General features: G+C 48.3%; 50 protein-coding genes and 1 riboswitch (1 of these 51 running past the window's edge). Of the genes, 24 read left to right on the top strand and 26 right to left on the bottom strand.

The features are described from left to right. Positions 1-35, top strand: the 3' end of a protein-coding gene (locus tag G441_RS0110565) for a type II toxin-antitoxin system Phd/YefM family antitoxin (RefSeq protein WP_026376327.1). 223 nt of this gene lie to the left of the window's left edge; 35 of the gene's 258 nt are visible here — the last part of the coding sequence; its start codon lies off the left edge, out of view; its stop codon occupies positions 33-35. Continuing rightward, the gene (locus G441_RS0110560; RefSeq protein ID WP_026376326.1) at positions 23-346 is read left to right on the top strand and encodes a type II toxin-antitoxin system RelE/ParE family toxin; all 324 of its coding nucleotides are present in this window, start codon (positions 23-25) and stop codon (positions 344-346) included. The genes G441_RS0110565 and G441_RS0110560 overlap by 13 nt, the downstream gene beginning before the upstream one ends. A 179-nt stretch (positions 347-525) precedes the next feature. On the opposite strand, the gene G441_RS0110555 is transcribed toward G441_RS0110560, so the two are convergent. From G441_RS0110555 to G441_RS0110535, 5 genes are all read right to left on the bottom strand, one after another. After that, positions 526-2,040, bottom strand: a complete 1,515-nt coding sequence (locus G441_RS0110555; protein WP_026376325.1) for an Hsp70 family protein — start codon at positions 2,038-2,040, stop codon at positions 526-528. A 90-nt stretch (positions 2,041-2,130) separates the two neighbouring features. Continuing rightward, positions 2,131-2,445, bottom strand: a complete 315-nt coding sequence (locus G441_RS0110550; RefSeq protein ID WP_026376324.1) for a hypothetical protein — start codon at positions 2,443-2,445, stop codon at positions 2,131-2,133. Positions 2,446-2,483: 38 nt separating this feature from the next. Next, positions 2,484-2,921: a thioredoxin TrxC gene (gene trxC, locus G441_RS0110545; protein WP_026376323.1), complete on the bottom strand. Its 438-nt coding sequence runs from the start codon at positions 2,919-2,921 to the stop codon at positions 2,484-2,486. Between the two features lie 19 nt (positions 2,922-2,940). Beyond that, positions 2,941-3,546 carry a peptidylprolyl isomerase gene (locus G441_RS0110540; RefSeq protein WP_026376322.1) on the bottom strand — a complete coding sequence of 202 codons (606 nt, stop codon included), beginning with the start codon at positions 3,544-3,546 and terminating at the stop codon, positions 2,941-2,943. 11 nt (positions 3,547-3,557) lie between these two features. After that, the gene (locus tag G441_RS0110535; RefSeq protein ID WP_026376321.1) at positions 3,558-4,709 is read right to left on the bottom strand and encodes a methyltransferase; all 1,152 of its coding nucleotides are present in this window, start codon (positions 4,707-4,709) and stop codon (positions 3,558-3,560) included. Between G441_RS0110535 and G441_RS0110530 the strand changes: the two genes are divergently transcribed. The 3 genes from G441_RS0110530 to G441_RS0110520 all read left to right on the top strand — a co-directional run bounded on the left by G441_RS0110530 (position 4,710) and on the right by G441_RS0110520 (position 7,529). Beyond that, on the top strand, positions 4,710-5,363 hold the full coding sequence (locus tag G441_RS0110530; protein ID WP_240485121.1) for an alpha-ketoglutarate-dependent dioxygenase AlkB family protein: 654 nt from the start codon (positions 4,710-4,712) through the stop codon (positions 5,361-5,363). Positions 5,364-5,510: 147 nt separating this feature from the next. Beyond that, positions 5,511-5,834 (top strand): transcriptional regulator BolA, encoded by a 324-nt coding sequence (gene bolA, locus G441_RS0110525; protein ID WP_026376319.1) that lies wholly within the window; start codon positions 5,511-5,513, stop codon positions 5,832-5,834. 129 nt (positions 5,835-5,963) lie between these two features. Next, positions 5,964-7,529 (top strand): SulP family inorganic anion transporter, encoded by a 1,566-nt coding sequence (locus G441_RS0110520; protein WP_026376318.1) that lies wholly within the window; start codon positions 5,964-5,966, stop codon positions 7,527-7,529. A gap of 373 nt (positions 7,530-7,902) precedes the next feature. Here the strand turns inward: G441_RS0110520 and G441_RS0110515 are convergent, their stop codons facing one another. From G441_RS0110515 to ccoG, 4 genes are all read right to left on the bottom strand, one after another. Next, positions 7,903-8,526: a thiol:disulfide interchange protein DsbA/DsbL gene (locus G441_RS0110515; protein WP_026376317.1), complete on the bottom strand. Its 624-nt coding sequence runs from the start codon at positions 8,524-8,526 to the stop codon at positions 7,903-7,905. 114 nt (positions 8,527-8,640) lie between these two features. After that, entirely contained in the window at positions 8,641-10,533 is a 1,893-nt protein-coding gene (locus tag G441_RS18460) for a TonB-dependent receptor plug domain-containing protein (protein ID WP_169726074.1), read from the bottom strand. Positions 10,534-10,600: 67 nt separating this feature from the next. Continuing rightward, positions 10,601-10,835: riboswitch (cobalamin riboswitch) on the bottom strand. A gap of 38 nt (positions 10,836-10,873) precedes the next feature. Beyond that, positions 10,874-11,851, bottom strand: coding sequence for a serine/threonine protein kinase (locus tag G441_RS0110505; RefSeq protein ID WP_026376316.1), 978 nt, complete (start codon positions 11,849-11,851; stop codon positions 10,874-10,876). Further along, on the bottom strand, positions 11,848-13,284 hold the full coding sequence (ccoG, locus tag G441_RS0110500) for a cytochrome c oxidase accessory protein CcoG (RefSeq protein ID WP_026376315.1): 1,437 nt from the start codon (positions 13,282-13,284) through the stop codon (positions 11,848-11,850). The genes G441_RS0110505 and ccoG overlap by 4 nt, the downstream gene beginning before the upstream one ends. Positions 13,285-13,647: 363 nt before the next feature. Between ccoG and G441_RS0110495 the strand changes: the two genes are divergently transcribed. From G441_RS0110495 to G441_RS0110485, 3 genes are all read left to right on the top strand, one after another. Then, positions 13,648-14,004: a hypothetical protein gene (locus tag G441_RS0110495; protein WP_026376314.1), complete on the top strand. Its 357-nt coding sequence runs from the start codon at positions 13,648-13,650 to the stop codon at positions 14,002-14,004. 88 nt (positions 14,005-14,092) lie between these two features. Continuing rightward, on the top strand, positions 14,093-14,629 hold the full coding sequence (locus G441_RS0110490) for a DUF3016 domain-containing protein (RefSeq protein WP_026376313.1): 537 nt from the start codon (positions 14,093-14,095) through the stop codon (positions 14,627-14,629). Between the two features lie 85 nt (positions 14,630-14,714). Then, positions 14,715-15,389: a hypothetical protein gene (locus tag G441_RS0110485; protein WP_026376312.1), complete on the top strand. Its 675-nt coding sequence runs from the start codon at positions 14,715-14,717 to the stop codon at positions 15,387-15,389. Positions 15,390-15,435: 46 nt separating this feature from the next. Here the strand turns inward: G441_RS0110485 and G441_RS0110480 are convergent, their stop codons facing one another. Together G441_RS0110480 and G441_RS19835 are read right to left on the bottom strand one after the other, a co-directional pair. After that, positions 15,436-17,196, bottom strand: a complete 1,761-nt coding sequence (locus G441_RS0110480; RefSeq protein WP_026376311.1) for an acyl-CoA dehydrogenase family protein — start codon at positions 17,194-17,196, stop codon at positions 15,436-15,438. A 65-nt stretch (positions 17,197-17,261) separates the two neighbouring features. Then, on the bottom strand, positions 17,262-17,657 hold the full coding sequence (locus G441_RS19835; RefSeq protein WP_051275517.1) for an NUDIX hydrolase: 396 nt from the start codon (positions 17,655-17,657) through the stop codon (positions 17,262-17,264). Positions 17,658-18,064: 407 nt separating this feature from the next. Here G441_RS19835 and G441_RS0110470 point away from each other — a divergent pair, with 407 nt between their 5' ends. Together G441_RS0110470 and G441_RS0110465 are read left to right on the top strand one after the other, a co-directional pair. After that, a complete protein-coding gene (locus G441_RS0110470; protein ID WP_026376309.1) occupies positions 18,065-19,126 on the top strand; it encodes an efflux RND transporter periplasmic adaptor subunit in 1,062 nt (353 codons plus the stop codon). After that, positions 19,123-22,230, top strand: coding sequence for an efflux RND transporter permease subunit (locus G441_RS0110465; RefSeq protein WP_026376308.1), 3,108 nt, complete (start codon positions 19,123-19,125; stop codon positions 22,228-22,230). Before G441_RS0110470 ends, G441_RS0110465 begins: the two co-directional genes overlap by 4 nt. Position 22,231: 1 nt before the next feature. Here G441_RS0110465 and G441_RS0110460 read toward each other — a convergent pair whose 3' ends face one another. The 6 genes from G441_RS0110460 to rpsU all read right to left on the bottom strand — a co-directional run bounded on the left by G441_RS0110460 (position 22,232) and on the right by rpsU (position 30,066). Next, on the bottom strand, positions 22,232-23,785 hold the full coding sequence (locus G441_RS0110460) for a sodium:solute symporter family transporter (RefSeq protein ID WP_026376307.1): 1,554 nt from the start codon (positions 23,783-23,785) through the stop codon (positions 22,232-22,234). A 13-nt stretch (positions 23,786-23,798) separates the two neighbouring features. Next, a complete protein-coding gene (locus G441_RS0110455; RefSeq protein WP_026376306.1) occupies positions 23,799-25,247 on the bottom strand; it encodes a hypothetical protein in 1,449 nt (482 codons plus the stop codon). Between the two features lie 151 nt (positions 25,248-25,398). Continuing rightward, positions 25,399-27,234, bottom strand: a complete 1,836-nt coding sequence (gene rpoD, locus G441_RS0110450) for an RNA polymerase sigma factor RpoD (protein ID WP_026376305.1) — start codon at positions 27,232-27,234, stop codon at positions 25,399-25,401. Between the two features lie 222 nt (positions 27,235-27,456). Continuing rightward, positions 27,457-29,229, bottom strand: a complete 1,773-nt coding sequence (gene dnaG, locus G441_RS0110445) for a DNA primase (RefSeq protein WP_026376304.1) — start codon at positions 29,227-29,229, stop codon at positions 27,457-27,459. Between the two features lie 74 nt (positions 29,230-29,303). Next, on the bottom strand, positions 29,304-29,750 hold the full coding sequence (locus tag G441_RS0110440) for a GatB/YqeY domain-containing protein (RefSeq protein WP_026376303.1): 447 nt from the start codon (positions 29,748-29,750) through the stop codon (positions 29,304-29,306). A gap of 100 nt (positions 29,751-29,850) precedes the next feature. Beyond that, the gene (gene rpsU, locus G441_RS0110435) at positions 29,851-30,066 is read right to left on the bottom strand and encodes a 30S ribosomal protein S21 (protein ID WP_026376302.1); all 216 of its coding nucleotides are present in this window, start codon (positions 30,064-30,066) and stop codon (positions 29,851-29,853) included. A gap of 268 nt (positions 30,067-30,334) precedes the next feature. Here rpsU and tsaD point away from each other — a divergent pair, with 268 nt between their 5' ends. Next, a complete protein-coding gene (gene tsaD, locus G441_RS0110430) occupies positions 30,335-31,348 on the top strand; it encodes a tRNA (adenosine(37)-N6)-threonylcarbamoyltransferase complex transferase subunit TsaD (protein ID WP_026376301.1) in 1,014 nt (337 codons plus the stop codon). 236 nt (positions 31,349-31,584) lie between these two features. Here the strand turns inward: tsaD and G441_RS0110425 are convergent, their stop codons facing one another. After that, on the bottom strand, positions 31,585-33,588 hold the full coding sequence (locus tag G441_RS0110425) for a PAS domain S-box protein (RefSeq protein ID WP_026376300.1): 2,004 nt from the start codon (positions 33,586-33,588) through the stop codon (positions 31,585-31,587). Between the two features lie 91 nt (positions 33,589-33,679). Next, positions 33,680-34,282 (bottom strand): glycerol-3-phosphate 1-O-acyltransferase PlsY, encoded by a 603-nt coding sequence (gene plsY / locus G441_RS0110420; protein WP_026376299.1) that lies wholly within the window; start codon positions 34,280-34,282, stop codon positions 33,680-33,682. A 123-nt stretch (positions 34,283-34,405) separates the two neighbouring features. Here plsY and folB point away from each other — a divergent pair, with 123 nt between their 5' ends. The 5 genes from folB to G441_RS0110395 are packed head-to-tail and all read left to right on the top strand — an operon-like array spanning position 34,406 to position 37,592. Then, on the top strand, positions 34,406-34,765 hold the full coding sequence (folB, locus tag G441_RS0110415; RefSeq protein ID WP_026376298.1) for a dihydroneopterin aldolase: 360 nt from the start codon (positions 34,406-34,408) through the stop codon (positions 34,763-34,765). Next, positions 34,758-35,282, top strand: coding sequence for a 2-amino-4-hydroxy-6-hydroxymethyldihydropteridine diphosphokinase (folK, locus tag G441_RS0110410; RefSeq protein WP_034474877.1), 525 nt, complete (start codon positions 34,758-34,760; stop codon positions 35,280-35,282). The genes folB and folK overlap by 8 nt, the downstream gene beginning before the upstream one ends. Further along, a complete protein-coding gene (locus tag G441_RS0110405) occupies positions 35,279-36,079 on the top strand; it encodes an undecaprenyl-diphosphate phosphatase (RefSeq protein ID WP_026376296.1) in 801 nt (266 codons plus the stop codon). Before folK ends, G441_RS0110405 begins: the two co-directional genes overlap by 4 nt. A gap of 12 nt (positions 36,080-36,091) precedes the next feature. Beyond that, on the top strand, positions 36,092-36,460 hold the full coding sequence (locus tag G441_RS0110400; protein WP_026376295.1) for a histidine triad nucleotide-binding protein: 369 nt from the start codon (positions 36,092-36,094) through the stop codon (positions 36,458-36,460). A gap of 22 nt (positions 36,461-36,482) precedes the next feature. Then, positions 36,483-37,592, top strand: coding sequence for an NADH:flavin oxidoreductase (locus G441_RS0110395; RefSeq protein ID WP_026376294.1), 1,110 nt, complete (start codon positions 36,483-36,485; stop codon positions 37,590-37,592). A gap of 168 nt (positions 37,593-37,760) precedes the next feature. Here the strand turns inward: G441_RS0110395 and G441_RS0110390 are convergent, their stop codons facing one another. Then, the gene (locus G441_RS0110390) at positions 37,761-39,440 is read right to left on the bottom strand and encodes a dipeptidyl-peptidase 3 family protein (protein ID WP_026376293.1); all 1,680 of its coding nucleotides are present in this window, start codon (positions 39,438-39,440) and stop codon (positions 37,761-37,763) included. Positions 39,441-39,684: 244 nt separating this feature from the next. On the opposite strand from G441_RS0110390, the gene G441_RS0110385 reads away from it, so the two are divergent. Next, positions 39,685-40,521 carry an HDOD domain-containing protein gene (locus G441_RS0110385; RefSeq protein WP_026376292.1) on the top strand — a complete coding sequence of 279 codons (837 nt, stop codon included), beginning with the start codon at positions 39,685-39,687 and terminating at the stop codon, positions 40,519-40,521. A gap of 75 nt (positions 40,522-40,596) precedes the next feature. Here the strand turns inward: G441_RS0110385 and G441_RS0110380 are convergent, their stop codons facing one another. The 3 genes from G441_RS0110380 to G441_RS0110370 all read right to left on the bottom strand — a co-directional run bounded on the left by G441_RS0110380 (position 40,597) and on the right by G441_RS0110370 (position 45,045). Then, the gene (locus G441_RS0110380) at positions 40,597-42,129 is read right to left on the bottom strand and encodes a hypothetical protein (protein WP_156896347.1); all 1,533 of its coding nucleotides are present in this window, start codon (positions 42,127-42,129) and stop codon (positions 40,597-40,599) included. Between the two features lie 196 nt (positions 42,130-42,325). Beyond that, positions 42,326-43,225: a recombination-associated protein RdgC gene (gene rdgC / locus G441_RS0110375; protein WP_026376290.1), complete on the bottom strand. Its 900-nt coding sequence runs from the start codon at positions 43,223-43,225 to the stop codon at positions 42,326-42,328. Between the two features lie 86 nt (positions 43,226-43,311). Further along, positions 43,312-45,045: a sensor histidine kinase gene (locus tag G441_RS0110370; RefSeq protein ID WP_026376289.1), complete on the bottom strand. Its 1,734-nt coding sequence runs from the start codon at positions 45,043-45,045 to the stop codon at positions 43,312-43,314. Between the two features lie 273 nt (positions 45,046-45,318). On the opposite strand from G441_RS0110370, the gene phoB reads away from it, so the two are divergent. The 3 genes from phoB (at position 45,319) to G441_RS0110355 (ending at position 48,283) form a co-directional block, all read left to right on the top strand. Continuing rightward, entirely contained in the window at positions 45,319-46,008 is a 690-nt protein-coding gene (phoB, locus tag G441_RS0110365; RefSeq protein ID WP_026376288.1) for a phosphate regulon transcriptional regulator PhoB, read from the top strand. A gap of 32 nt (positions 46,009-46,040) precedes the next feature. After that, positions 46,041-47,366 carry a phosphate regulon sensor histidine kinase PhoR gene (gene phoR / locus G441_RS0110360; protein ID WP_026376287.1) on the top strand — a complete coding sequence of 442 codons (1,326 nt, stop codon included), beginning with the start codon at positions 46,041-46,043 and terminating at the stop codon, positions 47,364-47,366. 77 nt (positions 47,367-47,443) lie between these two features. After that, positions 47,444-48,283 (top strand): prolyl hydroxylase family protein, encoded by an 840-nt coding sequence (locus G441_RS0110355; protein WP_051275515.1) that lies wholly within the window; start codon positions 47,444-47,446, stop codon positions 48,281-48,283. Between the two features lie 50 nt (positions 48,284-48,333). Here G441_RS0110355 and G441_RS18450 read toward each other — a convergent pair whose 3' ends face one another. Further along, positions 48,334-49,611: an MFS transporter gene (locus G441_RS18450; RefSeq protein ID WP_034474919.1), complete on the bottom strand. Its 1,278-nt coding sequence runs from the start codon at positions 49,609-49,611 to the stop codon at positions 48,334-48,336. A gap of 110 nt (positions 49,612-49,721) precedes the next feature. Here G441_RS18450 and G441_RS18445 point away from each other — a divergent pair, with 110 nt between their 5' ends. Then, positions 49,722-51,416 carry an ATP-binding protein gene (locus G441_RS18445; protein ID WP_051275513.1) on the top strand — a complete coding sequence of 565 codons (1,695 nt, stop codon included), beginning with the start codon at positions 49,722-49,724 and terminating at the stop codon, positions 51,414-51,416. Between the two features lie 109 nt (positions 51,417-51,525). Continuing rightward, complete coding sequence (locus G441_RS0110340) at positions 51,526-51,987, top strand: hypothetical protein (protein WP_156896346.1); 462 nt, start codon at positions 51,526-51,528, stop codon at positions 51,985-51,987. An 80-nt stretch (positions 51,988-52,067) separates the two neighbouring features. Here G441_RS0110340 and G441_RS0110335 read toward each other — a convergent pair whose 3' ends face one another. After that, on the bottom strand, positions 52,068-52,313 hold the full coding sequence (locus G441_RS0110335) for a hypothetical protein (protein ID WP_026376284.1): 246 nt from the start codon (positions 52,311-52,313) through the stop codon (positions 52,068-52,070). A gap of 209 nt (positions 52,314-52,522) precedes the next feature. Beyond that, positions 52,523-53,749 carry a threonine/serine exporter family protein gene (locus tag G441_RS0110330; RefSeq protein WP_026376283.1) on the bottom strand — a complete coding sequence of 409 codons (1,227 nt, stop codon included), beginning with the start codon at positions 53,747-53,749 and terminating at the stop codon, positions 52,523-52,525. Positions 53,750-53,853: 104 nt separating this feature from the next. Between G441_RS0110330 and G441_RS0110325 the strand changes: the two genes are divergently transcribed. Next, on the top strand, positions 53,854-56,031 hold the full coding sequence (locus G441_RS0110325; RefSeq protein WP_026376282.1) for a S9 family peptidase: 2,178 nt from the start codon (positions 53,854-53,856) through the stop codon (positions 56,029-56,031). A gap of 12 nt (positions 56,032-56,043) precedes the next feature. Continuing rightward, positions 56,044-57,252: a serine hydrolase domain-containing protein gene (locus G441_RS0110320; RefSeq protein ID WP_026376281.1), complete on the top strand. Its 1,209-nt coding sequence runs from the start codon at positions 56,044-56,046 to the stop codon at positions 57,250-57,252. Positions 57,253-57,671: the final 419 nt, after the last annotated feature.

The following is a 57,671-nucleotide window of genomic DNA, read 5'->3' as shown; positions in this document are numbered from 1 at the left end:
AAGCACAAGAGAAAATGAGTAAATGGCTCAAATAAAATGGACAGAGCCTGCACTAGAAGACCTAAATGAAATTGCAGAATATATTGCACTTGATAATCCAAACGCATCAAAGAAACTAGTCAAAACCATATTTGAAACTGTCAGCCGTTTAAAAGAATTCCCTCTCTCCGGCAGAGTTCCTATCGAACTTATTGACTCTAGGTACCGCGAAGTCATTGTCGAACCGTGCCGCATATTTTACCGAATAGATGGCGATTCAATATTCATTTTGTATGTAATGAGAAGTGAGCGAACCCTTCGAAACTTCATGTTGAAGGGACGAGATTCAAAAGATCACAAAGACTGATATAGCGAGCATCAATGTAGCTCCAATCAGCGTTAGTTTCAGCGACCGCTTTTAGCCCCTTTCTTGCCACTGAGCGCTATCAAAAACCGACCGTCTGCAATACGTACCAAAGAGACCCTGATTTTCACCACGGTGTCGAGCTGGTGGAATTATATTTAAGACGCAAGTTGGCGCGGATGTTATTTATTGGAGCTGTACTCAAGGTATGCCTGTATCGCCAGACCCTCGCTGATTGAGTTAAACGCATCATTTGGCAGTAAGGGGAGATTTTCTAACAGGGTTGTGGTTAGAGACTCAACAACAATGGGTGACAAGCTCATGCCGCCGGTGATCATGGCAACCTCTGGCGCTGTTGAGGTATTCTTCAGGCACTCCTGGGTAAGCCTCGTAACTTGATCTAACCAGCGTTGCATCGAGTTCGCCAAAGTCGATTTACTTATGGTTACGGAAAAGTCAGCTTCAATATAGTGAAGCGGTAAGGTAATGGACTCCCGGCTGGAGAGCAGCTCTTTTGCCATTCTCGCCGAGTTCACTACCCGCGCTGAAAGTTTCTTTTCATGCACTGTCATCAGCCGTTCCAGCTCTTCAGAGTTTGGGGTTATGGACATAGTCTGTGCGATTTCCAAGCCATAGTCCTCCGAGAAAAAGCGCGTTAACACCGGCAGATTATCCACCGCACACATATCAGAAAAATACGAAGGAGGAACTGGCAATCCTTGCTGTGTTTTTAGCCCTAAGCCCATGGCTGGGGCCACTGCTTTCAGGACAAGGCTCTTATCACACTCCATGCCTCCCAGGCGCTTACCCACAACCGACAGTACATCAGCCTGCCGCTCGGTTGATGAAACCTTACTTGGCCCTAACTGGATGCAACAAATATCAGTCGTACCGCCACCAATATCAACAATCAGTGCTGTGGTGTCCTGCTCCAGGGTGCGCTCGATATGGTACGCGGCGGCAATGGGCTCCTCCAGAAAACTGACTGATTCAAATCCTGCCTGTGCCGCAGCATTTTGCATAATACTGACAGCTTGCTGGTTGCCTGCCGCGCCTCTCGTCCCGTGAAACTTCACGGGGCGACCTATAACCGCTTTACTCACAGGACAGTTAAGTTGCTGCTCTGCACAGTATTTGAAATAACCTAACTGTCTGGCAATGATGCCGGTGAAGGCGTTGATTTGTTCGCTATCGAGGTTGGCACCTAAAAAGTTTTTGGGTGAATAAATGAATCTGCCTTTATCGGGCGTGGCAAGAAAACGGCGAAACCCTTCTTCTCCAAATGCAAACTTGCCCGTTTCGACCAGACGGTTGAGCGGCAATTCATCAATGGTCATTTCTCGAGCCAATAGGCCGATCGCTTGTCTTTGCAGACCGGGTTTGTTGTGATACTCGGCGCGCAGGGCGTCAATGCGACGGCTGAATATTTCCTGCTCTTTAGGGTCAACAGCACCGTAGTAATCACCCTTGGCTTTTTCCAATTTGGTCATTATGGCTGATTTAAGCAGGCTGACTTTGGCTTCAATGGCATCTTTGGGAGGCGCGGGAAGATCGTTTTCAAAATAAATGAAAACGGAAGAACGGATCTTATCGTTGTCAGGGTCCAGCGGGTCGAGCTTTATACGCGTGGAACCTTGTCCGTCAAAATACACGACCTCGGAGTTGGACGTGCCGTAATCGATGCCAATGGCTGTCATGGATACAGAAGTAAGCTCAGTAAAATAAAGCGCGCAAGTATACGCAAAGCTGATGCGAACTGCTAAGGCTACGAAGGGTGTGCGACGACATTAATTTGATGAAGTAAACTTCAAATGTGTGCGAATGATCCAGGGTATTGGCAGGGTGCCTCCCAGCACAACACCTACAGCAAGCCCTATCAACCCTATTACTTCCACGTAAAATGCCATCGCGATAGTCAGTATGATGATGCCGGTTGTTATCAGGCAGTTACCGACGCTGTTGGCATAGGCGTTAATGTCCGAAATGTTTTCTCGACCATTGATGAAGCCATGGCTGGAAGGCGTACGAAAAAATGCACCGAGTAACAAAAACACTAATGCGCAAAACCAAAGGGTAAGCAGGGCAATCTGCGATTCACTCATAATATTTCCTTATGTAGAGTTTTTTAATGTCTGAGGCTCTAGCGGCTTGCCAGCTCCTTTATCGATTGTGCGATCCACGCACGTAATTGATGCTCCGATAAGGCACCAGATACTCGGTTTACTTCTTTGCCTGCATAAAACAGCACTAGCGTTGGGATGCTGCGTATACCGGCAGCGGCTGACACCTGCTGCGCGTGTTCCGTATCGACTTTGGCAAACAAGATGGACTCTGTTTCAGAGGCAAGTTTAGCGAACACAGGCGCCATCATTTGACAGGGTCCGCACCAACTGGCCCAGTAGTCGACCAGCACGGGTAATGCGTTCTTTTCAATGTAGCGCTGAAATGTGGCATCTGTTAGCTGTGCTGGTGACGAAGTATGCAATCTGTTTTTGCACTTTCCACAGGTTCCATCAACGTGAGATTTGCCTTCCGGAATGCGGTTAATCGCAGCACAGCTGGGACAAACTATATTCATAATTTATACCCCGTCTGGCTTAAAACGCTTCTGGTAAAACAGTGACTTTTTTCAGAATAACCGGCTCTTTTGGCACATTCGGCCAGCCGTACTTCAGGTCATAGTCGGTTTCAACCTGAGATATTGCCTCGACAACTTCATAACCTTCCACCAACGTACCAAAGACTGCATATCCCCAGTCTCGCCCAGGATCAAGATTAGTATTATCACCCAGGTTAAAATAAAACTGCCGGTTAGCCGTATGAGGGTCGTTCTGGCGCGCCATTGCAATCGTGTACAACCCGTTTTTCATGCCATTCCCAGATTCATTAAAAATTGGCTTAAAAGACGGCTTTTCCTGCATGTCGACATCATAGCCTCCGCCTTGTACGACAAATCCGGGGATAACGCGATGAAAGATGGTGTCCTCATAGCTGCGTTTTTCTACATAACGCAAGAAATTGTTGACGGTGATAGGTGCGCGGGAGCGGTTCAGTTCAACCACGATATCGCCCATCGAGGTTTCCATTTTCACTCTTGGATACAGATTGTCAGGCTGAATATGAGAACCATCTTTATCATTCGCACTGCTAAATGCGCTGAATAACAAGGCAAATATGATAGGTAAAACAACGTGTAATCGCATAGTACAGTCACTCAATCTCTTTTAATGGCAGATAAAATACTGAATTTTTTATCGCTTGCAACCACCCGGTATCCGCCAAACAGTCGTTTCAGCTTTCTGGGATAGTCGAGGTGGCGGTTCCCAATGATCCGTAATTCGCCGCCTTTACGCAGTACCCGTTTAGCATCACTGAACATCTGAAAGGCAATGTGGTCAGTGATGGTGTTTTGTTGATGAAACGGTGGGTTACACAGCACAACATCAACAGCACCATGCTGGTTTAATGAGTCAAAATGCTCAAGGCAGTTATCCTCTATGAACTGACACTGACGATATTGCGCTGCCAAATTACGTTCAACATTGGCGCGAGCTGATGCAACCGACATATGACTTTCATCGACAAAGGTAACGCTGGCATCCGGTGACTGGTTAAGCACCTGCAAGCCGATAACGCCGTTTCCACATCCCAAGTCTATGACATGCTTGTCCTGCGCATTCGGTAAATGTTGCATGAACAGTCGAGCTCCGATGTCGAGCTGCTGTCTGGCAAAAACATTGGCATGATTGCTGATTTCAAACCCATTGATGTCGCATTGAAAGTGCTCGGGGAAAGTCGATTTGTAGCGTTTATCGGTGTCGAATGTGGAGAATACCAAACGAGACTTTTTAACGGCCAAAGAGGTACGTGTAGTACCAATGTATTTTTCAAACAGTTTCAGGGTGGCGGTCTGTACCAGGTTAGTCTTACCTGCCGCGATAATCGTGATGTCTGGCGATGCTGACTGGTTGATTTGTTGCAGCTGATATTCTAGTAAGCCCAAGGTTTTTGGCAGCTTTAGCAAAATAACTCTGGATTCTTTGGGGATGGGCGTTAGCGAGTCAAGAACAGTGATCCTGTCGGCACTGAGCTGATTCTGAGCCAGGTTATAATGCAGCGCCAGATGGGCAACACGTGAATCTGATTGCCAGTAGAGCGGAAACGCTGATAATGCGCAGCCTAACGTGCCAAAGTCATCATTGAGCACACAGAGTGGGGTTGGCATGTTGTCGCCAAATTGATCTGTAATATGCTGCAACAGGTATTCATCGGCAGCATCCCACGCTTGTAAACTCGCGTGTTGCAGTTTAGGCGGATAACGACGCAGTGTCAGGTTATGTTGACCTGTTTGTAGTTGAATATTCATGTGGAACAGGTGTCAGGCATCGTGCAGCAAGATTTGTGGAAAAATATCACAGCCGAGCAGCGGATAGTACTGCCGATGAAAGATGCCGAGGTATTTTACATGCCGCAATTGTTGCAACAGCACGAGGCATCACAGCTATTCACAACATTGCGCGATTCACTTGGGTGGCGACAGGATCGCATACGGATTTTTGGAAAAGAAACAGCTATACCGCGTTTGCAAGCATGGTATGGAGACCGTAATGCTGTATACACCTATTCCGGTCTGCAAATGGTGCCCTTGCCCTGGACAGAGGCATTACTAAAAATCAAAAAGCAATGTGAAAATGTCTGCCAGTGTCAATTCAATGCGGTACTGGCTAATTTGTATCGCGATGGCAGTGATAGCATGGGATGGCACAGTGACGATGAGCCTGAGCTGGGTGCCAATCCGGTGATCGCATCAGTCAGTTTAGGACAGTCACGGGACTTTGATTTTCGCCACAAACAGACTCATGAAAAGTATCGCGTAGCACTTGAACACGGAAGCCTGCTGGTGATGGCAGGCGATACACAGCAGTACTGGCAGCATGGTATCAGCAAACGAAAAGCGGCGCTGGGAGAGCGTATCAACTTGACGTTCAGGCGGATTTATACTTGTGGCAACAAGGCATAAGAAACACCACATTTAGTGTGTAAAAATATATCTTGATGTCTCAATTGGTTACCAAATTTTCGTGAAAATTAGTTTTTAGACGGGCAATTTCAGGCTAAATTTAGGGTGTCTGGCAGGAAACCAGACGAGCTACCGAGGAGGGGAAATATGATTATTCAAAGTGCGATAGAAGAGAAATTGTACGCCCATTTTGACCCACAACATCTCGAAGTGGTCAATGAGAGCTACATGCACAATGTGCCCAGTGGCTCAGAGACTCACTTTAAAGTGGTGTTGGTGTCACCAAAGTTTAGTGGTGAGCGGCTAATCAACCGTCATCGCTCGGTGAATGCCGTGCTGAAAGAGGAGCTGGCAAATAGTGTGCATGCGCTTGCACTACATACTTATACCGACCAGGAGTGGGCAAATTTATATAACGAGGCCCCTTTGTCTCCCCGATGCCTGGGTGGTAAAACGCTAAAAGCGTCGTAACCATTGGGTAGCAAGTACCGTTGCTTGCTACTCTGAAAAGCCTCACTATTAACAATCTGTTAAAGGATCTTCGTTCGTTTTTCTGCTAGTATCCGCGCCTATTTTTTAATCAACGGGTGAGCGGTTTTCATGTTTGACATAATTACCCAACGCGATAGCAACATCAAAAATGATGTACTTTCTGGTATTACCGTGGCGTTAGCATTGGTTCCCGAGGCCGTTGCTTTTGCCTTTGTGGCGGGTGTTGAGCCCATGGTAGGGCTATATGCGGCATTTATGATGGGACTGATTACCTCAGCCATTGGTGGTCGACCGGGTATGATCTCTGGTGCTACGGGTGCCATGGCGGTAGTGATGGTTGCACTGGTCGCACAGCACGGCGTGCAATACCTGTTCGCGGCAGTCATTCTTGCCGGTATCTTGCAGATCCTCGCGGGGGTTTTCAGGCTGGGTAAATTTATCCGATTAGTGCCATACCCTGTGATGCTGGGGTTTGTAAACGGACTGGCTATCGTTATTTTTCTTGCTCAGCTTGGCCAGTTTAAGATCGTTGATGAGTTAGGTAATAGCGTGTGGATGCAGGGAGAAATGCTGTATCTGATGCTCGGGCTTACGCTGTTAACCATGGCGATTATTTTCCTGTTGCCAAAACTCACCAGCGCGGTACCTGCCTCACTTGTAGCCATCCTTACCGTGACTGCGCTTGTACATGGGCTGGATCTGGAAGCCCGTACCGTTATCGACTTCGTGCGGGATATGGTACCTGCTGCGCAAAAAGACAGTGTCACGCTGGCCGGCGAATTACCCAGCTTTGCTATCCCGATGGTGCCCCTGACGTGGGAAACATTCATGATAGTGTTACCCACCTCAGTGATTCTGGCGCTGGTTGGGTTGATTGAATCTCTGCTGACGCTTTCGTTGATTGATGATATGACCAATACCCGTGGTCGTGGCAACAAAGAGTGCGTTGGGCAGGGTGTAGCAAACACGGTAAATGGTTTCTTTGGCGGCATGGGCGGCTGTGCAATGATTGGTCAAAGTATGATTAACATTAATTCAGGTGGCCGGGGCCGGCTGTCTGGTATCACTGCAGCGGTTGTATTGCTTGGCTTTATTCTGTTTGCCGCACCAATGATTGAGATGATCCCGTTGGCAGCGCTGGTGGGCGTCATGTTTATGGTGGTGATTGGTACCTTTGAATGGGCGTCATTCCGAATTGTGCGGGGTGTAAACAAAGAAGATGCTTTTGTTCTGTTCCTGGTAACCGCTATCACAGTGATTGCCGATCTCGCCGTAGCGGTTGTGGTGGGTGTGATTGTGTCTGCGTTGGTATTCGCCTGGAAACACGCGACGCATATTATTGCGCGGTCACATATCGACAAAGACGGTTGGAAAGTCTACGAGTTGGATGGCCCGCTGTTCTTTGGTTCGGTGCAGCATTTCAGAGATTTGTTCGATCCCGAAAATGATCCTCAGGATGTCGTGATTGATTTTAATGAGTCCAGAATCTGGGATTCCTCAGGTTTGGATGCGCTAGACAGCCTCGCCGATAAATATACAGAGCAGGGCAAAAAGCTGCATATTCGCCATATTAGTCAGGAATGCCGCGACCTGTTGACAAAAGCGCAGGACTACGTGGAGATGAATGTTAATGAAGATCCGCGCTATCGTATTGCCTCTGACGAGCTTGGTTAACCTCTAGTCTAGTTTTCGGGTCACGGGTCACCGGTTACCGCTCACCGTTTACCGGTAAACCGTTATCCGTCACCCTGGCTCAACGGCATATGTCACCCCGGCGCAACGAAATACGTCACCCCGGCGAAAGCCGGGGCTCTTTGGGTCAGTGGCTCACTATTAAATAACCGATTCGCAAACTAAAAGCCGGATTTGTTTGAGTTCACGAAAAGATGCATGGAGGACCTGGCCTCTGCCAGGACGACGATTCTTCCTTGTGCATTAATACGCTGACTAGCGTCGCCTGTTTGGTTTCGGCACTATTATAAAAAAGCCGGTCAGCAACTGCGGACCGGCTTGATGTCTTACACAATTAGGCTTGTGTACAAAAGAGTTACTTTTGCTTACTGAGCCATACAATCAAATCGACGATATCATCTGCGGTCATATCGCGTGTAAATTTAGCCTGATACTTACCGTTGACGATGAAATTAGGCACGCCACGCAGGTGGCTGCGATAGTCGTCAATCAGCTTATTATTTTTTTGTAACTGGCTATTGATACCAAAGCTTTTTGCCATTTTGTCGAAATCTTCAGGCTCAACACCGGCAACAATAAAGATATTTCGTAAATCATCCAGTCCGGTGATAGTGCTGCGCTGCACATGGATATAGTTGAAGATAGCCTGATTCATTGCCTCTTCTTTTTTCAGTGCTCTTGCAACCATCATTGCGCGTGTTGCCGCATCCTGCACGTCCGGGCCGGTGAAACCCATAAAGTTGACGTGTACTTTCGTGAATTTCACATCATCTGCCAGCTGCTGTTTGATTTGACCAACCAGCGGCTCAAAGCGGAAACAGGCAGGGCACCAGAATGAAAAGAACTCCATCACTTCAGGCTGTGCGGTAGCTTCGTCACTGATGATCTCGTAGTGCGTACCTTCCTGCCACTGTTCCTGGGCACAGGCCTGCAAAGGCAATAAAAGAGTTAACAGTAGAAGGGCAAACAATTTTTTCATAAATACAGACTTCCAATTTCAAAAAAACGCGCTAAGGGTAGCATAGCTCGTTAAACAAGGGCTATTCAAAAGACATCGTTAAAGGCGTTCAGTTCAATACCCGGTTATTATCAATCACCAGGTGTAGCGCATATCGACATATGCCCGTCGGCCGTTACTGTTGAAGCCTACAATGTCCTGTGTGACAGTATCAAGCAGGTTTTCAGCGCCCAGATTGAGCTGCAAGTTGTCCGACACTCTGTAATCTAACTTCAGATGCACCTTGCTGTAAGCAGGTAAGCCTGTGGTTTCCGGGTTGGCCGGATAGGGCGGGTAGTAGGTATCCAGACGACTGCCGTTGTAGTTAAGTTGAACACTGATGCCAGCTCGTTGTTGATACCAGCGATAGGCTATCGCCAGCGCACCCTGGTGTCTGGCGCGGCGCAGCTCAGTGATGTTTGCCTCACCCTGAGTCGCATCAATATAGCTGTATGACGCTCGCCAATTGAGTGAGCGCCAGTCACCCCTGAGTGCAATTTCAAATCCTTGACGGTGGCTTTCGCCCTGCACATTTTGCGCAGTGAATTGCCCCACTGCCGGGTCGAAGACAAAACCGTTAATTTCGTTTTGTAAAACACTGTCGAAGACACTAATGGCAAACTGCAAACGTGGGTGAGGTCGCCAGTTGATACCTGCTTCATGGCTAATCGCCTGCTCTGGCGTGAGTGACGGGTTGCCGACAAACTGTGTCGGGTAATAACCAAACCGCTCGAGGAAGGAAGGATTTTTTATCGCCTTGGCACGACTGACATAAATCGTGCCCGAATTGCCTAATTGATAGGTCAAGCCAACTCGATAACTGTTGGCGTTGTTAAACACATCGTTGTCATCAGAACGGGCGCTTAGCGTCAATGACAACTCGCTGCTGAGAGAAACTAAGCTCTCAAAAGCTAATGACATGCTGTCTATCCGCTGGCGCTGATTGGGGTCTGCAAAACTAACCGGCCCTCTTTGGATAAAGTCTTCGCGTGCATATTCGGCTAATAAATTAATGTAACTGTCATCGTTAAACGCCCATTGGCCGGTCCAGTTCACACGACCGCTGCGGCCTTTGGTGTAGCTTGCCTGCCGACCCAACTCGATATTTTCAGTGTTATGTTGATAAAGTTGCAATTCAACGGCGCTGCGCCAATTGTCTCGACGTGGTGCGACAAGCCAGCGCAGATTTACTCCAACTTGTTCACCATCGCTGACATTATCAGCGTCTACAGGTAGTCCGGTATTGATATAGTCGAGGCCATCGAAATCGCTATGATAGTTAACCAGGCGGGAGGTCAGCGTTATCTGTTGATCAGAGTAGGGTTGCCAGTGCAGGCGTCCAGAGAGTTGTTGCTGACGATAGCCGTCATCCTCATCTCCTTGTGATGCGATATTATTGCCTTGTGTCGCAAACGACGTGGCAGAGAGTACATAGCTACGCTGGTCATTGCCTGAGGACATTGAGGCACTAAGACGATGAGAGCGCTGTTCTCCAGCTTCAAAACTCAGGTTTTTTTGTGGCGTTGATTGTGGCTCCCGGGTAGTGATATTAAGTACACCAGCCACTGCACCGCTGCCCCACATGCTGCTCTGAGGCCCACGCAGTAGCTCAATGCGCTCTATATGAGCAAGTGACAGATGTGCAAAATCAACCAGCCCATTCTGCGCCACGTCGTTGATGATCACGCCATCGACGACGACCAGCAGATGATTACTCTCACTGCCTCTCAACCTGACTTCCGTCAGACTACCCAGGCCACCGCTGTATGAAACTGTCATACCTGCGAAACTGCTGATTAATTCAGCCAGAGACAAGGTCGCGGCTTGCTCTATATCCTGTCTGTCGAGCGAATCGACACGGCCGGCATAATATGGACTAAGGGAATCGCCGCGAGAGCCTATGATTGTCATGGTTTCCGGCGCTTGTTCGGCATGCACGCATGCCGCCATCGCAACAAACGCTGCGACAGATAATTGTCGATATGTCATGTTAACTTCCTTGTGCGCTCCCACCGAGCACATAAAGACCAAACGCCTGTTTACCTGTGAAGAATGTATTGGCGCACCGTGTTGAGGCCGGTATCCGGGCTTGTGATTGACAGCAAAAGTATGCTTGTCGCCGCTATTCCCTTCCCATTCGCAGAACGCGAACAGTGGTGTTGAATAGAGGCTGAAGATGGCACTTCATCACTTACCGTTGCGGGGGCAGCGTCAGATTTACACTGACTTCCCGTTTATCTTATTCATGAGATGTGGGCCCATGGATAAGCACCTAACGACATGGATAGTAACTTATTGGAATTAATAAACAAGTTTAAAGTTTAAATGGTTATATAATCTGGCCGCAGCGCAGAGGCGGCTCTTGTAGTGCGGCGAGTTGTTCCTTGAGGGCGAGAATTTGCTGCTCCCAGTACTTATCATCGGCAAACCATGGAAATGCACGGGGAAAGGCAGGATCCTGCCAGCGATTGGTCAGCCAGGCCATATAATGGATCATACGCATGGCTCGCAGTGGCTCAATTAGCCTGACCTCTGCCGTATCGAAATCACTGAATTCCTCATAGGCTTCAATCAGGGTGTCGAACTGTAACTGTTGCTGCTGTCGGTCACCGGATAGCATCATCCATAAGTCCTGCACTGCCGGACCACTGCGACTATCATCAAGATCGACAAACTGCGGACCATCATGCCAGAGAATATTGCCCGGGTGGCAGTCTCCGTGCAAACGCTGAGTGTTTGCAGTTTGATATTGCTCGCGTACCGCATTACACAGCGGTTCAGCAATTGCGAAAAAGGCCTGTTGCAGTGATGTCGGTATCAAATCGTTATGACGTAAAACCAACAAGGGTTCGTCAATGTAAGCATGAATATCAATTGCTGGGCGATACTGAAAGCTCTGACGCTGCGCAACCTTGTGCATGCGACCCACATAGCGTCCCATCCACTCCAATTGGTCAAGGTTATCGACTTCAAACTGACGTCCGCCGACGGATGGATAAAGCACGAAACGATAACCCTCAGCGTGATGCAAAGTGCGTCCATGTAGCGCTAAGGGGGCGACAATCGGAATCTCATGGCTGGCGAGTTCCAGTGCGAAATCGTGCTCTTCAGCAATCTGTTCATCACTCCAGCGCTGTGGTCTGTAGAACTTGACTACGTAACGCTTGTTATCCTCAGCGATAAACTGATAGACACGGTTTTCATAACTGTTCAGTGCCAGTAATCCAGAGTTGACCCGCACGTCAAGAGACTCGATAGCATCAAGAATTAAATCAGGACTCAGCCCGGAAAACGTAAAGTCGGTCATCGTCTGGACAGGAACTTGGTGGGTTCCTCTACGGCAATGCTGGTGTTGTCGTCGCCAATGACTTCTACGCGGATAGTCATATCCATCACAGGATCGGTCAGTAAATCCGGGTTAATCGCAACACTGACAGGCTGACTGTACACTTCGCCCGCACTAACAAATACTTCCGTATCTCCAATGAAATCCACTTCTTCAAACCCTAATACAGAGATCTTATAACGATAGTCCTGCTGTGATTTATTCAGGATCTTCAGGGTATAAACGTTCTCAATAAAGCCGTCATTATTTTCTCGATACAGGGAGTTTCTATCGCGAATAATATCCAGTTCCAGCGGAACACGGGTGACAATGTCAAACGTCAATAAGCTGACCATTACGGTTAATACGATGAAATATCCGACTAGCTTGGGCCGTATGATTTTGGTGGTGCCGCCGTTTAGCTCATGTTCTGAGGTAAAGCTGATCAGGCCTTTCGGGTAGCCCATTTTGTCCATTACACCGTCGCAGGCATCCACACATGAACCGCAGTTAATGCACTCGTACTGCAAGCCGTTGCGGATATCGATTCCGGTCGGACATACCTGCACACACAGGTTACAGTCAATGCAGTCACCCAAGCCTTTATCGGCAAGGTCTTCATGAGCAAGTTTGCGTGGCCGCGGTCCTCGCGTTTCGCCCCGCTTTGCATCATAAGATACGGTAAATGTATCTTTGTCGAACATGGCCGACTGGAAACGTGCATAAGGGCACATGTGGGTGCACATGATTTCTCTCATCCAGCCCGCATTACCGTAGGTACAGACGGTAAAAAATATCACTGAAAAACCTGCCCAGAAGCTGGCATCAAAGGTGAAAAAGTTGATAAACAACGCGTCGATAGGCGTGAAGTAGCCGACAAACGTTAATGCTGTCAGCAGCGCGACCAGAACCCACGACGCATGCTTTGCTGACTTACGCCAGAACTTGTCGAAGTCCATCGGCCTCTGATCGAGTTTGATGCGCTTATTTCGCGCACCTTCGAAGCGTTCCTCCAGCCACATAAAGATGAACGTCCAGGTCGTCTGGGGACACATAAATCCGCACCACACTCTGCCTGCAAAGGTAGTCACAAAAAACAGCGCAAAGGCAGATACAATAAGTGTATACGCTAATAGGGTGAGATCCTGTGGCCATAACGTCAGGGCAAAAATCGAGAATCGCTGGTTCATGATATCCAGCAAAATGGCCTGCTGGCCATCATATTGAAACCACGGCAGGACGGCGAACATGCCCATAAAAATGAGACCAAAGAAGCGACGAATGTTTTCGAATTTGCCTTCCACAGAACGGACATAGATTCGACTGCGCGAGGAATAGCGTTTTTCCTGTTTGGCAGGTTCCGGCTTATGGACTTTGATGGGAGTCGTGTCTCGAACCGGAATTCGCTCGGTCATGGCATGTCCTTTACTTACCTGGTTGCGCGCGACGCGCAAAATAAGAACTTGATTGCTGGCGAGTATATCAACCCACAGACGAATTGGTATTAATACAGATCAAATATTCACAATTTCTAATGTATAGTGCGGATGACACTTTTGAGTCAATCTCGCCCATTTTGTTAGGTATTTGTTAACCGATCCCAATTGCCAAAATAAAATGTTTAAAAAACAACCAGAAGCGTGCTCATCCCTTTATATTCGTGATGTGCGATAGGCATATTTGGGTAATGTTTACTATATTTAGGTATGAATTTAGATGTTTTAGACGGAGTTGAGGTGTCCTATCCTTACATCATCAACAAGTGAGTGTGTAAAATCATGTTTAAGACAGTCATCATTTTTCTGGAAATTGCAGCGCTAGTGGTCGTACTACGTACGCCATTTGCAGAATATCTTCTGGGAGATTTACAGGATTCCGCATCTGAGTGGATGATGGAGGTGTCAATGGTGGTTGAGCGCCAGGAGCTTGCTGAATTGCGCGATACCGTAACGCCGCATCTGCAAAACATGCGTGACGACCAGAAACGCTACTTCGACGATGTGACGTCTAATAAAGGGCGTCTAAAGAACTTCTATAAATCCTATTGCGTAGAAGGTGACGGTAACCCGTTTATCTATGGTGCCAGCCTGCGCATGCTGTGCTCGGAGGTTCGCCGTTCGAACATCATTGCGTGATCGTTTGGGAAAAGCGAAACTATTCAGGTTAAGTTAATAATCGGGCATTATACTTCAGACAGTAACCTAAACTGAGCTTGGAGGAATAATGATTCGGTTTTCGCTAAGCAGCCTCATCACATCGTTGGTGCTACTCTCCGGCGCGGCGTTCGCAGATAATCACGCGTCCCATCCTAAGTTAGACATCAATTGGGAAAACCCCAAGGAGTACTCTGACGTCAGACCGTCCAATGAGTCTCGCAGTCGCTTCAGAGACCGTACCTTAGCATCGCTTGAAAAATACATCGGTGAACTCTCAAATGACTTGCCCGACGGCTTTCAACTCAAGATGAACGTTACAGATATCGATCTGGCAGGACAGGTGTGGCCGGCAAGCTTTGTTGGTCTGGGGAATGGTGGCACAGATGTGCGAATGATTAAGCGAATTGACATTCCGCGCATGGATTTCAGTTATGAACTTGTTGACGCTAACGGTAAAGTGGTGAAAAGTGAACAGGTTGATCTGAAAGACATGTCCTTCCAGGACAGATTTAATCCGCTATTCGATGACGACCCCTATCGTTATGAAAAGAATATGCTGCGCGAGTGGTTTAAGAAAACCTTCGCTGACATGGTTAGTGAGTAGTATTAGCATCGATTGATACAAACGCCGCACGCTGTGCGGCGTTTGTGATCTACAGTTAACAAAATTGCACTGTTAATGTGATGTCATGAGGGTTGCCAAACTTGCCTATTTATGTGCCTTTCTGCCTGTTATTGCCGTTCATCTTACGTGGTCCCTGGCCTTCGTTACAGGTGACGTAGATGGCTGCTTAGTGTATTGGGGCTATTGTCATTCAATCAGTGCGACCGGGCGTGAATACCCTGAATTTTTTGTTTTCAAGGCACTGATGATCCCTGTTGCTGTGCTGATGATGCTGTACTGGATGTCAGTGTATCAATGGTTAATGCAGCTATCGGTGACGAAGGCTAGCGCCTCGCGTATTCGTGCACTTGGCATGATTGCCGCCGTGGCGTTAATTCTTTACACCGTTACGCTTGGCGCATCGGGCGAGCCATGGGCGTTACCCCGCAGAATTGGGGCGGTGTTGTATTTTGCATTCACCTCATTTGCACATCTTGCCCTGCTGTACAGTGTGTCCCGTCAAAATGAGCTGAAAAAACGTTTAGGAAAAGGCAGCCAACATTTAGCCAGATTGTGTGCAGTGCTAATTTTGATGGGGGTTATTAGCGCGCTATTAGGTTATCTATGGCCGGGCTATCGGAATTGGGACAACGCGTTTGAATGGTGGTTTGCGTTATTAATGATGGGGCAATTTATTCTGGTGGGTCGAATGATGGCATTCACAAAATTTGAGATTCATCTGACAGTGAACGCTCACTAGCTTGAAAAAGCAGAACTGGTTTCAATAAACCAGTTCTGCTGAATAATTATAGATAATCAAACTCAGCATCTGCGGGCGACAATAAATCCTGCACTCCATCAAACATGGTGATCTTGTGAGCGTCGCGTCGCGGCAGCAAACGGTGCAGATAAAAAGTACAGGTACTGCGTTTACCTGCAGCGATAAGCGTGTTGTCGGTGTGCTGCGCACTGTCGGCCATGCTAAGCCAGAGCACGCCCAATAAGCTGTAGGCACTGTAGTGCATGTAATCTACCGCTGCACCTGCAGCATCTTCAGGACTAAATTGCAGAATGTCTCGGGATGTCTGAAACCAGTCGTCAAGAATGGCGTGTGCACGTTGTTTATCATCATCCGTGCTGATCTTCTGCACCAGCTCGCTGAATACCTGATAGGTAGCGTCGAGCATCTGACCACCATCACGGGTTAGTTTACGGCCAATCAGGTCAAGTGCCTGAATACCGTTTGTACCCTCATAAAGCATGGCAATGCGTGCATCACGCATGAGCTGCTCCATACCCCACTCGCGAATGTAACCATGGCCGCCATAGACCTGAATGCCAATGTTACTGACTTCCAGACCCATATCAGTCATAAAGCCTTTGCAGATTGGGGTAAGAAACGCCAGTACCTGATTTGCGCGTTTGGCATCGTCGCCCTGCGCGTACTTTTCAATATCCATTTGCTGCGCGTATAGCATGCTAAGCGCGCGACACCCCTCTGTCAGGGCCTTCTGAGTCAGCAGCATACGTCGTACATCAGGTTGGTGCATTAACGCATCCGCCTTGTCCTGAGGTTGTTGGACGCCCTGTGGAGCACGAGACTGAAGCCTCTCACGCGCATATTTTAGCGCACCCTGGAACGATGCCTCAGCAACCCCCAGTCCCTGTAATCCTACCTGGAATCGTGCATCGTTCATCATAGTGAACATACAGGCCAGGCCTTTATTTTCTTCACCGACCAGGTAACCAATGGCGTCATCGTAGTTCATCACACAGGTTGGGCTGGCTTTGATGCCCATTTTCTTTTCGATACTGCCGACCGATACATTATTCGGCTGGCCTGGCTCGCCGTTGTCGTCGAGCAACAGCTTTGGCACCAGAAACAGGCTTATGCCTTTTACGCCGGGAGGGGCGTCAGGTAGTCTAGCCAATACCAGATGAATAATATTGCTGGTCCAGTCCTGGTCGCCGCCGGTAATAAAAATTTTATTGCCGGTGATACGGTAGCTGCCGTCTGCCTGCGGCTCAGCCTTGGTATTGAGCAAGCTGAGATCCGTACCTGCGTGAGGTTCGGTAAGGTTCATCGTACCTGTCCATTCACCCGATATCAGTTTCGACAGATAAGCATTTTTTAATTCTTCGCTGCCATGTTTGGTCAGCGCCAGTACTGCACTTTCCGTCAGCATCGTGGTAAGTCGCCAGCTGAGGTTTGCTGAATTAAGCATTTCGTGGACGGGAACAGCACAGGTGTAAGGTAAATCCTGACCATCGTAGTCAGCACTGCCCAGCATGGCATTCCAGCCGTTAGCGATATAATCGGCGTAGGCTTCGGCAAATCCATCAGGCGTGCTTACGCTACCATCTTTGAGTGTACATCCCTGCTCATCGCCCTCGCGATTAAGCGGTGCGAGGACCTGTTCAGCAAACTTCCCACCCTGATTCAGAATCTCCTGCACTAATTCACCGTCAAGCTCTTGCAGGCCCAGTGACTGGTAGTGCTCACTGATTTTTAGCCAATCATTGAGTAGAAACTGAAAATCGTTAATCGGGGCATTAAATTCAGGCATGTCACTCTCTTTTTCAAACGGGCGTTTTAATTGACTGTATTATACGCATAATATGCCCATTTTGGTCATTCATTTTTTATATTGTCTGACTCCTCAATATCGATATTTGAAAAAAGCGTCCGGACCATTATCAGCTGATCGCCGAATCGCCACTCATTGGGATGCAACTCAAAAGGATCTTTTAATGCGATACGCGAGACTTCAGTGTTGGCCCAGATTGGGATACTCAATTCCATATCCTGCTCGGTAAATCCTGATTGCTGGCTACAAGCATAAAAGTGCGCCGTTTCACTGCTGCCGAGAAATGGACCCACCAATACATTCAGCCCTGTTTCCTCAAACGTTTCACGATGCGCAGTACATTGTGCACTCGTTTCATCATCCCCCCTGCCACCAGGTACATCCCATGTATCAGTGAGTCTATGACGAATAACCAGTAACGATGGCCCCATACGTATCATGCACGCTGCGTTTCCTGTCCGCTTATCTACATGCTCAGGCGCCACCCGGCATGCCGGCTTTCCAGGGGGCTGCTGGGAACATGCGGATAACCACGCCGCCACTATGGAGATCGTAAAAAGAAAACGGATCGGGCGATTTTGTGCGCAAACGCCTATACTGCGTAAGCCGCTCACCTTAGTTTTTCGGCACATCGTCGCAATGCCAGTACGAAAATGGTTGGATATCATCATAATGCGCGGTCGGCCGCTGCAGCCTCATCTATGGTGTTTACATAGGATGTCTTCGGCTTCATCGAAACCTCAATTCTGATTGGTAATGTGAAAGTAGCGTGCCTGTTCTTAACAGAAACGGCAACAGGCTATGATGAGTAGCACAGCCAATTAACGTGTCCAAATAAGGTAGTCACATGTCGAACTCTTTGCGAATTTCACCACTGCTCATTGCCGTACTGGTTATGCTGGCGATGTTGGCCTATCTAAACTGGCCACAAGAAACGCAACAGCAGCAGCGTCGTGGTGGTGAGACGCCCGTCACGGTGGCACTGGTTGCTGAGCAACCCTTTGAAATCGTGGTTGAGGCACTGGGCACGGGTAAAGCGAATGAATCCGTGGTGTTGACGGCGCAAAACACAGAAACGGTACAACACATCTATTTTGACGATGGTGACACTGTAACAGCAGGCCAGCTACTTCTCGATTTAACCAACAGAGAAGAAAAGGCCCGCGTGCATGAACTTGAGGTCAACCTTGCAGAGGCCAAGCGTCAGCTGCAACGTATAAAGAATCTGGTAAACACCAACGTGGCATCAGAGCAGCTTTTGGATGAGCAGGATGCCACAGTACAGGCGTTAGAAGCGCAGCTCGATGTTGCTAATGCACAGTTGTCAGAATTGCAGGTAAGAGCGCCTTTCGCGGGCCAGTTGGGGATTCGTCAGGTCAGCGTTGGCGCATTGATCAGACCAGGAGATGCGATCACCACCCTGGATGATTTAAGTATCATGAACGTGGATTTCAGCATCGCTGAAAACCATCTCGCCAGCGTGGCCAGGGGCCAACAGGTCGCCGCCTATAGTGTGGCGTATCCAGGGCAGGCATTTACCGGTAAAATTTCTAGCATAGGCTCGCGCCTTGACCCGCAAACCCGTTCTATTCAGGTGCGGGCGGAGATTGCCAACCCCGACTTAAAACTCCGTCCAGGCATGCTACTGCAGATTAATCTGCAAAAAGAAGTATTGAATACTCTGGTTGTGCCAGAAAAGGCGTTGGTGCCTATTGAAGATAAGCAGTACGTATTCGTTATCGAAGATAATAAAGCCAAAATGGTAGAAGTGCGTACTGGCGAACGTAAACCCGGCTCAGTGCAAATCATCGATGGACTGACAGCAGGACAATTGGTCGTTACCGAAGGAACCCTGCGGCTGAGTAATGGCTCCGCAGTGCGTATCCTGAATCCGGAGGTTCGCGCATGATCCTCTCTGATGTATCAGTAAAACGCCCGGTTTTTGCCAGCGTTGTCAACCTGCTGTTGATTGTGTTCGGGCTGGTGGCAATCAGTATGTTGTCGCTGAGGGAGTATCCGGATATCGATCCGCCCATCGTATCCATCAACACTAACTATCCTGGTGCGTCGGCATCAATTGTAGAAACCCGCATCACCCAGCTGCTCGAAGACCGCATCAGTGGTATTGAGGGCATTAAAAATATTACCTCGACCAGCCGTAACGGGCGCTCCAACATTACTATAGAATTTAACTTAAGTCGTGATATTGATGCGGCATCAAATGATGTTCGCGAGCGCGTTAGCCGGGCGTTAAACAACTTGCCGGACCAGGCAGATCCACCGGAAGTGTCGAAGTCCGATTCAGACGAAGATGTTATCGTCTGGTATAACCTGCGCAGTGACAATCTGTCGGTCATGGAGCTGACTGACTACGCGGACCGTTTTATCGTCGATCGACTCAGTATCGCCGATGGCGTTGCCAGAGTGCGCATCGGTGGTGGACGAACCTATGCGATGAAAGTCTGGCTGGATCGCAATGCCATGGCAGCGCGGGGCGTAACAGTGTCAGACATAGAACGAGTGATCCGTTCTGAAAACGTAGAATTACCGGCTGGAGAAGTTGAGTCTAATGACCGTGATTTTGAAGTCCGTGTAGCCAGAACCTTCCTCAACCCGGATGACTTTGCCCGTTTGACCGTTAAAGCCGGCGCCGATGGCTATCTGGTGAAACTGTCCGAAGTGGCGATGGTGGAACTGGCTGCCGAAGACGACGAGACTGAATTCCGCGGCGATGGCGTCAATATGATTGGCCTTGGCATCGTCAAGCAGTCTAAAGCCAATACCCTTGAGGTTGCTCAGGCGTCCAAGAAAGCCATCGAACAAATAGAGCAAACTCTGCCTGAAAATATCTTTATTGTTCCCAGCTACGACTCATCGGTGTTCATCGAAGAGTCGATTAATGAGGTCTACAACACGCTGGGTATCGCGATGGCCATGGTGATCATCGTTATCTATCTTTTCCTGGGTAATGTGCGCGCTACCCTTATTCCAGCCGTTACGGTACCTGTGTCACTGATTGCCGCGTTTATCGTCATGTATGCGTTGGGTTTTTCGATCAACCTGTTGACGCTGCTGGCGCTGGTATTGGCTATCGGTCTGGTTGTGGATGACGCCATCGTTGTGCTGGAGAATATTTATCGACGCATTGAAATGGGCGAGCCTCCTATCCTGGCGTCTTACCGCGGTGCCCGTGAAGTAGGTTTTGCGGTCGTTGCAACGACACTAGTGCTTATCGCGGTGTTTGTGCCGCTGGTGTTCCTTGAGGGCAATATTGGACGGCTTTTTACTGAATTTGCGCTGGCTATCGCAGCGGCGGTGGCATTTTCTAGTTTCACCGCACTTACATTATCGCCCATGCTGGCCTCAAAACTGCTTGAAAAGCGTGAGCGTAGTTCAGGTTTTGGACGTTGGGTAGATGCGCGTTTTCGTCGCATTGAAGAACGTTACTTCAATAGCCTGAATACCACCTTACATCAGCCCGTTCTAATGGTTATCTTGCTGTTGGCCAGCGTTGCAGCCATTTATCAGCTGTATGGCAAGATACCCAGTGAATTTGTGCCTAAAGAAGATCGCGGAAACTTTTTTGTGATCCTCAACGCCCAGGAAGGTGCCAGTTACGAAAGTCATTCCGAAAACCTCAAAAAGGTTGAAGATATTTTGCTGCCTTACCGCGAAACGGGAGAGGTGAGCCGTGTTATCGTTCGTACGCCCGGGTTCGGCGGTGGTGCAGGCATTGCAGTAGTGGGCGGCGCGCCCTGGGATCAACGTCAGCGTACAACGTTTGAGCTGATGGATGAGATCAGCGGAAAACTATCTGAAATTCCGGATATTCGTGCTTTTGCTATTATGCGCAGTGGTATTGCAGGCCGGGGCTTCGGGCGTCCGGTGCAGTTCGTTCTGCAGGGCAATACATACGAAGAGCTGGTTGCCTGGCGAGACATTGTGCTCGAAAAGGCCAAAGAAAACCCTGGCCTGGTAAGGCTTGATTCGGATTATAAAGAAACTTATCCGCAATTATTGGTCAAAATAGATCGCGATCGCGCTGCCGATCTCGGTGTATCGATCAGTGAAATAGGCAGAACGCTGGAAACCATGCTAGGCCAACGTCGCGTCTCAACATTCCTTGATCGCGGCCAGGAGTACAACGTTGTTATGGAAGGGTGGAAGGAAGACTATCGCAGCCCTAACAGCATCGACAATATCTATGTCCGCTCTGACAGAACCAATCAACTCATTCCACTTGATAACCTGTTAACGTTTGAAGAGCAGGCAACGTCATCGGTATTGAACCGTTACAATCGCATGCGTGCAATCACTATTTCGGCCAATCTGGCAGACGGTTATACAGTGGGCGAGGCCCTTGAGTATCTGCGCGGTATTGTACAAACCGAACTGCCCGAAGAAGTGTCAATAGACTACAAGGGTGAATCGCAGCTTTATCAGGAATCAGGCAATTCATTCATCTTTATTTTCATACTGGCTCTGGCCGTGACATACCTGGTATTGGCCGCACAGTTTGAAAGCTGGGTACATCCCTGGGTGATCATGCTGACGGTGCCCTTGGCATTACTTGGTGCGTTTATTGGCTTATGGCTGGCAGGATTCAGTATCAATATCTACAGCCAGATTGGTTTGGTGATGTTGATTGGACTGGCCGCCAAGAATGGTATCTTAATCGTCGAGTTTGCCAATCAGCTGCGCGATGCCGGCCATGAATTTGAGCAGGCACTGCGTAAAGCCGCAACGTTACGCCTGCGACCTATCGTAATGACGGGCTTTACTACAGTGTTCAGCTCACTACCTCTGGTGCTTGCAACAGGTCCTGGTGCAGAAAGCCGCAGCGTAATAGGCATGGTGATTTTTGCCGGTGTATTGGTATCCGCGTTTTTAACGCTCTATATCGTGCCGACGGCCTATTACTGGCTGGCACGTAATACCGGGTCGCCGCTCAAGCGCACCCAGCAAGTTGAAAAGTTAGATAGTGACGTGCCCTATCAGAAAGGGGAAGCGTAAGTTACAACCAGTGGCTTAACATTAGCAGCGTCAAAATAAGGATAAACCAGCCAATCAATAGCCCCGCAGTGCGGGGCTGAATGTCCAGCCAGGGCGTTTTGTCACTTACATTGGCGTTTTTGCGCAACATGCTGACGAGCAAACTCATTAATAATGTGACGCTAAATCCTGTAAGGTTCCACCAGAACCAGAACACCTGTGGCACTGCCAGCCATAAATACAGGTTTACGACAACACCAGCAACGATGCCAAGGTTCATTTGAGTGGCACTGGGACGCTTGGGCAAAATGGCGAGCAAAAATGTCGCCAGTATGGGGCCATAAAAAAGCGAGCCAACTTTATTGATCGCTTCGATAACCGTAGGCGCAATGTTACCTGCAAACGCCGATAGCAGCAGCGTGACAACACCCCAGAAACATCCGGCCAGGCGCGCCTTGTGCAAATATTGCGACGGTAACCATTTGCGCTTTGACAGCCGCTGAAGGTCTTCTGTACTGACCGCAGACAAGCTGTTGATAGCCGATGAAAGTGATGACATCGCGGCGGCAAAAATTGCCACAAGCAATAATCCTACGACACCGGACGGCAGATAGTTAACAATAAATAATGGCATCATCCAGTCGGGATTGTCAGTGGGTATTTGCGCCATGAATTCCGGCGTTTGCAGTGCGAATGCGCCAATCACCAGTCCTGTTATGCAGTAAATGAGCGTAATAGGAAAGCGCAGAATACTGGCGGTCAGGATCATCTTTCGCAGTTCCGGTACGCTTTTAGCTGACAGAGACCGCTGTGCTTCGGACTGATCGCAGCCATAATAGGAGGCGTACAGCACAATGCCGCCAAACAGCATTGGCAGAAGCCCAAACCCCTGGCCATCAAAACCCAGCGCAGCGGGGCGCACTGCATCGAGCCGCTCGGGTTGAACATGTTCAAGCAGGGATGAAAAGCCGCCTAGCAAATGTAATCCAAAACCCAGGCAAAGCAGTGCACCGAGAACAATCAGCAGCATTTGCGCAGCGTCTCCATAGACGACTGCTCGCATACCGCCCTGTAGCGAATATATCAGTGTGACACCACCGATAATCATGATGCTGTGCCAGAACGCCAGTCCCATAGTGCCTTGCAGAATAATTGACACCGCATAAATCATAATGGCGGTGGCAAAGGAGCGACTTATCTGGAACACCACACTAAGCAACACTCGGGTAGACAAACCAAATCGCTGTTGTAAGAAGTCGTAAACGCTGACCACCCCAGAGCGATGCAGTACGGGAAGTATGGTGCTGATCAGCAGTAACATGGCCAATGGTAGTGCCAGTTCATAACTCAGCCAGACCAGTCCGCCGCCTTCTCTAAGACCCACAAATGCTGGAGCGGAAACGAAGCTGATGGCGGACAGCTGTGTCGCCATGACCGACAGGGCCAGCGGTTTCCAGCCCAGAGTGCGCCCACCAAGGAAATAATCATTTTGCTTGGCGTTGCGTCTGAATTGAAACCCCATCGCCAGCAAACCAAGCAGATAGATTGATATGATCACGTAGTCCAGCGCACTCATTTCACGCCTCTGATCAGTTGCTACTGGTGTCGGTTTTATTCCATAAGTTCTGGAACGATTTATAGGAGAAGAACGAGTATGGGTGCCAGAACCGTGGCAGCAGTTCCCTCTCTTCACCTTGACCAATATCCGAATACAACGTGGATAGAATTTCTTTCAGGCGTTCTTTGGACAACTTAGCCAGTTGTTTGCGCGCCATCGGATAATAAAGGTTGGTCTCGCGGGAAATAAACGCATTCTTTCCAAAAGAGTTGAACTGCAGGTTGCGGGTGACCATCCTGCAATGTGGGATCCTGATATCAGGCGGGTTAAGGCCATTAACGATGGCGTACTCGTAACGATCCGGATTGGAGGCGAACTGATCTTTGGGGATATAGGCGATACCAAACCCTTGCGGGAAAATGCCCACAATATCAATCATGGCTTTTGCGCCTAGAGGATCAATGCTCTTTTCATTGCCTAGTTTCTGTAATAACAACGCCGCTTTGGGCAGATTTTCCAGCTCATTTTTCTTCTTAGTAGAGAGGATGACTGAACTGTAAATCTGCGGTATTTTCAGTAGGTTACCGACACCATGCTTTAAAGAAACCGCGTCATTTAGCAACGCCAGCATGAACTGCAGTTGTTGTTGCTGAGCCTCGATAAACTCGTCTCGCTCTGCTTTTGAATTGCCCACATAGCGTCGGGTACCAAGGCCGTGCTCAAGAAAATAGTGAGACTGCTTGATGTTCGTTTTAAGCAAGTCAAAACGCTCGGTTTTTGCTAATAATCTAAACTCATCGAGGGTACCGTGTTTGCCTTTAAGTATTTCAAGCGCATGAGGATGATGCAGGCCAACATCCTGAAATATGGCTGCAGTGATGAGTGGCACCACAATGTTTTTTTGAAATGGACTGAGTTCTTTATCTTCAGCAAAGTAGCGAGTTTCCGGATCGTAATACTTAAGGATCAGTGGGTGGCGGACTTTCCCCTGTTTTAACAGGCTATCGAGAAGGCGCACCGATAATACCGCTTTATATAAAGGCTTCATGCGCTGATGCAGGCTGGGTAAGTTTTTGCCTTCACCCGGGCTCATCAAATAAAAGGTGCCCAGGTATTTTGCACTGAGCACCTGCGTTTCCTGCCAGTCTTTACCTTCACTCAACTCAATAATCTTATGACAGACGGCATCAACGTGTTCGTAACGCTCCCAGCGCGCTTCTTCTAATTCTTTTTCTAAATCCTTTTTGCGTCGTGTCGCCTTTACAACCCTTTCATCCTTACTGTCACCCCCGGCAGCTTTTAAAGCAGACGCCAGTGATTCTTCATAGCCCTCAAGCCTCTCTTGCTGATCTTCAGCGCGCGCAAAAAACTGCTCCGCCAGCTTGATAAGGGAAATGACCTCATCGGAAGGTTGGTGAAAATCTTTTATCAGGGTTTGGATTGACTTGGTATAGGCTGACTCGCCTATGTCTCCTGCCATAGTTTCTCAGACTGCTGGGTTATGCGCTAAAGAGGCTTTATAGCAAGTAAGCTAACAACCTGTCCAATGCAATCTAGAATGGGCATGAAATGCATGTATAGAAAAACAAAAGGCTGGGATTGCCCAGCCTTTTCACAATAAAGCGTAAGATTTATTCGTCCAGGAAGCTTCGTAACTGCTCAGAACGGCTCGGGTGACGCAACTTGCGTAATGCCTTCGCTTCAATCTGACGGATACGCTCACGGGTTACGTCAAATTGCTTGCCGACTTCTTCCAACGTATGGTCAGTATTCATGTCGATACCGAAGCGCATACGCAGAACTTTGGCTTCACGGGCGGTCAAGCCTGCAAGCACTTCCTGAGTCGCGAACTTCAGACTGCCACCTGTAGCGGAATCCAACGGCTGGACAATGGTATTGTCCTCGATAAAGTCGCCAAGATGCGAATCTTCATCATCACCGATGGGCGTTTCCATCGAAATTGGCTCTTTAGCAATCTTCAGCACCTTACGGATCTTATCTTCCGGCATCAGCATGCGTTCCGACAATTCTTCCGGTGTGGGTTCTCGGCCCATTTCCTGAAGCATTTGACGCGATATGCGGTTCAGTTTGTTAATTGTCTCAATCATGTGCACAGGAATACGAATGGTGCGTGCCTGATCTGCGATTGAGCGGGTGATGGCCTGCCTGATCCACCATGTTGCATAGGTTGAAAACTTGTAACCTCGGCGATATTCAAATTTGTCTACCGCTTTCATCAGGCCGATGTTGCCTTCCTGAATGAGATCCAGGAACTGTAGACCCCTGTTGGTGTATTTTTTGGCAATCGAGATAACCAGACGCAGGTTCGCTTCTACCATTTCTTTCTTAGCACGACGGGCCTTCGCCTCACCGATGGACATGCGACGGTTAATGTCTTTGATATCTGCGATGTTCAGGCCTGTTTCTTCTTCGACCTGATTCATTTTAGCGATACTACGCTCAATTTCTTCCTGGAACGTTTTAAGTGCAGGGACGTAAGGGGCGTCGCTGGCAAGTACTTCATGCAACCACGCAGAGTCAGTTTCGTTACCGGCGAATGCTTTGATAAAGTCCTTTTTCGGCATTTTCGCCTGCATAACGCAGTGTTTCATGACCAAGCGTTCCTGGATGCGGACCTTATCCATCATCTCACGCATGTTTCTTACCATGCGGTCAAACTGTTTAGGTACCAGACGGAACTCTTTAAACACATCACTCAACGCTGCGATTTCTTTCTTGGACGCTGCATGAGCGCGACCCTTGGCGCTGATGACATCGCGAGCTTTGTTGTATTGTTCGCGCAGTAATGTGAATTTCTCGCGTGCCTCTTCAGGATCTACGCCTGTATCGTCATCATCGTCATCGTCGTCGTCATCACCATCATCGTCTTCATCTTCCAACTCTTCGTCAGATAGCTCGGAGCCGACGTGTGTAGCAGTAGGCGCTAAATCCTGTTCTTCGTTGGGGTCAACAAAACCAAGCACAATATCACTCAGGCGAATTTCTTCTGCTTCGTACAAATCCCACTGGTCGAGCAGGTAGGTGATGGCTTCCGGATATTCAGCAACTGAACACTGCACCTGATTAATGCCGTCTTCAATGCGTTTGGCGATCTCTATCTCACCTTCACGGGTCAGCAGTTCAACCGTTCCCATTTCACGCATATACATGCGTACCGGGTCGGTTGTTCGGCCAATTTCACTTTCGACGGTGGCCAGCGCCTGGGCCGCAGCCTCAGCGACTTCCTCGTCCGCTGTGGTTTCCTGCATCAACAATTCATCAGAGTCGGGCGCAGATTCAAACACCTGAATACCCATATCATTGATCATGCGAATGATGTCTTCGATTTGATCCGAATCGATGATATCTTGTGGAAGGTGGTCGTTGACCTCAGCGAATGTTAAGTAGCCTTGCTCTTTACCCTTGGCAATCAAAAGTTTGATTTGTGACTGCTTGCTTTGCACCATAAAGTTACACTTCTCGAATTCGATATTAGCGGTGAAAAACTCGCCTGGCGGCGTGAGTTTTCCTCAGTTGCGTGCCTCGTCAGGCATGCATCGGCGAATTAGCCAGTATAGCAGATTCGCCCTATTTATTTCCAGCTCGGCCGCTGTCTTTTTAACCCGCGGCGTTGCTGAACAGCATTGATGTTAATTGTTACACCGTTAATAGGTATAGTGCATAACCGCTCATTTGTTATGCGCTTTCATCAATAAATTCAGTTCCTGCTTTTCCTCACTGCTCAGTGGGCCAAGCCTTGAGCGCGACAGCAGTTCTTCCATCCGGCCAATCAATAGCCAGTCAAGCAGCTTGGCAAAGCTGTCCTGATACACTTTTTCGTACAAGGTTGAATCAATCAGGTGCTCCTGCGTCATCAACTTCGACAGATGATGAATGTGGGGATGTTCACGAAAAGATTCAAGCAGTCTGGCAGTATTGGCTTGGGGATGTTGTAAACAATATCGATGTACATCGAGCAATAAGTCCAGACCAGGCAGAGCAGCTTGTGACAGTAATTCTGGCTGAACATCTTCGCAGCGCCCGGCGAGCGAGGGTTGATCAATCAATAGCCTGATCATTGTACGTATTGGAGACACCGTAGCCTTGGCTGGCTTGCTGTAATCCTGGCGAGGTTTACCCGCACGGCTTTCAGCTTGCGCCATATCGCGCTCCAACTGATATTTATCCTGTTCACCAAGATGTTTAGCCAGTTCCTGCATCAATTGGTCACGTTGGTTGTCAGCACCAATCTGATCTATCAGTGGTTGCGCTTCTGCTTTAAGTGCTGCCTTGCCTTCCACACTTGATACGTGATGGCGTTCAAGTAAGTTCGTAAACAGAAACTTAGATAGAGGCATGGCGTCAGCAAAGCGCGCCTCCAGGGCGTCTTTACCCTCTTTTCTGACCAGTGAGTCGGGGTCTTCGCCGTCGGGTAAAAATAGAAACTTCATTTCTACGCCATCTTTCAGATAGGGCAGCGCTGCATTGAGGGCTCGCCACGCCGCCTCACGACCGGCATTATCACCGTCATAACAACACACGATTTGTGGAGCAGCACGAAACAACATTTGCATGTGCTCAGCGGTTGTTGCAGTGCCCAAAGACGCCACCGAATAGTGGATCCCCTGTTGACTCAGCGCGACGACGTCCATGTAACCTTCAACAATAACCAAACGCTGCAGCGAGCGGTTCTGCTGTCTGGCCTGATAAAAACCATACAACTCTTGTCCTTTATGGAAAATTCTGGTTTCCGGAGAGTTGAGATATTTGGGGCCATCACCGTCTATGATCCTGCCGCCAAAGCCAATCACGCGACCACGTTTGTCACGAATTGGGAACATGACCCGGTCGCGGAAAAAGTCGTAAGTCCGGCCTTTGTCATTTTGGTTAATCAACTTTAAATCGAGCAACTGCTGGCGCTGTGATGCATTCTGACCGAACGCACTTAACAAGCCGTCCCATTCGGGCGGCGCGTAGCCAATATTCCAGGCTTTAACAATTTCGCCACTTAACCCACGATTTTTTAAATAATCGACGACACGCTGCCGCTGTGGATGCTGACTCAGTTGATGTTGAAAAAAGCGTGCAGCTTTTTCCATTAACATGTAATCGTCTTCTTTTTGTTGGCGCTGCTGTGGTGTAGGGCCGCTACTTCTGCCTTGCTCCCGTGGCACTTCCAAGCCCATTGAGCGAGCCAGCTCCTCGATTGCTTCGGGAAATTCAAGACGGTCAAACTCCATGATAAATGAGATAGCATTACCGTGGGCACCGCAGCCGAAACAATGATAGAACTGCTTATCCTGGCTAACCGTGAAAGAAGGGGATTTTTCGTTGTGAAAAGGACAACAGGCCTGGTAGTTCTTGCCTGCTTTCTTTAGTTTTACGCGGCTATCGACGACCTCAACGATATCGGTGCGTGTCAGCAAGTCGTCTATAAAATCGCGAGGGATCCTGCCTGCCATGGTACCGCGTAAAAGTGAAATTCAAAAAGTAGCTTACCAATCTGTTTGCCAGATTGACAGGTTCAATTGCCTGCTTAGCTGTTCAGACGTGCTTTGATTTTGCCACTCAGCTGACCCATGTCAGCTCGACCTTGAACTTTGGGTTTCAATGCGCCCATGACCTTGCCCATGTCCTGCATACCTGCTGCGCCTGTGTCGACCATTGCCTGCTCGATCAAGGCGTCGAGCTCTTCATCACTGAGAGGCTGAGGAAGGAACAACTGTAATACCACGATTTCGGCATTCTCGTTGTCTGCCAAATCCATACGGCCAGCCTGTGCGAATTGGCTAGCGGCGTCTTTACGCTGCTTAACCATTTTGGTCAGGATGGCAATCACATCGGCGTCAGTCACCTCAACGCGCTCATCCACTTCTTTTTGCTTCACCGCTGCCAGTGCCATGCGAATGGTTCCAAGGCGCAGTTTTTCTTTGTTGCGCATTGCATCTTTTTGGGCATCTTTTAGCGTATCAAGCAGGGCCATGGTCAAGCTCTCGGTCAAAGGTTAAACATGTTTGTGGTGTTACAACGATAAACGGGGCGCTGATAGCCCCGTTTGTCAGAGGTGTGTTAAAACGTACTACTTAGTACAGTTTTACGCGACGCGCGTTTTCGCGAGCCAGCTTTTTCATGTGGCGCTTCTTGGCAGCAGCTTTCTTACGCTTGCGCTCCCAAGTTGGCTTTTCAAAGTGCTCACGACGACGTACTTCTGACAACACGCCTGCTTTTTCGCACGAACGCTTGAAACGGCGAAGGGCTACATCAAACGGCTCGTTGTCTTTTACTTTAACGATTGGCATTAAAAACTCACCTCAAATACATATGTGGTGCCGGTTCGCAATGATTAAAAAATGGCCGGCTGGTCTAAAAATGGTGCGGAATTTTAATCATATCCCGACGGGATGTAAAGGCGGATTGTTGAAAAATAACCAATATCATTGAAATCGGCGCCCTGTAATCGTTGTGGAAGTTTGGTATTCACGCATTCTCAACGTACAATGCGGGCCGTTTTAAGATGGCACGGTAGACGAACCAGCCTGCCAACCGAATTATCCGAGAGTAGTTAACATGCGAGTGTTGGGAATCGAAACATCCTGTGATGAAACTGGCATTGCGATTTATGACGATGATAAAGGACTGTTGTCTCATCAGTTGTACAGTCAGGTGTCACTTCATGCCGACTACGGTGGCGTTGTGCCCGAGCTGGCATCGCGCGACCATGTCAGAAAAATCATCCCATTGATTCGACGTGCATTGCAGGAATCGGATAGTTCACAGCATGACATCGACGGGATAGCTTACACTCGAGGACCAGGTCTGATAGGAGCATTACTGGTGGGATCATGTGTGGCGAGAAGCCTTGCCTATGCCTGGAACAAACCCACCCTCGGTGTCCATCATATGGAAGGGCATCTGTTGGCACCGATGCTGGATGAACACGCTCCGCCTTTTCCTTTTATCGCGCTGCTTGTCTCTGGCGGCCATACTATGCTGGTGCGTGTTGGCGGTATTGGACAATACCAGTTATTGGGCGAGTCGATAGACGATGCTGCAGGTGAGGCATTCGACAAAACCGCTAAATTGATGGGGTTAGATTATCCCGGCGGCCCGATGTTAGCGAGGCTGGCAGAGCAAGGGGAGCCCGGTCACTATCAGTTTCCACGCCCTATGACCGATAGACCCGGGCTGGATTTTAGCTTCAGCGGTTTAAAAACATTTGCTGCTAATACGCTGCGTGATGCCAATGACGATCCGCAAACGCTCGCTAACATTGCGTTCGCATTTCAGGAAGCCGTGGTCGACACCATGCTGATAAAATGTCGTCGTGCACTTAAACAGACAGGCCTAAAACGTTTGGTGATAGCCGGCGGTGTAAGCGCCAACACGCATTTACGCAATGAATTGAAAAAGTACATGGACAGTATCAAAGGCGATGTGTTTTACCCACCTCTTGAGTTTTGTACTGACAACGGAGCAATGATTGCCTATGCAGGGCTGCAGCGTCTTAAAGCCGGACAATCAGATGGCTTAGACACACAGGCTAAACCACGCTGGCCGCTGGATAGCCTGGAACCTGTTTGATCTCCTCTAGTCGCCCCGTTATCCCCTGAAGTCGCTCGGTTTTCCCCTGAAAAGCGCTGTCATTCCCGTGAAAACCGCCGTCATTCCCGTGAAAACGGGAATCTTACCTTTCAAACTATCTGGCTGTCATTGAGATTCCCGCCTGTGCGGGAAAGACTGAGAAACAGCGCGGGAAAGACGGAAAATCATCGCGGGAAAAACAGCAAAAACACAACGAATATTTGACGTTACCTCATTCATAAAAGGTGAACTGACAAGCTGTGATATAGCTCTTTTATTTCAAAAGGTTTTCCTATGTGTCCAGTAAACCCAAGAGCTCTATATTCCTCCACGTCTGTTGACAGCACATTAGCAGTTAATGCGACGATTGGAACTTTTTGATTGGTTTTACGGATCGTAGTGTAAGCTTCTTTACCATCCATGACGGGCATCTGAATATCCAAAAGCACTATGTCTGGATTGATTTCATTGCATATATCAACAGCTATTTGCCCATTTTCAGCAAAGTACAAAGTCGCATGCGTTGGCTCTAGCATAGAACGGATTATCTCTTGATTTACGTCGTTATCTTCTGCAATAAGGATAATCATTTCTGATAAGTCTGGTGTTTCTACTGCTTCGAAATTTTCAGGACTCGTGTCATGTTCATCAGTCAACGGTTGTGATGGCAGGAATACGACAAACTTTGTCCCTTCTCCTTCCTTACTGACGACGCGGATATCTCCATGCATAAGTGACACGAGATTGTTGGTGATCGACATGCCTAGTCCTGTACCGCCAAACTTTCTGGTTATCGACGCATCAGCCTGAGTGAACCTTTCAAATAGCGTACTAACGGCCTCTTTCGACATGCCGATTCCTGTGTCCGTAATATCGAGAATAAATCCTTGAATACTACCTCGCTGGGCCCGTCTGAATTGGATGTTGACTGAGCCCTGTTTGGTAAACTTAACCGCATTTGAGACCAGGTTCATTAGGATCTGCCGCACCCTTACGGGGTCTCCCTGCCACGATGCAGGCATACTGTCTTCAAAATCCAGAACAAGGTTAATGCCTTTTTCACTTGCTAGCGGCAACATATCGGACATAACAGATTCTGCAACCTGTTTGAGGGAGAAACTAACGTTTTCTATCTCAAGTTGGTGCGATTCTATTTTTGAGTAGTCGAGTATGTCATTAATGATGGTAAGTAACGTATTGGCAGAATAAATAGCCGTGCTGATTAACTTACTGTTCTTGTCTTCCGTTGAGTCTCTTTGCAGAATCTGAAGCGTGCCAAGCACGCCGTTCATTGGCGTACGAATTTCGTGGCTCATGTTGGACAAAAATACGCTTTTTGCCCTACTTGCACTTTCCGCTTGTTCTTTGGCTTTGCGCAGTATGCTTTCTACCTTTTCTTGTTCGCTGATGTCTTGCACCACTGACCAAATATAATCTTGGCCATGGTTGTCCTGAATTTTTACACCGGACAGCAATACTGGGTAGCAGTGACCATCCCGGTGAATATACTCTTTCTTGTAGGGACCATAGCGTCCTGTTTCTTGCAGTGAACCCAATTGAACCTGTTCATCCTCTGCATATTTTTCGGGGGTTAACTGCCAATAATCCATGTTGTTCAGCTCGTCTACATCGTATCCGGTGAAGCGACTAAACTCTTTATTCACAAAATCAAACGAGCCATCCTCTAATTTGTTAATTGCAATTCCAACAGGCGCTAACGTAACAAACTGCTCAAATTTTTGTTTTTCATACTGATAAGCATCTTTGAAGTCTTTTGCTGCAGCTAATGCCGTCTCCAGTTCCCGTTGTGTTTCAACTAATGTGCTGATGTCTCTACCAATAGCAAGGACGTAATAGCTATCTCGAACGGGTATAGCAGTTAGTGATACAAGACAAGGAAATGTTGAGCCATTTTGTTTACTGTGTTCCCACTGAAATAGTTGAGGCCCCTCGCTTATTGTCTTTGCAATACGTTCACGCGCTAATTCTTTTGATGGAGTGCCGCAAGGCTGGTGAAGAGGGGAAATGTCTGCTGGAGACAATTCGAGAAACGCAGATTCACTTTCAACACCATGCAACTTTACGGCTGCTTCGTTGCATTCAACGAATCTGCCAGTGTTTACGTCGATAATCGAAAGCGCATCGGCAGAAACATCGAATAACTTCTTGTATCGGTCTCGTTCATGACGAGTTTGCTCAAGTTCTTGCTTTAGTAACTCAAGTTCATCCTCAATACGCATCCGTCAGCCTCTTTTGACATTGTTACCACATCCCATGGCCGCTCTATTAAGATTGTAGTCCAGCTATTTAATGGAGATTTGTATCTTAAAGTTATTCTTTTATACGCCCTTTATCCCAAATGCGATTTTCTTCGCCACGCAGCAGTCTCAGAATGTTTTGCCAGTGTCTGGCGATTATCAGTAATGAAAGCATAGCGACGGGAATAGCATAAAGCGGTTTAATCCACCAGGTAAACAGCGGTGCCAGTGATACGGCAACCAGTGCACCTAAAGATGAGTAGCCGCTGATAAATACCACTAGTACCCAACTTAGTATGAGTAGTCCAGCGAGATCGAGACCGATGGGTAACATGCTGCCAAACGCAGTAGCGACCGCTTTGCCACCCTTGAAGCCGAAGAATAGTGGAAATATGTGTCCAAGACAGGCGGCGATCGCGATGATCCCCAGATACAGCGGCTCAATGCCTAAAAAATAGCTGCCGTAAACTGGTATCGTGCCTTTTAGGATATCTGCTACCAGGACCATAATGGCCGGAAAACGACCTCCCAGCCGAAATACATTCGTCGCTCCCGGGTTTCCAGAACCCTGCAGTCGGGGGTCACCGAGGCGAAATAATTTACAGATCAAGATGGCACTGGAGACTGAGCCAAGCAGGTAGGCCAGGACGATCATCAGAACGGTTAAGGCGGTCATGTACTTACTGGCTTATCTCGGTTTACACTATGGTTCGATATTATAACAATGCTCGTGTGAAATCGCTGCTGACACTCACATTATTGTCATGAGTCAGCATCGAACCGGCCAGTTAGAGAAAGCATGGATCGAATTTTTATTGAAGGGCTTAACGTCCATTCGCTCATTGGTGTTTATGAATTTGAGCGTGTAGCGCCGCAAAAACTGATTGTCGATGTCGTCATCGAGACAGACTTGCATGCTGCCTCCGTGTCTGATGCTGTTGCTGATACGATTGACTATGCCGCCGTCGCCAGCCTGCTTTGTGAAGTGGCTGAAAAGGCGACATTCGAACTGCTTGAAGCACTATCCAAAGCGATGATTGATGCAATGTTTGACCAGTTTGCTGGTATTCAACGGGTGCGATTGAAGCTAAGTAAACCTGACATTGTTAAAGAGGCAAGCAATGTCGCCGTCGAACTGGTTCGCAGCAGACATGCCTGATCGTCATTCAGTGTCGGAACATCAGATTTACATCAGCGTCGGCAGCAACATTGAAAGGGAAACTCATACCCAAAAAGGACTGGATGCCCTGTTCAACGAATTTGGCGCTCTCACGCTTTCCAGAGTGTTTGAAAGCGAGGCGATTGGCTTTAAAGGGGATACCTTCTATAACCTTGTAGTGGGTGCGACGACAACCCGAACAGTCAGTCAGGTCTGTCAGTGTCTGAAAGACATCGAACACGAAAATGGCAGAGTCAGAGGCGCGGAAAAATTCTCATCCCGTACGCTGGACTTAGATTTGTTACTTTACGATAAGTTGGTGATCGATAATCCGGTTGAGTTACCCAGAGGCGAAATTCTGTATAACGCATTTGTGTTACAGCCACTGGCCGACATCGCGCCGATAGAAAAGCATCCCATCGTTGATGAGACCTATGCGTCTCTGTGGCAGGCATTTGATAAACAAACTCAGCGCCTTTGGCCTATTCCTTTTGCATGGAGCCCACCAGCAGCATGACATTATTCGAAATTATTATTCTGGCGATAATCCAGGGCATCACCGAGTTTTTGCCCATATCCAGCTCCGCCCATCTGATTTTGCCCTCGGTGTTATTAGGCTGGGTTAATCAGGGACTGGCATTTGATGTTGCAGTGCATGTGGGCAGCCTGTTGGCAGTGGTGATCTACTTCCGCAAAGAACTGCTTAGCATGACCCATGACTGGTTTAAGTTTGGTTTCACATCACAGCAAACCACTGATAGCAAACTCGCGTGGTGGGTTATTGTTGGCACTATTCCCGCAGTAATAGTGGGTTTTCTGATCAAAGACTGGGTCGAGGTGTATGCCCGTTCTGCATTGTTGATTGCGTGTACGACTATTCTGTTTGGCCTGTTGCTATGGTATGCCGATGTCACTGCAAAGCGCATGAAAAGTCTCGAACACCTGACATTATCTTCAACTATCGTTATTGGCCTGTTTCAGGTACTGGCACTGATCCCCGGTACATCGCGTTCTGGCATTACCATGACAGCAGGCTTGCTGCTCGGATTTGACCGACAGAGTGCAGCGCGTTTTTCATTTTTATTGTCGATTCCCACCATCACCGGAGCCGGTTTGCTGAGCGTTATCGATCTCTTACAGAATAAAACATTGGTCGATTGGAATGCGCTTGTATACGGCGCTGGGTTCTCATTCATTGCTGCCTATACCTGTATTTACTTGTTCCTGGCCTGGATATCCAGAATCGGCATGCTGCCATTTGTGATATACAGGCTATTGTTAGGTGCCGTGTTGCTACTTTTCGTGTTTGGCTAAGGAGAACACACCATGTCCGAAACACTGTTTACTAAAATCATTAACCGAGAAATTCCTGCAGACATTATCTATGAAGATGATCTTGCTCTGGCTTTCAACGATATTAATCCGCAGGCTCCCACCCATTTTCTGGTAATCCCTAAAAAGCCTATTGCTACCATCAATGACATTCAGCAGGCTGACAGAGAAGTGGTAGGTCATCTGCATTGGGTTGCGGCTCAGCTCGCTGAACAGCAAGGCTTTGCAGAACAGGGTTACCGCACAGTGATGAACTGTAATGAGTACGGCGGACAAACGGTATTTCATATTCATTTACACGTTTTGGCTGGAAAACCCATGGGATGGCCGCCATATCAAGAGCGTTTAAAGACGCCGGTCTGATTAATTATTTTTTGGAGACTTCATGAGCGATACGCAGGTCCTGTTTCGTCCGATTACCATTCGCAACACTACTTTCAAAAATCGTTTGGCGATGGCCCCAATGACACGTGGGTTCAGTCCTGACGGCGTTCCCGGAGACAATGTCAGAGATTACTACGCCAGACGGGCCGCGGCAGATGTTGGTCTGATCATCTCAGAAGGCACCTTGGTCCATCGTGAAGGGGCCGCGGATAATTCTAATTACCCGCTGTTTTGGGGCGATAAGCCGCTTCAGGGCTGGAAGAATGTGATCGATGCTGTACACCTGAATGACGGCAAGATGGCACCGCAGCTATGGCATTTGGGTATGATGCGTAAGCCCGGAACCGGACACTTTCCTGATGCGCCTACTGACGGTCCTTCTGGTATCACCCTGAAAGGTAAAAAGATATTTGAAGAGCCAAGCATCAGCGACGTTGAAGCAATGGCACAGGCTTACGTAGACGCAGCCGCCGACGCTGTTCGTCTTGGCTTTGACGCCATCGAGTTCCACGGTGCTCACGGTTATCTTATTCACAACTTTTTCTGTGATGTGACTAATAAGCGAACGGACAGGTTTGGTGGCACGCTGGTAGATCGTGCACGTTTTGCCATCGATATCATCAAGGAAACCCGCAAAGTGGTGGGCGATACGCCAATCATCTTACGCTGGTCACAGTGGCATCAGGTTGATTACACCTCCCGCCTTACGTCTTCTCTGGATGAATTGGCGCCGTTTCTTGAAGCCATTGCGGCATCAGGTGTCGATATGTTGCACGCCTCACAGCGCCGTTATTGGGAGCCAGAGTTCCCTGAAATTGACGGCAAAGACGGTTTGAATTTGGCGGGCTGGTGTAAAAAGATCACCGGTTTGCCGTCGATGTCCGTGGGCTCTGTGGGTCTGGGCGGCGACTTTTTTGGGGCATTCGCCGGAGAAGGCGCAAAGACCAGACCGATTACGGACCTGATAGAGCGCATGGAGCGAGACGAGTTCGATATGATCGCGGTGGGTCGTGCACTGCTGCAGGACCCGAACTGGGTGACTAAGGTTAAAGAAGGGCGTCTTGATGAACTGCAGCCCTATGATGCGAGCGCGATAAAAACGCTGTATTAGTTCGCCGCCTGCGCTTCCCCTCCGACCTCACACCGGAATCTGCGTAGCAGCTGTCCGGTGTCTTAGATTGCCGCCTGCGCGGCAATAACAATAAGGGCATGGAATGCCAAAAAGGGCGCAGCAATGCCAAAAAGGGCGCGGCAATAACTATGAAGGGTGTTAAACGGGTTACTTCAGCCCTAATACCTCTTTACCCTGATTAAAGTGAATATCAACCGGTATATTGGCATCTGTCAATCTTGCCAGATCGTCAGCCAGTTGCGCTTTAATCACGCCTTTGTCAGCCACAAGTTCAGCGACACCCTGATAATTTCCGTCACCCTGTAAGGTCAGGATAAGCTCAGACAGCGAGTCGATGGCGGCATCCATTTTTTCCATATTGACTGAGTAAAGCCCATTATCATTGCGGCTGAAGGCACCCATCTCATTGAAGTAATTGAAACGGATCATATTCGCACGTCCGTGTGCACTGGATGCACCAAAACGTACCGAACGGAAAATGCCCGCCATAAAGGTCACGTAATAGTCTTCCAACTGGCCTTGTTCTATCGCACCTTTCTCTAGCAACTGTTGAACCATGTATAGCCCCAGAATATCTGCTTTACCTTCTTCAAGCGCAGAAGCATGTTCTTTGAGCGCTTCTCTGACGGTACCTGCGCCATCCAGCGTGTTTTTGATACCAAGACCGTGAGCCACTTCGTGGAACATAGTATTGGCAAAGAACGCGTCAAACGTAATGTGCTGACGCTGTTCAGCAACGATAAGTTGTTCAGCAATAGGCACGAGTATGTGGTCAAACTTGGCGCGCATTGCATTCTTTAACTGTAAACGGCGAGTGCCTTTGGCCAGTTGCACCTCTTCGTCATTCGGTAGGTTGATGGCAATGGTTTTACTGCCTGCATTAGAGTGCCCGGCGTAATAAATCACATCATAGGCATTAAGGTCTGCGTTCGAGCCCGGCATTTCGGCCTTGTAGGCTTCATCCACCGGCAAGCCTTGCTGTAGCTCTGGCAGATATTGTGCAAACTTCGCCAGTCGTTCGCTCCAGGCCAGATCTTTGACCAACACGTAGGCTTCAAATGCGGCGCGGTAGCCAAACAGTTGATCTTCATAGGTCTCAATCGGGCCGTAAACCAACTCAATGGGATTGTTTTTCATATCCATCCAAGCCAGATCAGATGGCTGATATTCGTCGCTAAGAAGTGCATCTGCACGAAGACTCAGATACCGAGCGAATTCTTCGTCCTGTGCCAGCTCAGCCGCTTGTCTTAGTAAGGCTGCCGCTTCCTGTAACTGCGCGAAAAACGCTTGTGAATAGGCAATACTGGTAAGCTTGCCCGAATTATCCCTGCTCACCATCGAATACAGACCGCGTTTATCGGCAAACTCTGCTTGTTCGAACTCTTCCTTGCTCATGTCATGGGGATAGAACTGAGCACCAGGCGATTTTTCCTCATAGCCTGACAGGAAGGGAGCATCACCGTTCAGGCGATCCCATGGACCGTAGTTGATAGTGGCAAAACGACGAAGTGCATCATTATCAAATTGACTGAGAAATGCGTCTTTGTCTTCACCAAACGCTTGTTGCCAGAACAGGTCATCCATGATTTTGGCCGCATCAATCAGAACTGACAGCATGGACTTTTGCTGCTCTGACAAATGTGACAGGTCAGTGGTTAAGTCCACCGGGTAATATATGTCGAGGCGCGCGTTGTTGACTAATAACGTTGGTGCCTGGCTGGCCTCTGAAGCCGCTGGGGTGCTTTGTGGAGCAGGTGGCGGTGCTTCAGAACAACCTGCGAGTAAAATAAAGCCGGCTAGAGCACTGAGTGATGTACGTATTTTCATTATTATTCCTATTGTGTCGTCACTACCTGGCGGTCGTCTGCGTGCTGCTTTGGTCTAACATACTGGGTCGACAACCTATGATATCTTGCTAAAAATATGAATTATCGCGGCAAAAAACTACCACACTGCCGTTTACATTAACAAAAATTAGTTGATACTAACCAAAGCGTCTGTTTTCGGACGATGAGAGGATGAGGCACGAAGTATCAGCTAACCTGTCGTGCCATACAGCTAAGGTAGGAATATGTCTACAGAGAATGCGCTACTCACCATTCTGGTCGAGAAGATTAATAACGATACACTAGTGTTGCCAACCTTACCTGCGATAGCCCTGAAGGTTCGCAAGGCAGCAGACGATCCAGATATCAATCTGCACGCAATGGGCGATGTCATTAGTCAGGACCCTTCGCTCAGTGCGCGAATGATTAAAATTGCTAACAGTGCCTACATGGGGCGGTCTGTTAAGGTTGAGTCAATTAGTCAGGCGGTGACGCGTATTGGTTTGACGCAAATAAAAAACATTGCGACGGCATTGGCGATGGAGCAGCTTTTTGTATCCAAAAACGACGTCGTTAAAGCAGAAATGGATAAGGTGTGGAATTCCACGATCAACGTGGTCTCTAATGCGATGGCAGCCTTCCAGCACTATGTTAAGGAAACAAAAAACCGCGACCTTAGCATGGACACAATGACCCTGGCTGCATTGGTGTACAACATTGGTGTATTGCCTATTCTGACTGAAGCTGAGCGACACGAAGAAGTGTTTGCAAATCCAACCTTCCTGAATGTAGCGATTCAAAAACTGGCCGGGCGCATTGGCGGTCAGATCATGCGTGAATGGGGGTTCGGCGAGCAGTTTGTGAACATCGCTGAGAATTGGAAAAACTTACAGGTCATTCCCGAGAAAGTGAGTTATCTGGATTTTGTCCGCGTCGGTGCCTATCTGTCCGATCAAATGGGCAGTCAAAAAGATTCAGTCGCTAACCTTACCGTGCAGCGCGGCTTGGTAAAAGAGCTTAGCGAATATAACAGTGATGACTTTGCTGAAATGCGCAATAACGCCAAATCGATATTTGCCTGATAGCTAGCCTTTTCCGAATCAAAAAAGCACTCATTTTCATGAGTGCTTTTTTTGTAGGTTGTTTGGGAATGTTTTTTACTGCTTGTCCGAAGACTTGAAGGTCAACAGATTGGTGATTTTGCCTACGTCAGTAAATCCACTGGTAAATAATGATAACTCCCAACTGCCATCATCAGCGTTGTTGCTGGCAAAGCCGAATCCTTGATACGGACCATCCTTGCTAAAGTTATTTGACCCCGGGCATTCACTGCGCGTGAACTCGATACTAAATTCCTGAACGGGCGTATCACTGCGCTCACTGATTATGCCCTCGACGTTGCAACTGTGATGTGTGCCTGAAAAGCTGCCATCAGCATTCACGGTGACGTCTATATCGCCGTTTTCCGGTACGTATCGTCCAGCCAGCTGACTAAATTGAATGGGATAGTCTGCTGTTGAATGTTTGTACATTGCCATAGTCGTTTCATATCGATAAGTGTCGAAATCGGTCAAGCCCAAAACGACATCTGCACTGCTGCTTTGGATGGCGTCGGTTGCCTGACTGTCCGATTGCACAAATAGCTGTTGCCAATCAGAGTCTGCTATCAGCAAATAGCCCTGATTGATCAGATAAGAGGACTTATTGAAATAGCGCATGAAATCATCGTAGAACACGTATCCAGCGCCAGTATAGACAGGCGTCGCATTGAAATAACCGCTTAGCAGTTTGTTAGTGATTGCGCCCGTCATTTGCCCATCGTGACTGACCGCAAAGGAGATATCTTCATAGTCAGGAGAGCCAGTCTGTGAGTACAGTCCTGCTGGTAATCCGGGCACGACCGGATCTTCAGAAGATTTAATAACAGGACGAATGAACCCGCCCTGGTCATTATACAGCGCTAGCAAGAGTTCATTACTTCCCATGACTCCCGCGTCTGCATTAAGTAGAGAAGCAAGACCTTGATAACTCCCTTTATTTGGACAGGAGAGAGGAGCGAGATCGCTTATCTCAACGTCAACAGATACAACGTTCGTCGCAAGCCCGGAGTAGGTACCTGAGTACTGGCAATACAAGGCGTCATTGCCTTTTAACATGCCATCTTCCAGTACTACTGCTGCGCTGGTGAACTCGCTATCACTGAGCGTGTAATAGCCGGTTAAAGACGACGAATTGTCTGAGTTCTGTGCATCTTTGCTGAGCATCAACTCATAGAGCAGTTCACCATCGTTATTGATATCAAGTTCATAGGACTGCCCGTCTGTAGTACCAGAAACAGTCACGGTTTGATTATCACTGAAGCGCACGCCTTCAATATCAATAGTGCCATTCTCACCAGCTTGCAGATCCACTTTGAACACCGCTTGCCCAGCGCCAACGATAATGACAGCGTTACCGTCTGGAGCGATAACTGCCGTCGTATCCAGTGCCGCTGTAGATGACGTTTCACTGGCACTACCGGTAAAGACACCGTCCTTGTCTGATGACGAAGGCGTCGGGGTTGGCGTAGGTGACGGTGTGGGTGCCGGTGTCGGAACAGATACTGATGCTGTTGGCGCATCGTCAGACCCGCCACAGGCGGATAACAGACACGCTATTGAAAGTGCAAGGGCTGAGCGAGTAGCATTCATGGTGATTTCCTTCTTATCTTTATGTGTCTCACCAGGCATATTAGACCTGTGACATTCATTTAAGACGAAGGGTTTCGTACATTCAAGGTTTAAAACGAAATATTTCGTAGTTTAGTGAGGAAAGATGTTAAAAAATGTGTCAACGAGAGGAGAAAGAAACCCTCTCTTCGGAGTTGAACTCAAAGAGAGGGGGGCTTTATTGCTCGTCCTGCAAAGACAGAGCGTCATCAAGAAACATGGCGAAACGCGTTAATTCGGCACTGAGTAAAGCAAAGTCAGCATCCATCCGCGCTGCTTTATCGTCTTTAGGTATATCGTCGTTTCGCTCACGGATGACATCCGTAAACTTGATGCGTTTAACAGCAAGGTCTTCTTGCAGTAAGCAGGTCAGCGTGTCGTCCCACTCCAGGGCAATCTTTTGTACCAGCTTGCCAGCGTCGACGTGCTGTAACACTTCATCTGTGCTGATATCCAGCTTCTTCGCGCGGACCACGCCGTCATCGCCGCTTGACTTGAGTTCAACTTCATCGCCGAGTATTAATGATTCGGGAAGTTTATTTTTTGCCAGCCAGATGGTCAGATCTGCCTGTATGCTGCGTTTCGCCAGCGGTACCACCGGCAGTGAGCCCATCGCTTTGCGCAGCATGGCAAGGAACGCTTCTGCGCGACCGTCTGCCGATGCGTCGACAACCACAAGATTGTCTTTCACAGAGATAAAACCATGGGTCAGCGTGTTTTTGGTGAAGGCCTGGGGTAGCAGGCGATGCATGATCTCCTGCTTCAGGTCAGATTTGGCTTTTTTACCCAGAGGTGAGCCCGTCTCTGCTTCAATTTGTGCCGCTTTCTCTTCAAGTTCAGCGTTCACGACGGCACCCGGCAGCAAACGCTCCTGCTTCTTCAGCGTAAACCAGTATCTGTCGTCGGTACAGTGATACAGCAATTCACCACTGCCAAGAGGGGGGGAGAAACCCATGGTCGCCGTCTCCTGCTTGCCGCAGGGACGGAATGCGCACTCAGTGAGCTGTGATTGCAGCGTCTCATCCTGCAATGTAAGGGGGCTGGTTAAACGATAAAACCGCGCGTTTTTAAACCACATGCGAAGTCCATCCGAAGTCTGTTAGAAAAGGCCGGCAAGACTACCAGCCGAAATGCAAAAGAGAAAGAGTCGAGAGGACTTAACGACTATTGTTTTAGAGGAAAGGTGATGTTGTAAGTCAGTCCTTCACCCACTTCACTCAGGGCTTCTATCTGACCGTTTAACGCCTGAGTGACCAGGTTGTACATAATATGGGTACCCAGTCCACTGCCGCCTTTACCGCGACGTGTTGTGTAAAACGCATCAAAATGTTTGAGTAATGCGCTTTCAGGCAGCCCTTTTCCGTTGTCCTGATAACTGATGTGCACACTGTCTTTATCATTGGTAACAGCAATATTAATAGCGCCTTTATTTTTATTCTCAAATCCGTGGATTAGGGAGTTCATGATCATATTGGTAAAGATTTGAGCAATCACACCTGGCGCGCAGCGGATGACCAGATCATCAGGGCACTCTACGTTGATTTCATGTTGGGTGTTTTTAAAGCTGGGTGCCAGTGACTTGACGACTTCCTCAAGGTAATCCTTAAGCACAAACTCTCGCTCTGCTTCGCTGGTCTGATCCACGGCAACCTGCTTAAAACTGGCGACAAGCTCTGATGCGCGATTCAGGTTACTGAGCAATAGACTGGTTGTTTGCTGTGCTTCGTTGAGGAAAGTCGCCATGGATTTATTGGTTAGCGATTTATTCTCAAAATCGCTGTTCAGCGAATTGATGCGCTCCTGCAAAAAGCTTGCAGCGGTCACGCCAACGCCAAGTGGTGTGTTTACGTCGTGTGCAATGCCGGCAACCAGTCCGCCCAATGATGCCATGCGCTCTGATTCAACAAGCTGGTCTTTCGCCAACTGGATGGTCTGCATCGACTCTGCCAGCTCACTGTTACGCTTTCTCAATTCATCTTCGATGTACTGACGGTTTTCATTTTCTTGTTTTAACTCACGCTGCTTGGCAACCAGTTCATCTTTCTGCTGTTCCAGATCCAGCATGATTTTACTCAGCGATGCGGTTTTCTTGGCCACTTCCTGTTCAAGCAACAGGTTCTGATCGTCAAGCTTACGATTGGCGACTTCCAGCTCCGATTGCGTGCCCCTGAGCTTGTTTTGCGAGTCAATCAGACTATCGATCAGGTTGTTATAGGAGGTTTGCAGCATATTGAGTTCATTGTCATCCTCAATCACCGCATGAAGCTTCGAGCTTTCCGGACGCTGAGGGTCAAACTCGCTCATTTGCTGCGTCATCTCTGCCAGTGGCTCTGACAGCATCCGCCTAAACGCGTTGAGGAATAAAAATACCAAAAAGGCCGTTTTGATGATCGCATTACCAATCAGGAAAAACACGCCGACTTCAATACGTCCAAATATGATGCCAAAGCTTGAATACAGGGTGACGTCGCCAACGTTTGAGGTTCGACCTGAGAATTCAAAAATAAGAGGGAAACTGTAACCGAACACGCCGCCGGGTAAATCTCGCATTACTCCCGTTCTGACCAGTCCAGAAGTCTGCTCAATATCTTCTGCTAATCCTTCCCGGGCAATATCAACGCCGTTTTCATCGCGGATATGTACACCTTCAACAATCGGCAATTCCATTAGACCGGCGGCAATACTTTTTGCCTGAGGCGTGTTTAATTCCCAAATGGCTCGGGTAAGGCTGACACTGAAGGTGTTTTTGAGGGTTTGCAGCTCTCCCTCAATATGGTTCTTGGTGCTCAGGTATTCAGTAAAGATCTGACCGACGGTAACAATCAGCGTCAAAATGAAGTAAACCGACAACACCCGAGTCAACAGCTTTTTGGACAATCCTGTCTTGACTTGTGGCATTCTCACTTCCTACTGATGGCGTCGGTGTTACACCTGAATGAACGTTATGATGCAAGAATATTCATAATTACAACATTTCACAACATACCTTGCACAGGTTTTAACCAATTAGCGATAAATTTTGCAGCAATCTTTACTGATATTTGTCCACTGTAGGTATTCGCACTTCGTACTTTATGGTGCAATAACTTGACACTAATAGTTATTCACTTTAATAAAACTGTCATAACTTCTCTCAATAATAATGGCTTTTGTATGAACAGGATAAAACCGATGTCCCGTCGAGTCTTATTAGTAGAAGATGAAGCCCCCATCCGTGAGATGTTAATGTTCGTGTTGGAACAATCGGGATTCAATGCAGTGGAAGCAGAAGACTTTGACGTCGCATTGGATCTGATCAAAGAACCTTACCCAGACTTAATCCTGCTTGATTGGATGTTGCCAGGTGGCAGTGGGGTGCAGTTGGCCAAGCGACTGAAACAGCACGAGTTCACTCGTGATATCCCTATCATTATGCTTACCGCTCGTGGCGAGGAAGACGATAAAATCCGCGGCCTGGATGCCGGCGCAGATGATTACATCACTAAGCCGTTTTCACCTAAAGAGTTGGTGGCCAGAATCAAAGCGGTTATGCGCCGCGCGGCACCTACCTCGTCCGAAGAGCCAATCGAATTTAACGGTTTGGTACTTGAGCCCGTGTCGCATCGCGTAATGGCAAATGACGAACCGTTGGATATGGGCCCTACAGAATTCAAGTTACTGCATTTCTTCATGACCCATCCAGAGCGGGTATACAGTCGTGAACAGCTGCTTGATAATGTATGGGGAACGAATGTTTACGTTGAAGATCGCACCGTAGATGTGCATATTCGACGCCTACGTAAATCTATCTCAAAATATGGTCATGACGAATTCATTCAGACAGTGCGAGGGGCCGGATATCGGTTTTCCACGAAAAAATGACCAGCTGACAGACACAGGCTCAGACGCATTCGATGCATCAACAATTTTCATTATTTAAAAGTCTGTTGCGCCTAATTGGCGTCGCTACGTTGGTGTTAGCGTTCGGAGCGTTGACTGGTGAAATGCTATTGTCGATTGCAGTCGGAGCCTTGACTGTACTGACCATAACTTATTGGAATCTGTACCGGTTGAATCACTGGCTATGGCATAGCCGCAGACTATCTCCTCCCAAATTAGGGGGGATATGGGAACATATCTATGACGGCATATATTATCTGCAGCGCCGTAACAGAACCAAGCGCAAGAAGCTTGGGGCCGTAGTTAAACGCTTTCGTGAGGGCTCAGAGGCGGTTCCAGATGCAGCAGTGGTGGTTGATAATCACGGGTGTATTGAATGGTGTAACCGTCTAGCTACGATTGAGTTAGGCCTGAAATGGCCTGATGATGCAGGCAGGCGTATCGATAACTTTATTCGCCATCCAAAATTTAAAGAATACTTCCATGCAGGTCAGTTTGATTTTCCAATTGAGGTGCCATCGCCGACTAATCTCAGTAAGATTTTTGAATATCGCATAATGCCTTATGGCGGGGACCACTTGTTACTCATCGCCCGTGATGTGACACGCCTGACGCAGTTGGAAAATATGCGCAAGGATTTTGTAGCTAATGTGTCCCATGAGCTAAAAACACCCCTTACGGTGTTAAATGGTTACCTTGAAGTACTACCCAGTGACGCAGGCCTGCCAAAGGGCTTTAAGCGAAAGGCATATAAAGAAATGGCGATACAGACTCGTCGCATGCAAAGCCTGGTTGAGCAGCTATTAGTCTTGTCCAGAATTGAGGCTAGTGAAGAGCGCATTTCTGAAACAATGGTCGACGTGCCCGCAGTACTAAACGAAATCCAAATTGAGGCGAATACGTTGAACAAAGAAAAGTCTCATGAAATCACGCTACACATTGAACCTCAGCTGAAAGTGTACGGTGTCGAGACGGAACTACGCAGTGCATTCTCTAATCTTATCTTTAACGCCATACACTACACGCCGGCAAAAGGAAAAATCGACGTGTACTGGCATCGCAGTGGTGATAAAGCGCGCTTTGCCGTCAAAGATAACGGCGACGGTATTGCGGAGAAGCACCTTAATCGCTTAACAGAGCGGTTTTACCGAGTCGACACGGCACGCTCACGAAAAACAGGAGGGTCGGGACTTGGCCTTGCTATCGTTAAGCATGTTTTAAGCCATCATAATACGAAGCTGCATATTCGTAGTAAGTTCGGACAGGGCAGTGAATTTTCGTTTTCGTTTCCTGAAGAACTTACGGTTGCAGAACCACGGCCAGAGGTAAATCATTCGTAAAATGAAACGCTGTAAGTGTGCATACTATGACTTTTCATCAAACGTGCGAATTGCTGAAATTTAAGTAGGGAGTTGTCATGACTTTGCCTGCGGCATGGAAAAAGTGGGTGCTCGATAATCTTTTGCGCGGCGTAGATCCCGAACATTTGTACGCTACGCTGATGGAAAATGGTTTTACGTTTGAGGCATGTAAGTCTGTGCTAGGTAATAATCTGCCTTCGACACTTAAGCACGTTGAGGATGGAGCTTTTTTTAAACGTCTTAGTGAGCCTGACCTGATTAACAAAGCGCAGAAGGCTGACGTGAAACCAATTCAGTCGGACAAAATACAGCTTTATCGCATCGATAATTTCTTAACTGCAGCAGAATGCCTGGCGCTGGTTGAACTGACCAAAACCAAGTTGCGTCCATCTGAAATATCAACCGTGTCGCCCAACACGTACCAGACGTTCAGAACCTCCAGTTCCTGTGATCTTCCCTATACCAACGATCCGTTGGCGGAACAAATTGATCGCAAGATCATTGATTACATGGGACTTATAGGCGGACACGATGAAGTGATCCAGGCTCAGCACTATGACATCGGACAGCAGTTCAAAGCCCATACTGACTATTTTCAGCCTGGCTCTGAGGAGTACAAGAAGTTCTGTGCAGAGCAGGGTCAGCGTACCTGGACATTCATGATTTATCTGAATGAAGACTGTGAGGGTGGGCAAACCGAGTTTGTGCGCCTGGGTCATTCATTCAAACCGACTCTGGGCACTGCTCTGGCCTGGAATAACCTCTATCCCGACGGTACGGTTAACCCTGATACGCTGCATCATGCCCATCCCGTCACCGCAGGCGAGAAGGTGATTATCACAAAGTGGTTTCGGGTTAGGAATAGGTCGCTTTCACAGCCGCAAAGAAATGCCTGATCCAATCTACTTACTGAATGCTCGGACTTGTTAATTACACTATCCAAATATCAGTTTTCTTTTGCCGCCTTCTCTTCATCATCAACGATTAATAATTGTTCTTCAGCAATATCATTTTCTATGCGAGGGTCAAGGGTCGCCGCCAGCGGTGATGCGGTAATATCAGACCCGCCGACAACGTAATCGCTGTGAGACACTTTTTCCGCCTTTTGGCGGGCGTTGATTGTGGTCAGCAGGGAAAACATCATCACACAGAGCAAGGCAATAGTGGCATAAAATGCCTCATATCCGAGCCAGCCCATCACCTGCGCAATAAGCATAGAGCCTATGCTAGCGCCAATGCCAAAGGTACCGAGCAAGGCCGAGGAAACGCCAACGCGCTCATCATCATCTACCCTTGAATTGGCCAGTGCGGATGACAGCGGGTACAGCGTGAAAGCAAACAGACCAAAAATGAAAGTCAGAATGTAAGTCAGTAGCACATGTCCAGTGAATGCGAACATGCCGACACAGGTCAGGGCTATTAGCACGGCGTTGATACGCAGCAACAGGCTGCGGCGCACCTTATCGGAGACGATACCCATTGGCCATTGAGCGAGCAGACCAGCCAAAATAGTCAGTGACATAAACTTGGCAATTTCCTCTGAACTGAATCCTGCCAGACTGGCATACAAGGGCGCAAGTCCGTAAAAGCTACCATTGATGATCCCGGCAAACAGAATGGCTGTCAGCGACTGCGGTATTTTTTCGAAGTAGCTGAACATACTCACCGTTACTGGTTTTAATGGTTTTGGGTGAATGCGGCTGGTGGTAGAGATGGGCACAATACCAAACGACAGAGCAATACAGACCAGAAACATCGGCGCGTAACCCAGTTCAGGGAAGTAGGTCAGGGTATACTGACCGGCGACCATGCCCAGGTATGAGGTGATCATATAAATGGAAAAGACCTTGCCTCGCTGTTCCGGCTTTGCCTGTTCGTTGAGCCAGCTTTCCAGCACCATATAATTGGACATCATGCCGACGCCAACGACAACTCTGAGAAACAACCATAAGTAGATATTGTCATGCAGGCCGTGTGCGGCAACACAGGCAATCACAATTGCAGTACTGGCTGAGAAGGTTCGAATATGGCCGACTGATTTAATCAGGCGGTATCCTACTTTGGCGCCCACTAACAGGCCCAGGTAATACGCTGACGTTAGCAGCCCGATCCAGTTTGCGGACATGCCTTTTTCGCCCATGTACAAGGCAAGGTAAGTGGTTAACAGTCCGGTGCCGCCGACCAGAAACAGGTTAGTAGAATATAATGATGTAAACGCTTTCACTACTTTTCGGTCACTCTTGTGCCAGGGCAATCAATATTGCCGGTTAATACATTGAGCGTTATGCTCATAGTCTAGGCGATATTACTCACCGGTGCCTGTACCTGCCTGTTATGCCGACATCTTATCTATCAAGCGATAAAGAACAACTTAAGCATGCGTATATTACCGCCCTGCTAAGAGCACTGGTATGGTTCTCGATACCACTGCTGCTTATCGTTGTATATTTCAATGCGGTCGATAATTTCAGGCCTGTGCCGCTGTTTGCTCTCTCTGCCATCATATTGATGTTCTATTCGCTGCATCACTACAGGCAACATTTAAACTCCAGCGCATTATCGTTAACGCTTAGTATCATTATTTTGCTTATCGCCAATATTAACGCGGTAGTCAATGGTAATGTGACCCACGCCGCCGTCGCGCTATTGATCAGTACGTTTTCGATATCTGTTGTCACGCATCGCGCGGTTACGGCGGGCTATTTGCTGATTGCCACACCAAGTCTTCTGTTAAGTGTTGGAGTGGCGACGCAATTTCAATATGAAGGGGTTGACCTGCGCTGGTTACTGGTCATGTTTGTTGGCCAATTAGTGATCCTAAGCGGAATGCGTCTGCTGTTTATGCGAGCAGGACAATTTGTTGAGCGCGAGCATCAGCTTCGATTAGATTCGGAGGCGGCGGCGAGAGAAAAAAGTCGCTTCCTCGCTAACATGAGTCATGAAATTCGCACGCCAATAGCGGGTGTCGTTGGCATGCTGGACCTTATTGATGACCCCAGCCTGGATGCACAGCAGCGCAGAAAACTGGCGCTGGCCAGACAAAGTGCTGAGCTATTATCAAATATAGTTAACGATACTCTCGACTATTCAAAAATTGAGGCGGGCAAACTGGCGCTGTCTTCTACCGCCTTCTGCCTGGACGAGTTAATTGTTCAGGTATTGGCCATTGTTGAACCGAAAGCCAGCGAGAACGGCAATCGACTGCAGGTCAAAAAAGGCTGGCAAGGCAAGAAATACGTGCAGGGAGACAAAACCCGTCTGCAACAGGTCTTACTTAATTTGCTGAGCAATGCTGCTAAATTTACCCATCAAGGAAGCATTGAGCTATCTGCTGACCTGTTACAGGAAGGGAAGCAGTGGCGGTTTACCTGTGAGGTAAAAGACTCTGGGATCGGTATGTCACCCGAGCAGCTCGCGACACTGTTTAAACCTTTTCAGCAGGTGGATAACAGCAGCACAAAGTTGGTTCAGGGTACAGGGCTAGGGCTGGTTATTTGTAAACAAATCCTGAAATTGATGGGCGGCACTATTCACGTTCAAAGTGAACCTGAAAATGGCTCTGCATTCAGCATTGAAGTGATGCTGGGAATGGCTAGCGCCCCAAATGAGAGCCTGCATGACAACACTTTGAAGGTAGAGGAACTTACTGGGATGTCCTTGCTTGTTGTAGAAGACAACCTTATCAACCAGACAATATTGCAGGAAGTCCTTGAAGGCTTGGGGGTGAATGTCTCAATGGCCGATAATGGAGAGGACGCGATACGGTTTCTGCAAACATCCAAACCAGAAAATATTGATGTCATTCTGATGGATTGTCAGATGCCGGTGATGGATGGTTATCAGGCGTCACTCGCGATCCGAAGCGGTCTGGCAGGCGAAGCATTTTGTCAGATTCCCATTATTGCGCTGACGGCTAACGCGCTGGAGGGCGACCGTGAAAAGTGTCTGGCTGCAGGCATGAATGATTACCTCAGTAAACCTGTGGATAAACACGCATTGGTTAACATTATTAAAAAATTAATAAGCTGAGTTAATATTGTGGCTGTGGATTCTGCGCCGAATTTATCTGAATGCTGGATTTCAAAGGCACGCTATCGGTATGATGGTGTGCCTTTTTTGTAGTACCAAGGAGACTGACATGCTACGCAGCACCATTGCCGCGTTATTGATAGTGATTTCCAGTCACACCGTCGCCGCTCAGTGTGACGATGCCATTCAAGCTGCATTGCAGTTACCTGAAGCCAAACCGGAAGTTAAAAATCCGCAGTTACGACGTTTGACTATCCTGGTTTGTCATCCTGAAAAACAAGCTGTAGTCGAGCTTTTTCACGCCAGATTGCATCCAAAAGAAAAATACTACAGCGGGGTTCCCTCGAGCAGCTTATATCGCGTTGCGTTATCAGACGACGGTTCTATCCCGAAAACCACCGGTGTGTTATTTGGAGATAAAGACAAGGCCGATGTGTTAAACGTGTCATTGCGTCGTCGCAACAGTGCCAATCAGTTTATGGATTCAGTCAATACCGTTACCATGCCAGAGGCGGGATTTGCCCAGTCGGCTGGCAACGGCGTCGTGGTAGCCGTGAAGGAGTGGGAGTAAAACCTCCCTCGTTACCAGCGCAGACCCGTCACTAGTACAGTTCCGCCGTCATTCCGCACACACCATCCGTCATGCCGCATTTAGTGCGGCATCTGCTCTTTTGGGAACTCCTGCCTCACTGTGAAATCGGTTGCGCAGATATCAAACGTTTCGTCATTCCGCACTTGTTGCGGAATCTCCTCTTTTGGAAACTCTTGCCTCACTGTGAAACCGGTTGCGCAGATATCAAATGTTTCGTCATTCCGCACTTGTTGCGGAATCTCCTCTTTTGGGAACTCTTGCCTCACCGTTAAATCGGTTGCGCAAAAGCCTGACTGAAGCTCCACAGTTGCTCACCATGTTCGCTGCATTGTCTTCGCCGTCAGTTTTTGCACGATGCGGCATCCAAGATTCCGGCTCACCGCTGCGCGGTGTCCGGAAAGACGGGGGAGGGAGACGGCTTGCCTCACTGTGAAATCGGTTGCGCAAAAGCCTGACTGAAGCTCCACAGTCGCTCACTATGTTCGCTCCGCTGTCTTCGCCGTCAGGTTTTGCACTATAACGCCTTCTTCGTGGGCATCACTACGTTGGCGAAGATTAACCCCGCGACGAGTGACATCAGGATAACGAAGGTTTCCTGACCGACATGTTCAGCCTGTATAAATTCCTGTCCGGATATCACCTGATTAAGACCAATATACGTCTTGGAACCAGGCACGAGCACAATCAGTCCCTGCATCATCACAATACTGGCTGGCGCATTGGCAAACCGTGTAAACGCGTTAGCATAAACTCCTAGTGCAAATGCGCCTACGAAGGTACCTAGGCCAAATTCCAGATACTGGGACGCAAAATAAGTACAGAAGTACGCAATAAAACCGGCAATGATGGCCCACGGGGCATGTTTAAAGCGCAGTTTGAAAATCACCACCAGTGCACTACAAAGCACAAATACGCCTAATACCCTGGTCCAGATTGGGTGTGGGTCAGCGGGGATAAAGTCCGTTTGCTGGAACAGAAATGCGCCCAGCGTAATACCCAGGAATGCGCCAAAATAGAGTTTGAATAACTGCATCACTGCATCCATGACACGGGATGTGCCCGATACAACATGCCGGGATGAAAGCTCTGCCAGACCGATGGTTAATGCCAGCCCGGGTATAAAGATAATAATGGATGACAGCACCACCAGACGCACATTAATGCTGCCGTCTATATAGCTATTCACAAAACAGGCGATTAAGCCTGCCACCATGGCTACTGCCGGCTCGAGCATTAATTTGACACGCTTTGAGCGACCGGACCACGCTACAAATAAAAACATTACCGGCCCGATCATGGCGGTCCAACCCACATCGTGCCAGCTAGCTCCCATCAACAGAGCAAATGCGCCCGTTGTCATCCCGTAAGCTAGCATTGAAACCAGTGGATGAAATACGCCGGGGGAGTTATCAATTTCGGTGAGCCTCTGATCGGCTTCATCGATAGTCAGCTTTCCTGATAGCAGTTCAGATACCAATTCATCAATGCGGCCCAGAGAGCCAAGATCCAGCTCGCCGGGTTCCAGTCGCGCTGCATGCGTGTACTCATCTTCATGCCCCTCACTCCAAATCATAAAAATGATGGATGTTGGGGTGCTGTTAAAGGAGGCGCGTACGCCGAGATAACTGGCGACTTCCATCAAATGCGCTTCCAGTCGGAACGACGGTGTCTCGTACTTATGTAACATTCTGCCGAGTTTTACGATAAATCGACGAATTTGTGTAAATTTGGCCTTATCCAAGTACCGCTCCTGACTTCCATTACCGCACAGAACAATCTGCGATAGTCTATGCAACCAAGCCCTCATCTGCTATAACAATTTCTCTTAAATCCAAGGATGAATGTATGAAATGCAGGATAGCCGTCGTGCTGGCAACATGGCTCGTTGCCGCATGCACAAAAGCGCCAAATACACCACCAACACAAGTACCACAGCCAGTGATTACCTCTTTCTTACAACAGCTCAATACGCCTGCTCCTGAGGCCAAACCTATTCCCTATTCGGCTGAATATCACGGAAAGCGGATTGACGATCCTTACCATTGGCTTAAGGATCAGAGTTATCCGACCGTTGATGATAAAGATGTTCTGGATTATCTACATGCCGAAAACGACTATTTCAATAAATGGCTAGCGCCGCATAAAAAGCTGGTTGATACCTTATTCAATGAGTTCAAAGGGCGGATGGTAGAAACTGATACCTCTGTACCTTATGAAAAAGACGGCTATGAATTTCGCTGGGAATTTCGCAAAGGTGATGAGTATCGCACCTGGTTATGGCGCAATCTTGAATCAGGTCAGGAAGAGGTGTTACTGAGTGAACCTGAGTTGGCCAAAGGTCATGATTATTTCGTGATGGGTGACTGGACCCTAAGCTCTGACCACTCCTTCTTGGCTTATACCATTGATACCTCAGGAGATGAACGATATCAGTTGTACGTGAAAGACATGCGTAGTGGTGAAGTCATGATGACCGCACACGATAATATCCGTGATGATGTGCTGTTTCTAAAAGATACCCACACCCTGGTGTATGGACAGCTCGACCCGGAACGCTGGTTTACCAGAAGTATCAATGTTCATTCCGTTGGACGCGACATTTCAGAAGATCGCACACTATTCACCGAACATGACGACAGCTTTTTTCTGGGGTTTTCACAAACCAGCAGCGAAGAATTTCTGCTTCTGACCAGTGAACAGCGAGAAAACAACGAAGTGCTGGCAGTCCCTGTCGCTGACGTAAAACGCCCTCCTTTGATGCTCAAATCACGTCAGCAGGGTTTTTACGCAGATGTCGATCATGGCAATGGTGACTTTTACATTATTGCCAACGACACTCACGTGAATGGCCGACTGGCAAAAGTGAAAGACAACACGCCAGATTACGCTAGCTGGCAAACATTGATTGAAGGGGCGGATGCACTCTACTTACGCAGACTGCAAGTCTTTGCAGATCGTATGGTATTGCAAGAGCGCAACAACGGCATTGATCAAATACGCGTCATGCCGAATGGCGGTAACGATTATTATATCGCGTTTCCTGAGCCGGTGTATCGCGCGTCAATTTCCTACAATCCAAGCTTCACTCAGCAGCATATACGTCTTAGTTATGAGTCAATGATCACGCCGGATACGATCTACGACTTTGAAATAGACAGTAGAGAACTGATCACCCGCAAAGTGAAGCGTATTCCCTCTGGCTATGACTCAACTGACTACGTGACCGAAAGGCTGATGGCGCCTGCACGGGACGGTGCGGCTGTGCCTATTTCTCTGGTGTATAAAAAAGGCATCAAAAAAGATGGCTCACAGCCTCTGTTGCTTTACGGTTATGGTGCTTATGGTATTGCTATGTCGCCTACTTTTTCAGGGACACGACTCAGTTTGCTGGAGCGAGGCTTTGTGTTTGCCATTGCGCACGTACGTGGCGGCGATGATATGGGTTACCAATGGTATCTGGACGGTAAGCTCGAGAAGCGACAAAACACCTTTAATGACTTTATTGATGTGGCCAGACACCTGATTGATGAGGGCTACACGGCAAAAGGCAATATCTCTATTGTAGGAGGAAGTGCTGGAGGGGAGTTAGTCGGAGCTGCTGTGGTGCAGGAACCGCAATTGTGGCGTTCTGCAACGCTAGCTGTGCCTTTTGTTGATGTACTCAATACTATGCTGGACGCATCGCTACCATTAACTCCCCCAGAGTGGCAGGAGTGGGGAAATCCGATTGAGAGTGAAACCTACTTTGAGGTTATCAAAGCTTATTCGCCCTACGATAATATTGAAAAAACGTCCTATCCACCCATGCTGGTAACAGGCGGACTTAACGACCCTCGTGTGACTTACTGGGAGCCGGCAAAATGGACCGCAAAAATGCGCGCCAATAAAACAGACCAGAACTTGTTAGTGATGCGTATGAATATGGGAGCTGGACATTTTGCCAATAGCGGGCGTTACGGAAGCCTTAAAGATGATGCCGAAGAATATGCCTTTGTGCTGTTAGCTCACGGGATAAGCGAGTAGTGAAATAGTGATATGAATATGTCTACCAAGGCCAAGGTTGCAGTAACCTTTGCTGCGGTCATGTGCGCAGTGACCGTATTTTATTGGTCCAGTTTGTACCGTCTGTATACGGCTGTCACACTGTACGACGAAGACAAGATCGTACATAACTTCCTGTCCATGCGTGATGCGTTCAACACGACTACCATTGCGCCAGCTGCCAAGCCCTTCGTGTTTCCTACTGCTTATCGCCCACTGCCCGAGAGTTTTAGTGTTGCCGGTAAAACCGAGTCTGTATCGGGATTTCTGAAAGACTCGGGTACCACAGGCTTGATGGTCATCAAAGACGGAGAGATTGTTGCTGAACAATATTTCCAAGGCATGCAGGCTGATAATCAGCATATTTCCTTCTCAGTCGCCAAATCGTTTGTTTCTGCACTGATAGGCATTGCCGTACAAGAGGGTTGGATAGCCAGCCTGCAAGATCCCGTTACTGACTATGTACCGGAACTTATAGGCACTGGCTACGACAAGGTCAAAATTGAAGATATCCTGCAGATGTCATCAGGTGTCAAATTTAACGAAGATTACGGTGATTTTCATTCAGACATTAACCGCTTCTCACGGGCCATTGCGTTTGGTACGTCGCTGGATGACTTCACCGCGTCGCTGCAACGTGAACGTGAGCCTGGCACCTATCACCACTATGTCAGCATAGACACACAGGCACTGGGCATGTTGTTAACCAGAGTGAGCGGCAAATCACTTACCCAGCTCATCTCAGAGCGACTCTGGCAGCCTCTGGGGATGCAGGACGAAGCTTACTGGCTTAGTGATGATGACGGTATGGAACTGGCACTGGGCGGACTGAATGTAACTCTGAGAGATTATGCAAAATTTGGCTGGCTGTATCTGAACAAAGGCAATTGGCATGGGCAGCAATTGGTGCCACAGCAGTGGGTAGAAAAATCGGTGACGCCAGATAAGCCACATCTGATGCCTGGTAAAAACAATCCGGCATCAAGCTCGTCTGATGGTTACGGTTACCAGTGGTGGATCCCCATCGGCGCCGAGGATGAGTTTATGGCCAGAGGGATTTATCATCAGTTTATTTACGTCGATCCAGACGCCGCGACGGTGATAGTCAAAACGTCAGGCAATCATCGCTTTACTGAGCCTGGACACAACTGGAGAGATCGCCATCTGGCAATGTTTAGAGCGATAGTTGAGCACTCTAAGTGAATGAGATTCCTGACCGCCGCTACGCGGCGTCAGGAATGACGTTTCGGGCGTCACCCCGTATATGGACTCCTCCGGTTGTGCAATACAATAGCGGCGATAAATTTAGGTGATAGATGCGTGCGTATATTCGGACTTTAAGTGGGTAGCGAACCCTGTCCATTGATGTGCTCGCTCCTTCATACCTTGTCGGAAGTAAGGTTTTAATAACCGCCGGGATGAACAGGCTCTTGAAGGACGGTCTGACCTAATTATTGCCGCATTACTGTACTGCAGTAACTTTATTAACTTGACTGCAAAGCCTGTGATGCTCTGTAAGGTTGCTGGTTGTGCAACATTGCCCAAGCGATTCTGACCATTTTGTTTGCTAACGCAACGGCTGCTCGTCGAACGCCCCGTCGCTCAACAACGCGCTTAACCCA

Origin of the sequence: Aestuariibacter salexigens DSM 15300, assembly GCF_000429145.1 — a bacterium.
Classification (GTDB): domain Bacteria; phylum Pseudomonadota; class Gammaproteobacteria; order Enterobacterales; family Alteromonadaceae; genus Aestuariibacter; species Aestuariibacter salexigens.
This window is presented reverse-complemented; position numbering and strand designations above follow the sequence as displayed.

Coding starts and splice junctions, on each gene's coding strand:
- G441_RS0110560 (WP_026376326.1), top strand. CDS start 23: ATGGCTCAAATAAAATGGACAGAGCCTGCACTAGAAGACCTAAATGAA.
- G441_RS0110555 (WP_026376325.1), bottom strand. CDS start 2,040: ATGACAGCCATTGGCATCGATTACGGCACGTCCAACTCCGAGGTCGTG.
- G441_RS0110550 (WP_026376324.1), bottom strand. CDS start 2,445: ATGAGTGAATCGCAGATTGCCCTGCTTACCCTTTGGTTTTGCGCATTA.
- trxC (WP_026376323.1), bottom strand. CDS start 2,921: ATGAATATAGTTTGTCCCAGCTGTGCTGCGATTAACCGCATTCCGGAA.
- G441_RS0110540 (WP_026376322.1), bottom strand. CDS start 3,546: ATGCGATTACACGTTGTTTTACCTATCATATTTGCCTTGTTATTCAGC.
- G441_RS0110535 (WP_026376321.1), bottom strand. CDS start 4,709: ATGAATATTCAACTACAAACAGGTCAACATAACCTGACACTGCGTCGT.
- bolA (WP_026376319.1), top strand. CDS start 5,511: ATGATTATTCAAAGTGCGATAGAAGAGAAATTGTACGCCCATTTTGAC.
- G441_RS0110520 (WP_026376318.1), top strand. CDS start 5,964: ATGTTTGACATAATTACCCAACGCGATAGCAACATCAAAAATGATGTA.
- G441_RS0110515 (WP_026376317.1), bottom strand. CDS start 8,526: ATGAAAAAATTGTTTGCCCTTCTACTGTTAACTCTTTTATTGCCTTTG.
- G441_RS18460 (WP_169726074.1), bottom strand. CDS start 10,533: ATGACATATCGACAATTATCTGTCGCAGCGTTTGTTGCGATGGCGGCA.
- G441_RS0110505 (WP_026376316.1), bottom strand. CDS start 11,851: ATGACCGACTTTACGTTTTCCGGGCTGAGTCCTGATTTAATTCTTGAT.
- ccoG (WP_026376315.1), bottom strand. CDS start 13,284: ATGACCGAGCGAATTCCGGTTCGAGACACGACTCCCATCAAAGTCCAT.
- G441_RS0110495 (WP_026376314.1), top strand. CDS start 13,648: ATGTTTAAGACAGTCATCATTTTTCTGGAAATTGCAGCGCTAGTGGTC.
- G441_RS0110490 (WP_026376313.1), top strand. CDS start 14,093: ATGATTCGGTTTTCGCTAAGCAGCCTCATCACATCGTTGGTGCTACTC.
- G441_RS0110485 (WP_026376312.1), top strand. CDS start 14,715: ATGAGGGTTGCCAAACTTGCCTATTTATGTGCCTTTCTGCCTGTTATT.
- G441_RS0110480 (WP_026376311.1), bottom strand. CDS start 17,196: ATGCCTGAATTTAATGCCCCGATTAACGATTTTCAGTTTCTACTCAAT.
- G441_RS19835 (WP_051275517.1), bottom strand. CDS start 17,657: ATGATACGTATGGGGCCATCGTTACTGGTTATTCGTCATAGACTCACT.
- G441_RS0110470 (WP_026376309.1), top strand. CDS start 18,065: ATGTCGAACTCTTTGCGAATTTCACCACTGCTCATTGCCGTACTGGTT.
- G441_RS0110465 (WP_026376308.1), top strand. CDS start 19,123: ATGATCCTCTCTGATGTATCAGTAAAACGCCCGGTTTTTGCCAGCGTT.
- G441_RS0110460 (WP_026376307.1), bottom strand. CDS start 23,785: ATGAGTGCGCTGGACTACGTGATCATATCAATCTATCTGCTTGGTTTG.
- G441_RS0110455 (WP_026376306.1), bottom strand. CDS start 25,247: ATGGCAGGAGACATAGGCGAGTCAGCCTATACCAAGTCAATCCAAACC.
- rpoD (WP_026376305.1), bottom strand. CDS start 27,234: ATGGTGCAAAGCAAGCAGTCACAAATCAAACTTTTGATTGCCAAGGGT.
- dnaG (WP_026376304.1), bottom strand. CDS start 29,229: ATGGCAGGCAGGATCCCTCGCGATTTTATAGACGACTTGCTGACACGC.
- G441_RS0110440 (WP_026376303.1), bottom strand. CDS start 29,750: ATGGCCCTGCTTGATACGCTAAAAGATGCCCAAAAAGATGCAATGCGC.
- rpsU (WP_026376302.1), bottom strand. CDS start 30,066: ATGCCAATCGTTAAAGTAAAAGACAACGAGCCGTTTGATGTAGCCCTT.
- tsaD (WP_026376301.1), top strand. CDS start 30,335: ATGCGAGTGTTGGGAATCGAAACATCCTGTGATGAAACTGGCATTGCG.
- G441_RS0110425 (WP_026376300.1), bottom strand. CDS start 33,588: ATGCGTATTGAGGATGAACTTGAGTTACTAAAGCAAGAACTTGAGCAA.
- plsY (WP_026376299.1), bottom strand. CDS start 34,282: ATGACCGCCTTAACCGTTCTGATGATCGTCCTGGCCTACCTGCTTGGC.
- folB (WP_026376298.1), top strand. CDS start 34,406: ATGGATCGAATTTTTATTGAAGGGCTTAACGTCCATTCGCTCATTGGT.
- folK (WP_034474877.1), top strand. CDS start 34,758: ATGCCTGATCGTCATTCAGTGTCGGAACATCAGATTTACATCAGCGTC.
- G441_RS0110405 (WP_026376296.1), top strand. CDS start 35,279: ATGACATTATTCGAAATTATTATTCTGGCGATAATCCAGGGCATCACC.
- G441_RS0110400 (WP_026376295.1), top strand. CDS start 36,092: ATGTCCGAAACACTGTTTACTAAAATCATTAACCGAGAAATTCCTGCA.
- G441_RS0110395 (WP_026376294.1), top strand. CDS start 36,483: ATGAGCGATACGCAGGTCCTGTTTCGTCCGATTACCATTCGCAACACT.
- G441_RS0110390 (WP_026376293.1), bottom strand. CDS start 39,440: ATGAAAATACGTACATCACTCAGTGCTCTAGCCGGCTTTATTTTACTC.
- G441_RS0110385 (WP_026376292.1), top strand. CDS start 39,685: ATGTCTACAGAGAATGCGCTACTCACCATTCTGGTCGAGAAGATTAAT.
- G441_RS0110380 (WP_156896347.1), bottom strand. CDS start 42,129: ATGAATGCTACTCGCTCAGCCCTTGCACTTTCAATAGCGTGTCTGTTA.
- rdgC (WP_026376290.1), bottom strand. CDS start 43,225: ATGTGGTTTAAAAACGCGCGGTTTTATCGTTTAACCAGCCCCCTTACA.
- G441_RS0110370 (WP_026376289.1), bottom strand. CDS start 45,045: ATGCCACAAGTCAAGACAGGATTGTCCAAAAAGCTGTTGACTCGGGTG.
- phoB (WP_026376288.1), top strand. CDS start 45,319: ATGTCCCGTCGAGTCTTATTAGTAGAAGATGAAGCCCCCATCCGTGAG.
- phoR (WP_026376287.1), top strand. CDS start 46,041: ATGCATCAACAATTTTCATTATTTAAAAGTCTGTTGCGCCTAATTGGC.
- G441_RS0110355 (WP_051275515.1), top strand. CDS start 47,444: ATGACTTTGCCTGCGGCATGGAAAAAGTGGGTGCTCGATAATCTTTTG.
- G441_RS18445 (WP_051275513.1), top strand. CDS start 49,722: ATGCCGACATCTTATCTATCAAGCGATAAAGAACAACTTAAGCATGCG.
- G441_RS0110340 (WP_156896346.1), top strand. CDS start 51,526: ATGCTACGCAGCACCATTGCCGCGTTATTGATAGTGATTTCCAGTCAC.
- G441_RS0110325 (WP_026376282.1), top strand. CDS start 53,854: ATGAAATGCAGGATAGCCGTCGTGCTGGCAACATGGCTCGTTGCCGCA.
- G441_RS0110320 (WP_026376281.1), top strand. CDS start 56,044: ATGAATATGTCTACCAAGGCCAAGGTTGCAGTAACCTTTGCTGCGGTC.